The sequence below is a fragment of the Pragia fontium genome (genome assembly GCF_900638655.1).
Taxonomy (GTDB): Bacteria; Pseudomonadota; Gammaproteobacteria; order Enterobacterales; family Enterobacteriaceae; genus Pragia; species Pragia fontium.
Genome location: NZ_LR134531.1, coordinates 3,979,331 through 4,037,001 on the forward strand (window position 1 = coordinate 3,979,331; position 57,671 = coordinate 4,037,001).

The window sequence follows — 57,671 nt, forward strand, 5'->3', positions numbered from 1 at the left end:
GTGCCTGACGGGTCATCTGTTTAAGCAGGCGTAGCGTTTGCTGCTGGTGATAGAGATCCAGCGCTGATGTGGGTTCATCCAGAAACAGCAGGCGTTCTGTCGGTGAAGGTTGCCATAGTTGACACAGTAAACGGGCGAGTTGAACCCGCTGTTTTTCTCCGCCGGATAGTTGATTGTAGCTGCACTGTAATAACGCGCCGCATTCAGTGATATCTACGGCATGGCTAATTGCCTGCTGATTGAGCTGTTTATGACCGTGATAAGGGGCTCTGCCCATTGCGATCACCTCCTGCACGCTGAACGGAAAAGATAATCCGCTATGCTGGTTCATCACGCCACGAACTTTAGCCAGTTCCTGATGTTTCCACTGGCTCAGGCTGCGGTTTTGCAGCAGGCAATCACCGCTGTCAGGCCGTAGATAGCCGGTCAGAATGCGTAATAATGTGGACTTACCCGCGCCGTTGGGGCCGATTATTGTCATCAGTTCACCGGGTTTTAGCGTCAGGGAAACATGATTGATAATTGGTTTATTTCCCTGACCGTAGCTCAAATCCATCGCGTTAAGCATTATTGATTTCTCTCCGCCGCAAGATTAACCATAAAAAATAGGGGCCGCCTAATAGACTGGTGATCAGCCCTACCGGAATTTCTGCCGGTGAAGCCAGGGTTCTGGCCAGCGTATCGGCAATTAGCAACAGACAGGCACCGCCTAGTACCGAACCGGGCAGTAGCCAGCGATGATCGACGCCAAGTTGAAGGCGAATCAGATGAGGGATAACCAGACCAATAAAACCGATAGCGCCGCTCATGGCAACGCAGGTAGCAATCAACAGGGCGCTAAGCAGTAATAAGCGTTGTTTTACCGATTCGACGTTTACGCCCAGATAATGGGCTTCTTCATCCCCCAACTGCAATAAGTTCAACAGGCGAGACAGACGAAGGCTAATGACTATCGCTGGAATAATCAGCGAACTGGCAATTGCCAGCGTTGACCATTGAGCGCGACCCAGACTTCCCATACTCCACAGAGAAAACTGCCTGAGCTGCTGATCGTCGCTGATATAGCTCAGTACACCAATCGCAGCACCTGCCAGCGCGTTTAAGGCAATACCGGCCAGTAATAAACGGTTTAGATTACCGTGGCCGGTTCGGCTTAACGCATACAGCAACACACAAACTGCAATGCTGCCAACAAAAGCGGCGACGGTATGTCCATAAAGCACCAGAATACCCGGTAACGGGAGTGGGAATAGAATAGCCACCGCGACGCACAGCGCTGCTCCGGTGCTGATGCCCAGTAATCCGGGGTCAGCTAATGGATTACGAAACAGCCCTTGCATAATGGCGCCGGAAACAGCCAGTGCCGCACCAATCAGCACTGCCAGCAAGACTCTGGGAAGTCTGATATTCAGCCAAATATTCCAGTGCCCTGCTTCAAGGGATTGGCTTATCAGCCTATAAAATGACAGTTTCACCGGCCCGATATTGGCTGCGCACAGGGTCAGTATGATTAACAGTACCAACATTGCCGTCAGCCAATAACGTGGTGAAATACGCGGGTTCATCAGGGATGTTCCATAGCTTTATGCAGCTCGGCAATGGCTGATGGTGTTTTCAGGCTGAAACCCAACAGTGCCAGGTCATCTATCACCAGCAAGCGCTTGTTTTTCCCTGCCGGTGTTTGATTGAGGCCGGGTAGCTGCCAGATGCCCTCTTCCCCACCCAATGAGGCATAGCCCGCGGTGGTTATCAGCAATAAATCCGGTGCAGCGGCGATAATGCCTTCCTGAGACAGCGGCCGATATTTTTTGAACCCCTGCATAGCATTGGAGCCACCGGCGATAGTAATAATGGCATCGGCAGCGGTATGTTGTCCGGCGGCCATCGGGGTTGCTCCACTGTAGTTCATGACAAACAACACCTTGGTGGTGAGCTTGCTTTTATCCAGTGATGCCAACTGCTGCTGGTAGTCAGCAATCAGTTTCTCTCCCTGTTGCTGTTGACCCAAAGCTTCGGCGACCGCGCTGATTTTATGGGTGACATTATCAAGGGTTGGCGCCCCCGGAATACTGATAACCTTTACCCCACTGTTTTTCACCTGCTCCAATGCTAGTGCGGGCAGTGACTGATCGCTGGCCAGCACCAACGTGGGTTTTAGTGACAGAATCCCCTCCGCATTAAGCTGGCGCATATAACCAATATCCGGTAACGATTGGGCTTGCGGTGGATAAGTACTGGTGGCATCGCGGCCCACCAGCTGTGATTCGGCACCCAGCGCATACACGATTTCGGTCACATCACCGCCGATGCTTACAATACGTTGATTGTTAGCCTGAGCAGAGAGAGAAAGCAGCGCAAAGAGGGCGATTAGCCCTCGATAGAAGTGTGATTTCATGCGAATACCATTTGCTGTTGAAGAATGGTTTCAATTTGATCGCGCCATTTTTGCTGTTCCGGTTGGCCTTCCTGACGTTGACCATACAGTTGAGCAATTTGGGTGCCATCTGCGGCAAACAGCTCGAGGCTAGTAACAAAACCCTCTTTGGTTGGCTTACGGGTCACCCAGCTTTCAACAATATCCCGCTCAATTAAATGCATAACAAACTGTTTATTAAAGATGTTAATCCATTCTTCATGAGGCGTGACCCGCTCGATTTTACCGGTAAATATTTGCACGCAGCCGCGATTCCCGATAAATACCATAATGTCGTTGGCATCGTTTTTCGCCATTTGTAGAATTTGCCGCAGCGCTTGATTATCAACACGCTGGGCCAGATCGCCATCAACAGCCTGAAAAGCCTGTTGACGAGTAATGCCGTGTTTCTGCAACAGATGAAAGAACTGATGAACGTCGGTCATGGCGCGCCATTCGCTATCAATCGTCTGGCTATCCACTTTCAGCTCTTTATCGGCGGCGGGTTCAGGTGGGGTTATCGCCAGTTCGGGGTTATCCTGCTGAATAAAGGCCTCAATGACTTTTTGCCAAGCACCCATATCGGTATTTTCGGTGGTATAGACCTTATGCAACGCATCACCATAGCCATCGAAAAATTGAATGCTGTGGCGGGTACCGCGCTTACCCTCTTCCGTGAGACAGAAGGCAGACTGCCACTGATTCAGGAACAGACGTAGATCCAAAGCATAAGGGTTGAGAACCAGTCCGGCATGGCCGCTTAAGTGTTGGTTGGTGTAGCGACCAACCTGCTCATGTACCGCGTATTCATTGCGGGTGATGGATTTGGTTTCACCGACGTTTTCCAGCGCCGCTAGCAGGCCGCGGATATCGTTGGTTAGTCGCGTGGCATCATGGCCTACGCGCGCATGAATGAGTTCAGCTTCACTGATTGTCAGTAGCTTGGCTAAATCTCTGGCGTACTTTTCCGGATGCTGTTGTTTAGCCTGTAAATAAGCCTGATATAAAGAAGTTGTCATGATTGAATTCCCATGTAAATAAACCCGCTGTTATTCAAACAGCGGGAGATTGATTAAAACTGGTAACTGGCAAACAGTTTCACATTGCGGCCATCCTGTAATACGCCGTTTGGTGCGTAGTACTCTTTATCAAAAGCATTGGCGATCACCACACTGGTGGTTAGCTTGTCTTTGAGAATCTCCGGTTTATAGCTGATATAGAAATCATGGGTGGCGTAGCCGCTTTGTGGGGTGGGCGTGTCATTGATGCTGTTGGCGAATATGCCCATCCAGCCAACGGAGGCTTTAGTATTGGCTAGCGGTACATTCAGACGAGTTGATACCGTATCCGGGTTAACGGTAGATAACCACTCGCCAGTATCTTGGTTTTTACCGCTGGTGCGGTTGTAGGCTACGTTGAGATCGAAATAGGTATTTTGATAGTCCATCATCACATCCCAACCCCAAATTTTGGCGTGTGGAATATTCACAGAGGTGGTTTCACAAGGGGAGCAAATTACGCCAACACCGGGGCGATAACCTACTTTCATATTTACCGCAGTTGAAATGTAGTCATCGGCTTTGGTACCGAAATAGCTGGCTTTAAACTTCAGGTCATCATCCGCCAGCAGCACATTATCGAAGCGCAGACCAAAGCCCACCTCCTGAGTAGCATTGGTTTCCGGTTTTAAATTCGGGTTGGGTTTCCAGTAGTTATTCATTTTCGGCCCCATGCTGAAATGCAGGGAGTCGTTGTACATTTCGCCCATCGTTGGAGCGCGGAAGGCTTCCGCATAGGAAGCAAACAGGCTTAGCCATTCGGTCGGAAAGACGGATAGCGCCACTTTTGGTGACCATTGGTTGGCATTGATATTATCGTAGCCGCTGCTTTCCGCTTTATAGTTGTCATAGCGAATCGCGCCGATCAGTGAAATTGGCAGATCGCGCAGGGTCATTTCATCCTGTAGCCAGCCGGAAGCAAAACGAATCTCTGCATCAGGGAAGCTGGTGGTCGCGCCGTTTGGAACCTGTTTTTGTTTATAGGTTTCTGCGCCATAGGTTAGTTGGCTGGGAATGATGCTGTTTTGCAACAGACGTGAACGGTTATCAACTTTGATACCTTCGGTTTTCTGTTTCCTTTTTTCGCGCTGGTAGCCCTGTGGCGTTGAATCAATATTGGTTTCAGAGTAATAAACTTGCGTAGTGGCATTTAACCAGTCCATCCCCTCTGGATTCAGGTTATACACTAACTGGGCGTCTTTACTTTCTGTGCTGCGATTGGTCATCACATCGGTTTTGGTATTGCTTGGCTTAAGGCTTTGCGGATTCTTGGGTTCTCTGGCGTCGTTGTTGTAATAGCGTAGATTAGCCATTAGCGACTGAGCATCACTGATAGACCATTTTCCTTTGGCTAAAAAAGAGCCGATTTGTTCATCATTTGGTGCCGTTTCACCATTACTTAAGCGTAGATTGCCCTTATCGCGGAAGTTTGCCGAGAACAAGCCATCTAAATTATCGGTACGGCCAAAGGTGGTGAGACCCATGGCTTGACTATGATCGAGGGTAGCACCGGAAGTAAACAGCCTGACGCCGCCCGTTTCACCATGACGCAGCAGGTCTTTGGCATCGACGGTTTCAAATGAAACCACCCCACCTAACGCACCACTGCCATAAAGCTGCGCCGAGGGGCCTCGTACCACTTCAACTCGCTTAATTAAGGCAGGATCGAGGAAAATTCCGTTTAGGTGACCGGTATCCGTTCCCTGTCTGACACCGTCTACCAACATTAATACGCCGCGTTTATCATAGCCGCGCATATTGATATCTTGCCCATTACTGCGGGAGGTACCGGTAATGGTAATACCTGGAATCGAGCGGATAAGATCAGCGGCACTATTAGCCGCCAGATTTTCTGGCGCATTGGCATCGACCACGGTCACCATCATGGGGGCTTCAAAGGCGTTACGATCGTTACCGGTGGCGGTTACGGTCATCACTTCGTTGGTGATGGGTGGTGTTTCGGCTTCTGCATTTGCCAGTAAAGGCAAAGCGTAGGCCAGAGCGATAGTTAAAGATGAAAGGCGAAGCATACTGCAACTCTCCATAAATGTTATGGGTGAAAGTTGCTGGCTGCCTTGACTGCTAGAAGGAGTCTGGGTGGCTGGCTAAATGGTTAAAAAATTACTTGGTTAAAATTAATTTACCGGTTTTGGTAATGCGTAATTGATATTGCTGCCCCTGATGCTGAATCAGTAGGATGCCTGATTTCCCTAATAGTTGCTGACTGTTAATCAGTGGTAGGGAAGAAACAGTATCAGCCTGTTTGTAGGGTTCTGGTTGCTTGTCGGGTATTGGTGTATTCATGATATCCACTTAGCAAATGATAACTAATCTTGTTTGATAATAATTATCATTTAAAAAGTTGAGTTCAACAAGCGTTAATTTATGAGGTGAGTAATGTTAGTTAAATGTTGTATTTTTTGTGTGGATAAATGTGGGCTAGCTGATAGCGGATAAATCATGATGCAGTGTGATGAATCAACGGAATATGATCGCATATTTGAAGCCTATATAACTAAATGGAATATAACAGCGGTTTATATTATTTCACTTTGTTTTTTAACTGGTCTTAACTAGCTGCTATTAAACACTAATTTAATAACAATAATTCAGGATGGCGGCGATGAAACTCACATTAAAACAGAGCGTACTTTCATTTACTTTACTGGCTGGTATCGCGGGTATGGCTTCTGTTGCCCACGCCGATCAGCTGGATGATATTAAAAAAGCGGGTGTCGTGAATATCGCTGTGTTCGACAGTAATCCGCCATTTGGTTATGTCGATCCGCAAACCAAGAAAATCGTCGGTTATGATGTTGATATTGCTAATGCTATAGGTAAAGCGTTAGGAGTGAAGGTTGAACTGCGTGCGACTAATCCTGCTAACCGTATTCCTCTACTTTCCTCTAAGAAAGTTGATTTGATTGCCGCTAACTTCACCATTACCCCACAGCGCGCCAAAGAAGTCGACTTCAGCGTGCCCTACTTTGCTACCGGTCAAAAGTTTATTGCCCGTAAAGGCGTACTGAAACAGCCAGATGATATTGCTAAGCTGCGTATTGGTGCCGATAAAGGCACGGTTCAGGAAATTACTCTGCGGGACAATTATCCAACGGCAAAAGTGATTTCCTATGATGATACCCCGGTCGCCTTCACCGCTCTACGTAACGGTAATGTGCAGGCGATTACTCAAGATGATGCCAAATTGGTCGGTCTGTTGGCTAACCTGCCTGATGCGGTGAAAGCCGATTTTGAAATATCGCCGTTTAGTATTACTAAAGAGTATCAGGGCGTGGGTATCACCAAAGGTGAAACCCGCTTGGTTGACGCGGTGAATAAGGTTCTGCTGGATTTGGAAAAAGATGGTCAGGCAGTGAAGATTTACGATCGCTGGTTTGGACCAGCGACTAAATCGGCAATGCCGCGGGGTGAGTTTAAGTTTGGGGCCGTGGAGCCAGACCCAGCCAAAGGTTAAATTGGTATTGGATTAATAAAGTATTTTGTAATAAAAACCGGGGTACATTTTTGGATGTACTCCGGTTTAGTTTCAGGGGAAAGTTTCGGCCATGAAAAGTGTCGTGTTTGTCTCAGCATTAGTGCACGGCCGAGCAGGGGCATTAGGGCGAATGCCCCTGCACCCGGCGCCTTCCGCACGGGAATTCAGGTCGCTTAGGCGACTTCCCGCCACTTCCAATAAGGCTTAACGCACCAGCATAGAGCCGTTCCCGACGTCGCTATGCTTCTCGCCGCATCCATGCGGCTCGTGCTGCCTTATTGGAAGCGTCGGCTGAATTCAAGTGCTCCTTTGGAAGGTCAAGGGCTGGAGATCTTCGCTATTTGTTGGTTGTTATGGTCATTAACGGTTTTATAAAAATTAAAATTTAAGCTGGCTAGAATGCTCAAACAAAAATTAACAGAATTATTATTAGAACCCCGATATCTCGGCTGGTTATGGGATGGTTTTTTGCTCACTCTGGGGCTGTCTGCGGTTTCAATTGTGGCTGCGACGCTGCTGGGCATGGTGGTTGCCGGAGCCAGAGACAGTAAGTTGGCGGTATTGCGTTTACCGGTGATTGCCTATTGTTCTCTGTTTCGTAATACGCCGCTGCTGGTGCAGCTGTTCTTTTGGTATTTCGGCGTTGGTAAGCTATTGCCTGAAGGGGTAATTCCTTGGTTAAACACCTCGCATGAAGTTACGCTGTTTGACGTCACTTTGGCGTGGCCATCTTTCGAATTTATCTCGGCTGTTTTTGGACTTACCGTGTATTTTTCGGCATTTATTGCTGAAGAGATTCGCGCCGGTATTCAAGGGGTAAAAACCGGGCAGAAGTATGCCGCTTTGGCGCTTGGGTTGAGCGGCTGGCAGTCGATGCGTTATGTGGTGTTGCCTCAGGCTTTGAAGATCGCTTTTCCTCCGCTGTTGGGTCAATACATGAATATTGTAAAAAGTACCTCACTGGCGATGGCGATCGGCGTGGCTGAGCTTTCGTATGCTTCCCGGCAGGTTGAAACAGAAACCCTGCGGGCGTTTCAGGCATTTGGGGTAGCGACGGTGATGTATATTGTCACTATTGCCCTGATGGAAGCGTGGGGGATGTGGTATGAGCATCGTTTATTAGCGAAGGAGCGGCATTAATATGGACTTCACGGTAATTTACGACAATTTGGATTATATGCTGTGGGGCGCTTATCCGGACGGCCCGATTGGTGGTGCCGCGTTAACGCTGATTATCAGCCTGATTGCCGGTGTTATTTCTGCCATTCTGGGCGTGATTTTGGGCGTGGCCTTGGCAATGTTCCGCGGCTGGTTTGGTGGCTTGATTGCCGCTATTCTCGGCTTTTTCCGCGCAATTCCGGTCATTATGTTGATTTTCTGGGCTTACTTTATGTTGCCTATGCTGTTTGGCATTGATATTCCGGCGATTACCTCGGTGATTTGTGCCCTGGCATTGATCTCGGCGGCTTATTTGGCGCATGGGGTAAAGGCGGGAATTATTGCTATCGGCGCTGGTCAGTGGCAGGCGGGCATGTCATTAGGGTTTAACCGCTGGCAGGTATTGGGATATATCGTATTGCCGCAGGCATTACGGATGATGGTGCCTTCGTTTATTAACCAGTGGATTTCACTGATTAAAGATACTTCACTGGCCTATGTGGTTGGCGTTGGTGAACTGACTTTTCTGGCTACTCAGGTGAATAATCGCAGTATGGTTTATCCGACCGAAGTCTTCCTGTTTATTGCGCTGGTCTATTTTATCTTCTGCTTATTGCTGGATGTGGTTGCCAATCTGGTGAGTAAGCGCTACTCATCCATTGAACCTAAGGCCAAAAGACGGTTATTTAGCTGGTTGTTTAAATCGCCTGCTGGAATCAGTCGGGTTTAATTATAGCCTAGCCTTCGATGCGATTTTATATCGCCGAAGGCTAAGGGCACTGTCCTATTTACTTGTTATGCCAGTAGGCTACGGCGCGTAGCAATTGGCTATCGATAGCATCATTCTCAAACAGCTGACTCAGAGCGCTAACGGTTTTTCCTTCGCCGGTAATCCAGATAAAGTAATCCTGTGGCGGTACATTTAGCGTTTTAAGGTAGTCAGTCATCTTTTTCCGATCGTCACCAATAACCCATTGAAGATTAAAGCCGCTAAGGTGGGAAAGATAATCTTTATACGCTTCATCTTTGATGTTGATAAGCGCCGTCACCTGAACCGGGCTGGCAAGGTTTTTCAACTCTTCCAAACGACGGCGTAGCGCCGGCATGCCGGATTCATCACACACATAAAGCTGCCAGGCGTAGTCTGGTGGCACGACAAGTGAACCGCGAGGTCCGCCAATGGTGAGTTTATCGCCGGGGCGAGCTTGGGCCGCCCAATCGCTGGCAACCCCATTTTCATGAAGATAGAAGTCAATAATCAGTTGATGATGTTGCTGGTCAAAAATCGGTGTGTAATCACGAGAAGGCGGTTGGATATTGTCTTGCCAAACGATGCCTTCTTCGGTGATCTCGGGTGGCGTAAATGCAGAACCGACCTTGGGGAAGAACAGCTTTATATGGTCATCAAAACCTTGGGATTGAAAGCCTTCAAGGTCTGAGCCACCAAAGATAATACGCTGGAAGCCGGTTGAAATTTGTTCGGTACTTAATACGCTAAGCGTGCGAAAACGTAATTCATTACGGACGCGTTGTGGGTATTTAGGCTGAGATTTATTTTCGGTCATTTTTATCATCTGTTTATCATTTATGGATTGTCATCGGGCAAGCGGCCTGAGAAATTTATTATATGGGGGCGATAACCAACGGTTTAATGATGTCGCTATTCCCGTTTGGGGTTTGGGTATAGTGGCAGTGGATAACGGGAATATCTTAAATGAGAATGGTTACTATTTCTATAAAAATAGAACGGTATTGATACTCTCCGCACATTTAGTCACTATTTATTCCGGTTTTTGGCTAAAAACCAGTAGGAATAGATAGCGTTAAACAGCACAACAAGTGCGGTCGCGATAAAAACTGCACGAAAGCCAATACTGGCTGCCACGCTGGAGCCCAGCATAGGGCCGCTGACGTTGCCTATATCGCGGAAAGATTGGTTATAGCTAAATATTCGTCCGGCAACCTGATTGCTACAGTTATAAATTAACAGAGTTTGTACCGCAGGTAACAGCGCGCCGTCGGCGATGCCCAACAGGAAACGTAGTCCGGCTAACTGCCATGGGTTTTGTACAAACGCCATTGGAATAAGCACCAGAATAGAAAATATCAGCATGGCAATTAGAATGCGTTCCGGTCCAATGCGATCCCCTAATTTTCCCAACCTTGGCGCACTGAGCAACGCAGCAAAGCCAGGAACAGAAGCGATAAAACCGCTGATGAATGCCAAATTTTCGATATTGTTGGATATCTCACGTACGTATAGGGTCAGAATCGGGGCAATAGAGCCGGTAGCAACCTGAATAATCATGGTGGTCACAAACAAGCCAAGTACCAGTCTGGGCTTGGTCAATGAGGCAAACACTTGTCGGCCGCTCAACATATCTTTTTTGTGAACGCGGGTAAATTGCTCTTTTACGGCATACAGCGTGAGGAGAAAGCAGATAAACAGCATGCTGGCGGTAATAAAAAATACCGGGCGCAGTCCATAGCGATCGGCGAGAAAGCCGCCGATTAATGGCCCTAACAGCGCTCCGCTGACGCTACCGGTTGATAATGTGCCGAGAGCCCATCCGCTACGGTTACGCGGTACCTGAGTCGCTATCAGCGCATTCGCATTAGGAACAAAGCCACCAAGTAGACCCAACAGCGCTCGTAATCCGAGAAACTGCCAGATATTTTGGGCTAATCCCATCAGCACCATCACAATAGCCATACCTAACGCAGAACGTAGCAGCATTAACTTACGGCCACGGCGATCTGCCAGACCTCCCCAAAAAGGAGATGCCAGCGCCGAAAACAGAAACGTAATGCTAAATACTAATCCCGACCACAGATTGAGCTCGCGATGCCCGGTTACGCCCAGTTGCTCTACATACAAAGGTAAAAAAGGCATGACCAGACTAAAAGCGGCTCCGGTCAGAAAGCATCCGACCCACACGATAAACAGGTTTCGTTGCCAATTTATGGCGGGACTTTGAGTGGTGGCTTCTGCTGGCATGGTGAACCTGTATATGGGCACATTATAGATATTTTTAGCGTGCCACGATTATTGTCTGTTTGAAAGCCGTGTTTTGTTGAAAAAATGATAAATCAAGTTAAAGCGGATAAATACTTCAGAATCAAAATGTAAATATTGTGATGGAAGTTGTTGTATAAATTTTAATGCATTGTTGGTTGATGGGGTGGGTAATAGCCTTTAACTTATTTATTAATTATATTGTTTTTTATTGCTAATCAGTTGGGTTTCATTGTGTTGTTTTTTGTGTAGGGGTTGTTTTTTATATTTATATTGATGGTTTTTTGTCATTAAATATATTTATTTTTTTATAAAAGATATTTTTTGTGTTATTTTTATTGTCTTATTGAGTTTTTTAAATGGAATTTTTTGTTTTGTTATTAATAAATAATATATATGGATGTTATAAAAGAGTTTTATCTTGTCTAAACGTTAGCATTGGTTTATCTGCAACAATACTGTGTGGCCATGCTTTTGCCACCCCGTTGTTTGATGATGGTACGGTAGAGGGTGATGTTTATGGCGGAATATCCGACATAACGCAGATTAGCGATGACAAAATGGAAGGAACGTCTGGCTTTAATACCTCAGTGCTTAATCAGGTTAATATTCATAGTGAAACTGTTGGCGTTAATCAAAGCAGTATTATTGTAGACAGTAGCAATAATTCAATAGCTGGTAATGTTTATGGTGGTTATGCGGTAATTTTGGGAAGAAGTGGTAATGCGACCGCTGCTGATACCGATGGCAGCGGCAGTCCCAGAGATCGCTCTGCGTACGCTTATACCCACAGCACTGTTCAGGGTGACAATTCAACGGTAGAAGCCAATAACAATGTTGTCAGTATTGCTCAAACGGTTGCTGTGGGGGGAAGTGTTTATGGCGGACGTGGTAACTATATTGCCCAGTCAGGTAATGCAGTGGCAGGCAGCATTACCGGTAATATCAATTATGATATTGATTACGGTAGTTCCGGTGGTTATACCGCTATTCAGGCTTGGGGAGATAAGGTAAGGGTTAACGGTAATGCTGTTAACATTGCACAGCTGGTTTCTGTTAGTGGTGATGTGTATGGTGGCCAGGCTAGTTATGTTGCCCAATCTGGTAAAGCAACGAGTGGTCATGTTGGTGCCCTTGCCCCTGATACTAACTCTTGGTCTGCTATCTTTAGCAGTTCCAATTTATTAGAGGCCAGCAATAATACGATTAATATCGGGCCGTATTCCGTTGTTAACGGTGATATCTATGGTGGGCAGGCGAGTCAGTTTGTTCAGTCAGGTGACGCGATGGGCGGGAATGCTTCGACTACCGATAGTTATTTTCCCCTTGTAAGTGCTTCCGCTATAACCAGTCTGAGAACTGGAGAGACAGAAATAAAGGCCAGTAATAACGTTGTCGAGATGTCGTCAACGGGTGGTAAAGTTTATGGCGGTAAGGCCAGTCTTGTTGCACGGGCAGGTAATGCTGGGGGTGGGAACGTTAATGTTGTTTCTACTATGTCTAGCATTTCGGCAGAGGCAAGTGCTGGTGTTAATGCCGATTTTGTCACTATAGAGGCTAACAGTAATGTTGTTGAATTGTCACAACAAGCTTCTGCGCAAGGCGGCGTTTATGGTGGTTATGCTGGGTTGGTTGTTGCTGCGGGAAAAGCCGAAGGTGGAAATGCGACGACTCCTGTGGATACTACGAGTACGCCTTCTCTGTATGGAGAGGCGAATATTGAAGCCTCCAATAGCACCATTTTGGCCAATAATAATTCTGTGATATTAAATGGTTTGCTGAAAGATGGGAGTGTTTATGGTGGCTACGCTGAGCTGACCGCAGTTGGGGGAACAGCAATCAGTGGCTCAACGACTGCTGTTCCAAATGCGGAGAAATTGCCTGAGTCAAGCGCGGAGATTGATGTATCCAATAGTAAAGTTGTGGCTAATAACAATACCGTGACGTTAAATGGGACTGTGGCAAATGGGTCGATTTATGGCGGTTATGTCAGATTTGACCTGACTCAGGGAACTGCAATAAATGCTGATAATACCGCCGGGCACAACGGCGTTAATCCTACTAATACACAGGTACAGGCCATAAACAATACGGTTAATATTGGTGATGTGGCACAAATCAGCGGTACTATTACGTCGCTTTATGGGGGATATTTGCAGAGCACCGGTTATTTTCCGCAAAATTATGATGTGTTTACCGGCAATACTCTGAACTTCTCGGCCCAGCCAGTTAAGGTTAATAACCTTGGCAACTTTGAACATTACAACTTTACCTTATTACCTTCCCTTGCTAACCAACCGGAAGCCCTGATTACGGCTAATAATATTAGTTTAGGAGCTAACCTTGCTAATATCAGTGATGGAACGACAACGCCGTCGAAGGCAACAGTGGTTGGCATCCATTCAGGTAAGGTTTTAAAGGCCGGTGATGAGTTTGTTCTGATGAAAGCAATGAACGACTTTACGGGTAAGGGGCAAGGTATTGATTCTACTGGTGTTGCTCAACAGGGTATTTCCCTGCTGTATGATGTCCACACGTGGGTGGATGATTCAAATAAAGAGGTGAAAGCCACTATTTTGGGTGATCCAGATAATGGCTCAGATGAAAATTCGGGTGCTCTACCTTCAAAGCCGGAGGATGACTCGGCAGCGACGGTAAACCCACAGCTTAAAGCGTTGCCGATGGCCTATCTTTATAGCTCTACTCTGGTTAATCGCGGTGGAGATATCGTAGCTTATGATACCTATCGTACAATCCGTGAGCAGAATAAAGGTGCTTGGGGAAAGGTTCCTTTTGTGATCGCTTCTGGCAATCATCTTCGTTATAACGTTGGTTCGAATATCAAAGCGAATGAATATCTTTTAAGCAGTGGATTAAGCTATACCACCGATGATGGTGTGACTACCGCAGCATTTATTGAGGGAGGCTGGGGTCGTTATGACAGTTATACCCGTTTTGATAATGCCGATAATGTGCACGCTGATGGTTCCAGTAAGTATTATGGCATTGGCCTTTTAGCTCGATATGACTTACCTAAAGGTGCTTATTTAGAGGGAAGCGCTCGGATAGGGAGAACTCAGACTGAGTTTAGTACCAAAGATATTGTCAATCGTGCGACAGGTCAGTTTGCGCACTACAATATTAAATCGAACTATTTAGCGGGACATATAGCTGAAGGCTATATGATGTCGATAAGTAAACGTAATAGCTTGGATCTGTCTATAAAATATCTGTTCTCAAGAATTAGTAGTCGGGATGTCACGGTTGCTGGAGATCCGTTCCACTTTAGCGCCATTAACTCACATAGAGTCAGGTTGAATGCCGAATTTAAACATCAGTATAGTAGCGCTCTGATGTTGATGTCGGGTTTAGGCTATGAGAATGAGTTTATCGGGCGGGCGAAATCGACAACATACGGCGTTTACAATATTGATGCCCCAGATATGGAAGGCGGGACGGGAATTGGCTTTTTCGGGATAACGGCCAGACCCATATCCGATCAAAACCTTTCCCTGGATGTTAAAGTTAACGGTTATACCGGTAAACGAGAAGGTATTGGTGGGCTTTTCAGGATTAATTACGCTTTTTAAACGCTTAGCCAAGAACGAATAACATTCATGATAAGTGATGACCCCGGGCAGATGATATCTTTCCGGGGTTATATATTTCGTGGATTAATTGTTTTTATTATCTTGTGCCTTTATTTTAAGACTGATAAATCTCCCAGCCCCTCGCTTTCCACAACGCGGGAAGCTGTTCCATGCTATGGAACGTCGTGACCAGTGGATGATCGATGGGTTGGTTGTGTCGGTCGGCGCAGTAATAAAACACCGGAATACCGGCTGCAATGCCGGCATGAGCACCGGCGACGGAGTCTTCAACCAGAATACATCTTTCCAGAGGAACCGACAGTTTATCGCTGGCGAACTGCAACAGGGCAGGATCTGGCTTCCAACGCTGAATATCAAAGGCGCTATACAGGCGATCGCCGAAGAAATCGATTAGCTTGGTTAATCCTAGCGAATGCTGCATTTTACTCACGGGGCCGTTGGATACTACCGCCATTGGCACGGTAATACCTTCCAGCAGCGGTCTGATACCTTCAATTGGTTTCAGGCTGAGCTCAAACAGACGCGCCATATCCTGACGGTACTCTTTTTCCAGCTTATCATCAGGCTGATCGAGACCGTAGGTTGCTCTGACCTCGGCAAAAACCTTGTACAGATTGGTTCCCTTAAACCGTTTAATACACTCTTCAGTAGAGAGTGGAATCCCATAACTCATAAAAACGTTAGAGAAAGATTCACAACATAAAATCTCGCTGTCGACCAGAGTGCCGTCGCTGTCAAACAGCACACATTCAACCGGTTGCATAATTCATTCCTTTACGGTGATCGGCATGGTTCATACCACATGGTAATAACCATACTAAAATAGTGTTTCAAAAAACAGCAGATGTTGGTTTTGTTGACGATCATTGTTTAGCTTTAATCAAGGTAATGAACGATAGTTCACTGATGTTATTATTTGTGTCCTGTATTTTTGCCTATCTCTGGTCACAATATTTTCAGTGGAGATTGTTGGAAGGTATTATGCGGCGGCGTTGTTCTGCGAGATGAAAGGCTAAGTCTGATTCGTTAACTTGATGGCTATTCTGGCGAAAATTCAAACTTCACAATAAAAACTGAAATAAACCATGTAATCGTTTGCGTATTTTGGTATATGTAGCGGCTTAGTTTTTATTATTCATCTTTTTTCCGGACATCAAAATGAACAACCCCGTTTCTGGTCCTGCTAATGGGCAGGGTCTACTTGAGCGCGTGTTTCAACTGAACCAACATGGCACGACGGTACGAACCGAGATAGTCGCTGGTTTTACCACCTTTTTAACCATGGTTTATATCGTTTTTGTTAACCCGCAGATTTTAGGGGTAGCAGGAATGGATACCGAAGCTGTGTTTGTGACCACTTGTTTGGTGGCGGCGTTTGGTAGCATTTTTATGGGCGTGCTGGCGAATTTGCCGGTGGCGCTGGCTCCGGCTATGGGGCTGAATGCCTTCTTTGCCTTTGTGGTGGTCGGTGCGATGGGGCATCCGTGGCAGGTGGCGATGGGAGCGATCTTCTGGGGCTCCGTTGGTTTCTTACTGTTAACGCTGTTCCGCGTTCGTTACTGGATGATATCCAGTATTCCGATTAGCCTGCGAGTGGGGATAACCAGCGGTATCGGTCTGTTTATCGGTATGATGGGCCTGAAGAACGCCGGTATTATTGTCCCTAACCCGGATACGCTTGTAGCTATTGGTAACCTGACTTCACTGAATGTAGCGTTAGGCGTTTTAGGCTTCTTTATCATTGCGGTGTTAGCGGCTAAAAATATTCATGCGGCGGTACTGATTTCTATCATTGTCACCACCAGTATTGGTCTTATCGTTGGTGATGTTACCTATCAGGGCGTATTTTCTGCACCACCAAGTATCGCCAGCATTGTTGGTCAGGTAGATGTAAAAGGCGCATTGGATATCGGTTTGGCCGGCATTATTTTCTCCTTTATGTTGATCAACCTGTTTGACTCATCCGGTACCTTAATTGCAGTAACGGATAAAGCCGGCTTGGCGGATGAAAACGGTAAATTCCCTCGGATGAAACAGGCATTGTTGGTCGACAGTATCACCTCGACTGCCGGTGCTTATTTAGGTACGTCTTCAATCTCTACCTATATCGAAAGCTCCTCCGGTGTTTCCGTTGGTGGTAGAACCGGTTTAACGGCAGTAGTTGTCGGCCTGTTATTCCTGCTGGTTATCTTTTTGTCACCATTAGCTAAGATGGTTCAACCTTATGCGGTGGCCGGTGCGCTGATTTATGTTGGTGTGTTGATGACCTCCAGCCTGTCGCGGGTAAAATGGAACGATCTGACGGAAGCTACGCCAGCGTTTATCACTGCGGTAATGATGCCGTTTACCTTCTCTATTACCGAGGGTATCGCTCTTGGCTTTATTTCTTATTGTGTAATGAAAGCTGGAGCAGGTCGTTGGAGAGAAATCAGCCCTTGCGTACTGATTGTTGCACTACTGTTCTTAATTAAAATTGTCTTTATCGATCATTAATCCCCTCTGATGGGATTTAATGAAAGCTTAATATAATAAAAGCCCATGTTAGGAATAACATGGGGCTTTACGTTGTAGCAGGAGATTAGTCAACCGTTGGTGGATTAATCAACGCGTTTTTTATGGCTAACATATAGGGTCGGGTAAATTGAACGACGAATGAATCGTGCGGCTGCCAACTGCCATCTTCTTGTTTAATCACCGGCATATTCATGTCAATTTTGATCCCGCTGGCTTTATAGTTACGAGGATTTCTGCCGTATGACAAGTGAAACGTTACTGGGCATGTATAGTGTGTATCCTTCACTTGTTGGCATTCGTCGTTAATGTTTATACCAGAGATTCTTGGAGTCAGTGGGCTAAATGATGGAGACCTTTCGATAAGTATTTTATCTAATTGCTCTACTCCGGTTATAAAGGCTTTCTTGAGGCCGGTTTCCTGCTGATTTAACGCATAATAGCGAGCGTTTTGCTCTTTTACTTTTTGAGCAATCTCATTTTTACCGTTATTGATGCGGGTGGAAAACTCTCCGTCATCCGTCGGTTGGATTTGATAGGTCACTTCACCAATGATATCCGCAGCAATGTCCCGGTTTCTATCGGCTCTATAGATTACCGTTGCTTTACAGCTGCGGATAAGTGAATCATCATTAAAACTGGTTTGCTCAGCCGACGTTAATGAAGAGAAGCTATAGTTAATCGGTGCCGCAATGAGGCGGTTTTCGTTTTGATTGCGGGCTGCTGTTGGTGTATCAGAGTAAGTGGCGGCAAAGCCCTGAGTGACTTGCTGCTGAATCTCTTCATCATCGCATAGTGGTGTTTCATCTGGAGCGAAAAACCAACAAATAGCGGCTACAATAATACCCATCCAAATAAGTTTCTTTATACACCCACCGCCTGTTGGCGCTGTGGCTGCTGGTTCTTCGTTCTGCCGGATGCTCTGATTATTCTCCGTAGGCTTGTCACGTCGCTTTCTTTTCTTACTCGGTTCAGCCCTAACTGGCTGGGCTTTGATGACATTTTGCTGTTCTAACCATGTCAGTAACTCATCGTTATTTTCAAATCGAATATCTGGATTAGCTTCCAGTACCTTTTCTGCTTTTCTGTGCACTTTGCTACTAATGACGCCAGCAGCGTAGAGCTCTAAGAGCATTTCATAGGCGTCGGATTCTTCATCCGTTAATAAGGCGGCATTATCTGACTGGGTCGATTTAGCCGTGTCTTTAGCCGAGTCTTCTTCTGGCGTAAATTCATCTGGCTCGAATAATCCCCAGGTGACATCTTCCGATGGCCATTCAATAATATCTTTAGCGGTGTTTTTTGGCTCAGCCGGGTTCTCGTCGATGTTTTCCTCATCGTCTTCCTGCTCAAGCCGTTGTTCAATCGCTTCTTCAGCAACAGTCTCAGGTTCAGATGGTTGCTCAATGACTTCTTCAGCAACAGTTTCAGGTGCAGATGGCTGTTCAATGACTTCTTCAACAACAGTCTCAGGTTCAGATGGCTGTTCAATGACTTCTTCAACAACAGTCTCAGGTTCAGATGGCTGTTCAATGACTTCTTCAGCAACAGTCTCAGGTGCAGATAGCTGTTCAATCACTTCTTCAACAACAGTCTCAGGCTCAGAGGGTTGTTCGATAACCTGTTCAGCTACGGCCTCCGGTTCAGAGGGTTGCTTAATAACCTCTTCAACCAACGCTGGGGCTTCAGTAACCGGACGTTCACTGATAATCCGGTTTTCCAGCAGCCAATCGATAGCGTCATCTTGAGTATTAAAAGAGATATTAGAGATAAACTGCAGATAGAGTTTGGCTCGACTCAACTGGTCTTCAGTTATGATTTTTTGTTCACACAGATGGGTGAGTAGTTCAGTTTTTTGTGCGTTATCTGACATCCTGCTGGTGGCTCCCTGTTCTTTTGTTATTTTTTAACGTCCACTGAATTGAGATAATTCCGGTAAATCTGCGGGTATAAGTTGTTCGGTTTTTTGGTCAATTTTCCAATAATGAATCTGGGCGATATTTTGCTCACTGGCAATGGCCCAGGCAATATCGTCATATCGGCTGGTGAAACCGACTAACTCCGGTTGGAAGTCGGCAGAGACTTGCTTTTGTTGGGGATGAATACGGATTTGCTTCATCTGCCAGACGCCTTTAGCGGAGAGTTTCAGCACCGATTCACGCAGAGTCCAGAGTTGCCAGAAGCCATCGGCCTGACAGGATTCAGGCAAACTGAGCAACCATTGATATTCATCTGCGCTAAAGCTATATGCTGCCAGTGCCAGCAATTTTTTTCTTGGGCGGATATGCTCTACGTCCAGGCCAATACGACCGCCCTGTGCCAGTGCCACCATAATGTATTCCCCACTATGGCTGATATTAAAGTCCAACCGTGCAGCGGAGATAAATGATGGGCGGCCATTATCGGAGATCGTGATGTCTGGTAGTTGTGCCCAGCCGAGCTGATTAAATATCAACTCGGCCAGCAGCCAGCGTCCGCTAAGAAACTGTTGACGGCGCTTGGGATTAAACTGTTCACTCTGCTGCTGTATGGTCATCGGAATCCGCGACAGATCTCCTGGCAACCACTCTGTCGAGGGTAGGCGGAGGGTGGCGATAGCAATGTCAGAAAGCAAAGTTGGCTTTACCATATCAGTCCCGTATCAGGCCCAGCGTTTTATAATCAGCGATGTATTGATACCGCCAAAAGCAAAGTTATTAGACTGAATATATTGGGCATCGATATGACGACCTTCTGCCATGATATAGTCCAGTTTTCCACACTCAGGATCCACTTCTGACAGGTTGATTGTTGGTGCAAACCAACCGTCGCGCATCATTTCTATCGACATCCAGGCTTCCAGCGCACCGCAGGCTCCCAAAGTATGACCGAAGTAGCTCTTCAGGGAGGAGATTGGCGTATTGCTACCGAATACTGCTTCCGTTGCCTGACTTTCAGCGATATCACCGCGTTCAGTGGCGGTACCGTGAGCTGAAATATAATCAATGTCGCTTGCCGTCAAGTTGGCTGATTTTAGCGCCTGTTCGATGCATATTTGCATCGTTTCCTTACGGGGTTGCGTAATGTGTGAGGCGTCACAGTTGGTTGCAAAACCAACAATTTCACCGTAAATAGTCGCTCCGCGAGCCTGAGCATGTTCCAGCTCTTCCAGAATCAACGTTCCGGCCCCTTCACCGATTACCAGACCATCTCGCTTAGCATCAAAAGGGCGTGGTGATAGTTCCGGTGAATCGTTCATTTGGCTGGTGGCAAATAGCGTATCAAACACCGCGGCCTCAGAAGGACAAAGTTCTTCAGCCCCACCCGCCACCATGACGGTTTGGTAACCGTGACGGATGGCCTCATAAGCATAGCCTATGGCCTGACTACCAGAGGTACAGGCGCTGGAGGTTGGAATAACTCGGCCACGCAGGCCAAAGAACAGTCCGGTATTGACTGCGGAAGTATGCGGCATCATTTGTACATAGGTGGTGGCGGTGATGCTGTAGACGTTTTTATCATTTAGCATGGTACCGAATTCACCGACCTGTTTGGTGCTGCCGGTTGACGATCCGTAAGCGATGCCGGTACTGCCGTCGGTTAATACATCATTACCCAGCAGTCCTGATTGTTCTAGTGCCAGCTCGGTGGCACGAGTGGAAAGTAGAGACACCCGCCCCATTGAGCGAATTTTTTTGCGCGTGTAGTGTTCCGGCAGGGTGAAGTCACAAACTGGCGCACCGAGCAGGGTATTCAGCCCTTCAAACTCTTGCCAGGCTGGCATAAAACGAATCGCGTTTTTTTGCTGTTTCAGGTTGGCTGAAACCGTTGGCCAATCGTGCCCTAATGCGGTTACTCCGCCCATCCCTGTAATGACGACTCGACGAGTCATACCATACCTCCATTGATTGAAATAACCTGACGCGTGACATAGGCTGCGATATCAGACATTAAGTAGCTGGCTAATCCGGCGACCTCTTCGGTGTTCCCCATACGTTTTAGCGGAATCATGCGCATGGCTTCATCCAACGCGATCTGTTCCATATCGAGAATGCCGGTATCAATCAAGCCCGGAGCAATGCAATTTACCGTGATTTTACGTTTGGCTAACTCTATCGCCAACGCTTTAGTGGCACCAATGATACCGGCTTTGGCGGCGCTATAGTTAACCTGACCGCGGTTGCCGGTAATACCGGAAACAGATGATAGGGTAATAATACGCCCGCCTTTACGCAACCCGATCATCGGCATGATGCAGGGATGAATAACGTTATAGAAGCTATCAAGATTGGTATGGATCACGCCATCCCAGTCGCTATCCGTCAGGGCGGGAAACGCGCCGTCACGGATAATGCCAGCGTTATTAACTACGCCGTAGTATGCGCCGTGCTGCTCAATATCTTGTTCTATTTGTTGGCGGCACTGTTCGCGCTGACTAATATCGAAATTGATTAAACGGCCTGTGCCGCCTGCCGCTTCAATGTGTTGCAGAGTTTGCTCAGCCCCGGCTTTATCACTCAGATAATGAACAACAAGCGTAAATCCATCTTGCGCCAGACGGCAGGCAATGGCTTTGCCGATTCCTTTACTTGCACCGGTAACTAAAACGGAACGGGTCATAAGATAGCATCCTCAACGTTAGGTTGTTGTATTAACCGGGCGATTTCCTGATTATCTGGCTGATAAACGTTCAGCTTCGCCTGAGTAACGGTTTCTCCGTTTATCTCTAGTCGGCAGTCGAAGCTGGCAAGCTTATCATCCTGCAATAGCATAGTGGCATATACCCTGAGTAGGCTGCCATTAGGGTATTCATTCAGCGTTGATTTAAAGGCTCGGCTGCCTAATAACATGCCCAGTCGAGGAGTCTGGTTGTTTTGTATTCCATGCCAACCGCTCCAAACGCCAATCGCCTGAGCCATAATTTCAATAGCGAACCAGGCTGGCAGGGCATTTTGGCCGTTAAGATACGGGGATAAAATGCCGTCAGGGTTGACGCTGACTTCACAAATTGTGCTGTCATCGTCAACGGCACATACGGTCTCCAGAAAAACCATCGGAGACTCGTGGGGTAGATAATATGCGGCGGGGTGAAAGTTGTTCATCCGGCTTCTCCCAAAAGTACGCAGGCGTTATTACCGCCAAAAGCAAATGAGTTTGAAATAATCGTTTTTTTAGTTAGCTTTTCTGGGCTGGTGAGTAAATGAATATCGGCAATAGCCGCATCTTTGGCCGAGGTGGAAAAGTCCTGAACCGGCAAGGTCAGATCCCGGTTTAGGATTAACCAGCACAGAATAGCCTCGGTAATTCCGGCAGCCCCCAGCGTGTGCCCGGTCAGATGTTTGGTGGAGCTACAGGGTACCGTTGAGCCAAATACTCGGTTAACCGCCATTCCTTCGGCCAGATCGTTTAACTGCGTAGCGGTGCCGTGCAGATTGATATAACCAATGTGATGGGGTTCCAGCCCCGCCTGATCCAGCGCCATTCTCATGGCTCTCTCCGCTCCTTCTCCTTGAGGGTGAGGGGCTGACATATGCCAGGCATCGGATGATTCACCCATGCCTAATAGGGCAACTTTGGCCGGTTGGCGAGTTAATAGTACCAGACCCGCGCTTTCACCAATGTTAATGCCATTACGCCCTTCGGCAAACGGCACACAACGTTGGCTGGAAATCGACTCTAAACTGTCGAAGCCGTTAATCGCCATTCTGCACAGGCTATCGGCTCCGCCAACCAGCGCCGCATCGGCCATTCCTGCCATGATTAACCGATAGCCGCTGATTATCGCCCGTACGCTGGAGGAGCAGGCCGTGGATAGGGTATAAGCCGGACCATTGAGCCCCAGTAGCGCGGCCAGAAACATGGCGGGATCGCCGAGTTCCTGCTGCTGATAGTGATAATGTTGGGGAAGTTGATCGCAAACTAATTGATGGTTCACCGCCAGTTCACCTTCATGGATACCTGAAGTACTGGTGCCCATAACCACAGCAATACGCTCTGGTCCAAATTGAACAATCGCTTCATCGATCTGTGGTTGAATTTGGCTCAGAGCCGCCATCAGCAGGCGGTTGTTGCGTGAGTCATGGCGAGCTAACTCGGGTGGAACCTGTGGTAACGGGGTATTGACCTCCCCAACCCAGGTCGATTTTTGGTTTAATAGCCAGCTATCGCTTGGTTTCAGGCCTGAATTGCCCTGACTGAGGTTATCGCTGATTTGTTCCAGCGAGTCTCCCAGTGAATTAACCAGCCCAGCGGCGGAAAAGTAGATCATGACGGCGTATCCACATTTTGTATAGTAATTTGATAACCGAAATGGTGCTGAATGATAGCGACGGGCTCACGCTGTCCTTGGCTATTCTGGTAGTAAATTTCACTTATCGTCTGGTTTTTGGCATCGGTCAGAATCCGCTTATTATCTTGATCGGTTAGCTGCCACCCTTCAGGTAACTGGGCTTGCCAGTCGCTGATTGACCAGTAGCTTAGCATAATATCAGCTAATACCTGTTCGGCAGGGGGCAGTTGCGGTAGCGCAAGAGACTGTTCGGTGTGAATTCCACTGCCGTCATAAGTGACTTTAAACAGGCGAATCCCGACCGGTGACAGGGCGGCTAGGGTGATTTTTTCCCCATCTGCGTCCAGCATGACCAGTAAGGATTGCTGTTTACCATCGACGGTCGCCGTTAGCAGCTGTTGGTGGTGCAGCGGGGTTTTCAAGCTGGGGGCAGGTAGAGTGACTTTCGTCCCCCGTTTTAGCCATGCTTGAGGTTGGCTTTGATCCTGATTAAGCGCACAGCCACCAAGTAGCAGTATCAGAAAGGCGGCAATAATGCCGGTTTTTATTCTCATGATGATTTCCTGATTTCAGTACGTTTGGGCAGAGCCAGTGGCGATAGAACAAATGCGGCAAAAATACCGCCGCTGAGCACCAGACCAAATCCGGCAATTGCCTGTGTTCCGCTGGCGGCCAGCAGCCCAAAGCTTAATTCGGTGGTCAGTGCCGCCATCAAAATTGACAGCATCGAGGTGGACGGCGTACCGGCGGGATTGCTGAAAAACAGCGTGTAGTCGATACCGATACCCAGCACTAATATCAGCGCCAGCAGTGAAAACAGATTTAGCGTTTGCCCGCTTAAGCTCAGCACTGCCAGCCCAATACCCAGAGAGAGAACCGTTGGGATAATGCAGCGCAGCCCCTGTCTCAGGCCAAAGCGCCATAAGAACAGGGCGGCGATTACCAATACTGTTGCGGCTAACAGCGTGGTCAGGTGTTGACGATACACCGAGAACAGCGTCGAGAACTCGGTATGTTTATCTACCCAGTGTACGCCAGTACTGTTTAACGCCAACTGTTGTAATGCTGCTGGATTGGTTACGCCATTCACCGGTACCAACACCGCCGATTGACCATCGTCCAGACTAAGCCATAACAGGCGCCAGCCCTCGCTGGAGACGCTACTTAGCCACTGCTTAATCGTAACGGGTGATTGGTTAATCTGCGGTTCAGTAACGTTCAATCCGGCCTGTTGTAAACGGGCAATGACTAAAGGTGCCTGCTGTTTTAGCAGATCGAGATTACGTTGCTGCCTTTGTTCAGATGGAAACGGAAACCAGCGATATCCGGCAATCCAGCCTGAATTTTGGGCGTTATTCAGACTGCTTTCCAGCGCTTCCAGCCGTTGTAGGGTTTGTTCAGCGGAGTCGCCGTAAACCATAAACCATTTTTGATCGCTGTGTTGCCCGGTGAGCGAAGCGATCTGCTGCTCCTGCTGCTGGAATTCAGGGGGAAGGGCTTGCAGCTTGCGGATATCATCATCCACTTTCAACAGGGAAAAGCCGATGATGGTGATCAGCACTGCCGCCAGTGGAATACCGATACGTACTCGGTTGTCATTTTGCCAGCGGAATAACCAACGGGTGATAAAGCCGATGCGGATATGACTGCGTACCGGCAAATGGCGTGATAACCACGGATACCAGCAAATCACGGTTAAGAAAGCACCGCTCAGGCCAGCAGCGGCAAAAATGGCTAACTGTTGTAAACCGGGGAATGGTGCGATAAACAGCAGCAGATAGGCGATAGAGCTGGAAATAACCGCTAACAACAGTGCGGGAAACAGCTTTTTCATACTGGCTAACGGCGATTCATCATTGCCGTGCATCATACGCTCGGTGAGATAATGCAGAGCGTAATCAATGGAAATACCCACGACGCTGGTGCTCATCACCAGCGTCATCACATGGACTTCACCGAAAATTGCAAATACCGCGACGCTGCCGCTGATGGCGCCGATCGTGAGCGATAGCAGGGTTAGCCACAGCGGTTTCAGGGTGCGGAAAACGTAAAGGATCAGGATGATAATGCCTAAACCGGAGACGCTACCGATGGTGGAGATATCCTGCTGTGCCTGCTGACTGGCATAGTCGCTGTAAAATAGTGTGCCACGTTGCAGGAGCTCGGCTCCCGGCCATTTTTGCTGTAGCTGTTGCTTGAGCTGTTGTAGTTTTTCCACCGTTTGGCGGGCGCTCTGAATATCGTAAGAAGAGGCACTTAGCTCACCATGCAGCAGATACCAGGTTCTTCCCTGTTTATCCTGACTGGTTAGCCAACCGTTATTCAGGCGCAATGGGCCGCTGTTTTGTTGCTGGCTCATCTGGGCTGAACGCATGGTTAGCAGCGGATCGCTGTTAAGTTCTTTGGCGCTGACGCCGGCAAACGGTGAGTAAACCTGGCTGAGCACCCAGTCAGACTGGGCGGATGCATCTCCACTCAGTCGCTGGCGGCTGGCGGTGTCCAACAGCGGGTAGCGGCGATCGAAAAAGAACTTACCCCATTCTTGCTGGCGCTGCTCGGTCATTTGACCAGCCACTTCACGAAAGGCGGTTAGCTGTTCCAACTGTTGCTGCCACCAGATTGCTGGCGCACTGTCTTCTCCCTGTGGAGGGCTAACCAGCCAGACCATTTGCCGGTCAAGGCGTTGATTAAAGCCCTCTTCCAGCGCCGGTGGGATATCCTGACTATGCTCTTTTGGCAGCAACGCCATCACGCTGCTGTTTAGCTTGCTGTGGGGTAAAATCAGCGCCAGCGTCAGCAGTAGCCCGATGACGCAAACCAGCCAACCCAGAGCGATGCGGCGATGTACTTCAGGACGAAAAATGGTGTTCTTCATCTGGCGTCAGCGTCGTAGGTTGAGTTTTTTGATCGAAGAAGCGAATGCGGGTGTTATCCCCCTGCATATCATCGATAGCAATGGTATTGAGGAACTGTTCCCCGTTAAGCGTAATTTGGCGGAACAGTTTGTTCAGCGGCATGGTAGTTGGTTGTAGCGTTAACTGCCAGCCGCCGTTGCCCAAATCGCTAAAATTGAGCCTGAAGTTTTGCTCTAAAGCCTGTCGATCGGCATGAAATAGCGCGGTCAAGATGGCGTTAAACTGAAACATCTGAGGATTGCTGTCGGCAGTGACCACCTGCGGCGGTTGACCGACCATGCTTTGTTCCATCCGGCTTTCATTCATCATCAGTTTCAGAGCAAACGGTTTGGTTTGATTCCATACCAAACCGTGCTGCTGTGCGATAAGCACATTACCGCTGGATTTCAGCGGTTGCGACATGCCGTTAATGGTGCGCAATTGTTCAAACTGGGCGCGTAATACGGGGTGATGACTAAAGCGCTGTTGCAAGTCGTCGAGGGAAACTGCCTGAGCAGCCTGACAAATGAACAGAATCAGAGCACCAACCAGCAGGCGGGAGAAATGTATAACCTGACTCATGGCTGTATTCCCAGCTTATCAAACAGGATCTGTGGACTGACGAAACACATTTCGCCATTTTGTTCATTCACCGCTACCTGAATGGTATAGCCTTTAGTGGTTTTCTTACCGCTGGCGCTATCAAACAGGGTGTAGTCAATACGTAGGCGGTTTTCATATTCGGTTAAACGGGCGTTAACGCGAACCTGCTGCTCAAAATGCAGTGGAGAGATGTATTTCACCCGGGTATCAATAATCGGCCACGCATAGCCGGAGTCGCGCATTTGTCGATAGCCATAGTCAAACTGCTTGAGTAAGGCCTCGCGGGCGACTTCAAAGTAGCGAAAATAGTTGCCGTGCCAAACCACACCCATAGCGTCCGCATCATGAAACGGAATGGTTAGATCAATATCAACGGATAAACGGGGATCGGAATCAAGATTCATGCGTATCACTCGGTTGCTCTTCCGGCTTGCTGAGCTGCCAGAAATCATAAAAATTAAACCAGTCTAATGGGGACGTAAGGCTATAGTGTTCCAGTCTGCTGGCGTAACGCTCAACGGTTTGCTGAATGGCCTGCTGACGATTTTCCCTCGGCAGAATCAACGGGTCGGCAAATTTTTCGAAATGAATGCGAAATTTGCCATCCGGTTTCAGGCCGAACATCAAATAGACCGGGCAGCGCAGCACCGACGCCAAGACAAACGGCCCCAGCGGAAATGGTGCGGGCTTACCGAGAAAATCAGCCCAAATAATACGCTGTTCATTTTGCCGATGATGGTTACTGATCGATGTTCGATCGCCGACGATGGCTACCCATTCTCCGTCATCCAGTTTTTGCTTAAGTAGAATAGCGACTTCCGGGCCCCAGCTACTGACCTGAATCATATTAATATTGGAATCAGGATTAATTTCCTGCATAACCTGATTAAAACGTGCGGCATGTTGAGTAAACACCAACGCATTAATTTTTACATCAAAAGAGAGCTCACCCAGCGCGCGACACACTTCCAGATCGCCTAAATGGGAACCGAGAATTAACGTGCCCTGTTGGCGCTCTAGTTGTTGTAGGCATTGGCCTTTGTCCGGGAAATCAACCTGATCGAGCTTAATATCTCCCAGCCAGCAGGCCAGCTTATCCAACATGGCTTCGCCAAAGCGCATAAAGTGGCGATAGCTGGTTAGGTGGGCTGGCAGCGTTAGCTTTTGGTCGGCGGCGTAGTTTTTCAATCGCTGGAGATAGTGTTCCGAAGCCTGACGCTGTCGGTTTCCCGTTAGCCAGTAAAAACCGATAACCGGATACAGCAGCAGATTAAACGCGCGGCGTCCGAACAGGCGATAGGTTTTGACCATTAACCGAATGCCCCACAGCCCTTTGCGCTCATGCGTTTGTGACCAATGCGTTTCATCTTTAAAGTGGCGCATAATTAGCGATGGCATACGGGGAAGCATGGCGAGAAACAGGCGAGTATGCATCCACGAGATACGCAGATTATCGCGCCAGACATCAAAGTGCGACAGGCCATCTTCCGGGTAGATCACCTTCGTTGGAATAAAGCGTGACTGTGTACCCTGCCAGTAAAGGCGCACCATGATCTCGGTATCGAAATCCATATGTTGACCGAGGGGAACGCGATCGGCTAACTGTAGCGTAACGTCGATAGGATAAACGCGAAACCCGCACATGCTGTCGCGAATGGATAAAGACAGGGTTTCAATCCATACCCAGATATGGGTGATATAGCGCGAGTAGAGGCGAGATTTAGGCACGCTTTCATCATAAACCGGCTGGCCGGAAATAATATCATCAGGATACTGTTGTGCCTCCGCGAGTAAGCGGGGAATATCATCCAGAAAGTGCTGACCGTCGGCATCCACCTGAACGCCATGGCTGTAACCCTGACGCTGAGCCTCGCGTAGAGCGCTCAGTACCGCCCCGCCCTTTCCCTGATTCTGCCGGTGGCGAACCAGCGTTATCCAAGAGTAAACCGTAGTTAGCCGATCCAATTCATCAGCAGTTTCTTTACGGCTGCCGTCATCCACAACGATACAGTTGAGCTGAAAAGCGGCCAACTGTTGCAGTACGCTATCCATGGTTGAACCATGGTTATAACAAGGAATAACCAGACAGGGATTAAAGGCCTTATCCGTTGAGTGATTTAATGGCATAGGCTAATCCTGCCGCTGCTGGCGAGGATATCACCGCAACGGTACTGGAAGCTCAGTTTGGACTTTGCTTCATCCCAGTTAAGGGTGAGGGTGATTTCTTCCGATGGAAATAATGGGCGCTGGAATTTCACTACGTCAAGCGCGCTAAATATTGGCGGTAGATTAAAGAGTTCAGCGCCATAATGCATAACCCAGTGAATTTGGGTTACGCCAGGCAACAGAGCCTGCTCAGGAAAATGGCCTTTAAACCAGAATAGTTCCGGCTGTAATTTAAAATAAAGGGTGGTACTGACGCCGTCGGTTATTTGGCGGGCGCTTTCCTGTGGCAACATCATAAAAACAGTTCCTGTAATTCACTGTAGGCTCGCTTACCTTGCGTATTGAGCGGAATTGCCGACACAATTCGCCAGCGTTTAGGTAAAGCAACCGGTTCAAGCCATTCTCTTAACTGTTGGCGTAAATGTTGGGTTAACGGGTGATCGCCCTGCTGGTGACGCTGTTGGCCGATATTGGTCAGAACAATAGCCGCCGCTAAGAGAGTTCTGCCATTTTGCGTAATGGGGATCACCGCCGCATCGCTGATTTCATCCAGCGAGATTAAACGCTGTTCTACATCCGCCAGAGATATGCGTTTCTCTTCGATTTTAATAATTTTGTCTTTACGTCCGAGCAGATGGAAACCATCGGGCTCAAGGCTAATCAGATCGCCGATGGTACTGCCAGCATCGTTGTTAAACAGCGGAGAAACGACGTTAATTTCACCGTCCGGCTGTCGTGTGATTTGGATACCGTTAAACGGCTGCCAGGGCTGTTGCAGATGCTCTTGACGGCGGTGAGCAATCACTCCGGTTTCACTGGTGCCGTAAATTTCTAGCGGTAGCACGGTCAGACACTGCTTTACCCGCCGGGCCTCGTCGAGGTTTAATGGCCCGCCGGCTGAAACGACCATCGCGCAATTCAACACCCGTAAGCTGCTATCCAAACGTTTTAAATAGGCCGGGCTGGCGATTAAGGCTAGTGGAGTGGTGGCCAGCGGCTGTAACTGCTCGTGGTATTCAGTGAGTTGAGCATTAAACGGCAGTCCCAGCACCAGCGGAAGCAAAATGCGGAAGGTTAAACCATAAAGATGTTGATGGGATACGGTGGCCGCGATCCGGGTGCCGGGTACCAAACTACGCCAATTGTTGGCCAGTAGTTCACTTTCGGCTTCCAGCAGTCGGATAAGTTTATGTACCGCTTTCGGTTGACCGGTAGAGCCGGAGGTAAACAGGATGAGTTCAGCGTTCTCCGGCCATTCAGGTAAATCGATGGCTAATTCTTCTCTATCGTGCGGTGTCGCGGATGACCAAATGGTTGGGCAGCCTATCTGTAATGGTAGATCGCTCAGCAATGCGTCAAAAGCACCCTGCTGATACTGTTCTTTAAGCTGAGCCTGCCGCAGATGCCCAGGGATTACCGGGGTTTTACCACAATAAATTAAGGCCAGTAAGGCCGCGGAGAACAGATAACTGTCATTAAAGCAGATCGCCCATTGTTGTTCGGGACAGGACTGTAGCTGACGAATCAGTTTTTTTACCCGGAAACGGAATTTAGACAGGGTAAGGTGTTGCTCTCCCCGCCAGGCAATCAGTGTATTATGAGGGCGGTTGACGCTGAGAACATCTTTCAGGCGCAGCGTTATCCGTGGCGCAGCCGTTTTCTGATTATCCATTCCGTACCCATTAATATTCCCATTAAAAAATAACTGATAGCGCCGTTATACAACGTCCATAGCTCGATGTCGTCATACAGGCAGGTAAAAAGCGCAATGCTGCCGTTGATGATAAAGAACAGGCACCAAACCTGAGTGACTCTGCGGGTATAGCGTACGCCTGCTGGTGGTAAATCAGGCTCGGTTAAACGCGCTAACCTTTCGACAATGGACGGTGGCCTAAACAGCGACTGACCAAATAGACCCAACAGTAGCAAACTGACCACAACCGGATAGTAGAGCAACCAGTGATTCTGTTTCAGCAACCAACTCGCCAGAGCCAGCAAAATGCCCAATAGCGCAAAGGCTTTCATGAGCCAAGAAAGCTGTTTGATTTTTCCTCGGGCTAATACCAAGCGGCTGGCAAAAAGCACTACCAGCAGCGGAGCCAGTACCGATGTGCCCCAATAGCTCAGGCCAAAATAGACAGCAAACGGATAGCCGATAACGGCCAGCGCCGTTAACCCCTGAATGATAAAGGCGAGGTGAAACCGAGGCCGCCCACTGCGGTTAATCATCGGCAGCCCCAGAAATTACTTATTCTGTAGCAGTTGATCGACGGCATTGACCACATCTTCTACCGTACGTACCGATTTAAACATTTCTGGATTGATTTTCTTACCGGTCATTTTTTGTAAGTAAACCACCAGATCAACGGCATCAATGCTATCCAGCTCCAGATCTTCGTACAGTTTGGCATCCAAAGTGATATCGTCGGCATTCGTCTCGAAAAGCTTCACCATGATCGCTTTGACTTCTTGATAAATTTGCTGTTTATCCATTATTCAATACCTCGGTTATTTGTCGCGTTGTGAAGCGATCAGTTCGGAAAGTGAGGCGACGGAATAGAAATGTTTGCGGGTATCTTCACTTTCGGCGGAAAGAATCACGCCATAGCGATTTTTAATGGCTAAACCTAGCTCTAATGCGTCAATCGAATCTAAACCCAAACCGTCACCAAACAGCGGTGCGGCGGTGTCGATATCGTCCGGCGTCATGCCCTCTAAATTAAGGGCGTCAATGATAAGGGCTTTAATTTCGTTATTTAAAACATCCATTATTTTTTCTCATTAGTTTGAACGGGCTCTGGTATGAGCTTTTGGTTTAAAGTTTGCGTCAAACGGCGAGCGGCGATAGCAGGCGATGCATCACCATCAGCGGTATAATCCTTTGCGCTAATCTTTTCTTTTACCATAATTTGAAACCGTGGTTTCACGGGGGGGATATTATACCACTTTCCCTGTTTCGTCAGCATTGGCTGGTCACAATGAATGGTGACTAACCGAATATCCGCATGGCAACGCAAAGCAATATTGGCCGCGCCTCGCTGTAGATGCATGGTTTGTCCCGGCGTTGTTCGTGTTCCTTCCGGGAAAATCAGGATCATGCCGTTAGAGTCCAGTATCTGTTGGCACTGCGGCAGCAAAATATCAGATTCTGAATTGGCAATATATCCGGCGGATTTAATCACGCCGCGCATAAAAATATTATCGAGCAATGACTGCTTAACGATGCAGTCACAGCGTGGCATACAGGAAGCCAGAAAGACGTAGTCCAGCAGACTTGGATGATTGGCGACCACAATGCAGCCGGCATCCTGATCGAGTTTGTCTATTCCATCGAAGCGATAGTCTAAAACGCGGAAAAAACGGGTAAGCCAGAGGAACAGCTTGAAGCTGTAGCGAATGCTGTTTTGCGTCAGGATGGTGCAGCGTTGGCGATCTTTGACCACAATACGCAGAGTAGAAAACCAGAAGGTCGACATCATCAGGCCGCCAATACCGAATAGCGTAAAGCAGAATCCGGTGGCAGCAATGCGCCAGAGTCGATTGAAAACGGAAGATTTCCCTTGGGGTTTAATTATTGACGCCATTGCCAGTCAGACCTTGTCCCTTTTAGGGTGAACTGTGGTGCTTTTGCCAGCCAGTGCCGCATAAAATCTATGCTTTGCGGCAACTCAGACGATTCGGTATCCGATAATGGTAGACAAGGCGTTTTACTTAATTGATGGCATTGCAGCTGATTACCGGGCGCTATCAGCAATCCTACTGCATAAGCTGGGATTTGATGGCAAATTTGCGCATGGTAGGCCTGTGGGATAGCACCGTCAAAATCCACCAGCAGCACCTTCTGTGCTCCGTTAGCTAACATCCCCTGAACTTCCAACATCCCCTGCTGAAAACCATCTGCGCCAGCAGCAATGGAGGAAATGGGTAATGGCGCTTTTCCACTGATGGTCAGCAGCCCTGAGGCAGTATTATGTACTGACATGGCAAAGTCGGTCGGGGAGATATCTTGATGCTGACAGAGGTCAGCAATAATTTTATAGGTGCGTTCCAGCTCGCCATGGCGACTAATAAACACCGCGGCATCTGGCTGTTCCTCTAATAGGGTTAATCCAACTTCAACGCTGAGTTGGCTGGGTATACTCATACGACGTGCGGTCATCATCGGAATACGCTGAGCTTTGGGTAGCGGTTCACTCCAGTCCGTATTCGGGCCGGTTGACCAAGCTAACCATTGTTCCGGGGTCGTTAATCCGGGCGCTAATGCACACCAGCTCAGAATATTAAATGAATACGTCATTAATGAAGAATACCTCTTAAAATTCGCCGGTATAATAATACAGATAAGAAACTTTTTACATTAACGGTCGGTAAATTAACGGAAATAATATATAAACGAATTAATATATTTTTGTCAGATATTTATTTATATATTGATATCTTCCAGGTAATTATTGAGGAGAACCCTCTAATATTTATGGCTAATACATAACAAATTCACTGATATATCATTTTTTGTTAGACTAGCGTGCTTTTTTGTTGGCGGTGGCTAAATCCCTCACTATTAGGGTATTATCTAGCCGGTTATAATCGGGACAGCGGAATAATTTGCGTCAGAATCATAGCGTGGTTAGTCCAGTAAAATTCAATGGAGAATAAATGAGATGAATATGAAAAGTTTAAAAATATTATTTGTTAGTATTATTGCCCTTATTTTTATTGCTGGCTGTAGCGGTAACCGTGTGGCGCGTAACCTCACTTCGGATATCAACGGTAGCTTCACGACACAGCAAATTGAAAAAGCGATCATGGACTCAGGTAAAGGCCGCGGCTGGGAAATGAAGAAAATGCGCACCGGTTTGATCACCGGTAAAATTGTGACTCGCGGTAATTCTGCGGAAATTCGCATTCCTTATACTTCATCTCAGTATTCTATTGAGTACGTTGGTAGCCAGAACTTGACGCCAGATACCGACAAAGTGCCGGGTAACTATAACCGTTGGGCAGCGAAGTTAGATCAAGATATTCAGAATAAGCTGTTAGAACAGCAGGCTTTATATAACTAATTTTTAACCATAATAATTTTAATATGTGATGCGGAGATGATTTTATCTCCGCATCTATTTTTTTTATAAGGGAATGTTTTTGGATACCAAAACAGAAGTTGGCTATGGCTATGATAAGGACCCGTTTTCTGCATTAGAAGCGATTACCGAAGCTCAAAAAATTGCTTTTGCCCCCATGTTGTTTCAGGCAGCGCTTAATCTTAGAGATAGCGGCATCCTGACTTTTCTCGACCAAGTGGGTACGCAAGGGGCAACCGCCGATGAAATTACCGATTCCGTACATATCAATCACTATGCTGTTCAACTGCTGCTGGACGTTGGCTTAAGTAGCCGTATCGTTTACCAGAATGAGCAACGCTTCTTTTTGGGCAAAGTAGGACATTTCTTGCTGCATGACAAGATGACACGGGTCAATATGGATTTCAGTCACGACGTTTGCTACCAAGGGATGTTCCATCTGAAAGAGGCGCTGGAGAATAGCCAGCCTTCCGGTCTGAAAGTATTTGGCGATTGGCCGACGATTTACCCTGCACTCAGCGAGTTACCTGAAGCGGCGCGAGAAAGCTGGTTTGCTTTTGACCATTTCTATTCTGATGCGGCATTTAATGCGGCGTTTAAACATATTTTTCCACTGCAGCCTGAGCATATTTATGATGTCGGCGGCAATACTGGAAAATGGGCGCTGTGCTGCGCCAAAAATGATGACAATGTTAAAGTCACGTTGCTCGATCTGCCGCAGCAGATTGCGTTGGCTGAGAAAAATATCGCTGAATCTGGCTATAGTGAGCGGATTAAAGGCTATGGCGTCGACCTGCTAACCGCAGAAAAACTGCCGAATGAAGCAGATGTTTGGTGGATGAGCCAGTTCCTTGACTGCTTTAGCGAAGAGCAGGTGGTGCACATTCTGACCCTGATTCACGATAATATGAAACCGGATGCACAGGTTTGTATTATGGAAGTGTTCTGGGATCGCCAGCCGTTTGAAGCTGGGGCATTGAGCCTGAATGCATCTTCACTTTACTTTACCTGCATGGCAAACGGTAACAGCCGTTTTTATCATTCCCGGGTACTGTATGACTGCTTACGTAAGGCTGGTTTCTACGTAGAGCAGGATATTGATAATTTAGGTTTAGGCCATACTCTGCTGATTTGTAAGAGAATGCCGGACTGATTATCTCTTCAGCTTTGCCGGATAGTTTGTTGTTAATGCGGCTATCCGGCAAATAAAGCCGATTAATACCTATCGTGATAACCGTTTGGCAGAACAGATTTGTTATAGTAGATGATTCTGTTTGAGCAGCGGTTGGCCTAATCGGTTATGGAGCAAGGAATATGGTTCTGATTGTTATTGCAGTCGCGGTTTTTATTGTTGTTGGTATTGGCATATGGGCTGTGAGTGTCTACAACCAGTTGGTGCTGCTGCGCAACAATGTTGATAAATCGTTTGCCAATATTGATGTGATTCTTAAGCAGCGTGCCGACCAGATACCTTCCCTGATTGAGATTACGTCTAAGGCGATGTCTCATGAGCGCGAAATTTTTACCGCTTTAAGTGATGCCCGGAGCGCCTATCTCAATGCTGGCTCTATGCAGAACAAAATTGATGCTTCTAATCAAATCGAAAAAGCATTGAAATCGGTAATTGCCATTGCAGAAAATTATCCGACGTTGATCTCCGGTGAAAGTTTTATTGAACTACAAAAATCGGTGAGTGACATTGAGGATAAAATTGCCCATCGTCGGGAGTCTTTTAATGATTCAGTTAACCTTTACAACATTGGGATTACCGTGTTTCCAGACGTATTGTGTGCCAGATTCTTGAACTATCAGCGGATGCCGCTATTAGCCATTAGCGCTCAAGAAGTCGCTTATGACGGGGTTAAATTTAATCATTCGTCAGGTATTTAATGTCGACCAGTCTGAGACCGGTCGACATCGCCGTCGAGATTATCCGTTGATATAACTCACGATGGCATCCATCAATACCTGAGGTTCCCCTCTGTTCCACGCCTCAATCAGTTCATTGATTTTTTCTTGCTGTGCCGACGTTAATTGGCCGGCGTTGTCGCTTTGCTCAAGCTCATGCGCTGCCATTTGATAGTGCGATAGCAGCAGCTGTTTGAGTTCACTGTCTTCGGTCTGTTCAGACTGTTGAAGTAAAAACTCGTTGCTTAATGTGAGAAGAGCGCAATGAAGTAGGCTGAGTTCAGCTTTACAGGCTGGGTCATCGGTGATGTCAGGATCGAACATATGTGCCATCGTTGAGGCGGCTTCCTGACTGCTTAACTGAAGCGCATTAAAGTATTGGCTCAGCATTTGCGGTATATCTTCTTGCGCTTGATAAAGCTGGGCCAGAGACAGGTAACAGAACGCTAACTGTTCACTGTGCTGCTCAATATTGTCATCCTGTGTATAACGTTCAATCAGCTGTTCAAACAGCTGCGCTGCTTTATCCAGATCTTGGTCGAAGTATTTGCCGTACATATACATCTGCGCTTGGGTGATATAGGCAGGCAGGTAATCGAGAGCCAGCATCTTATCCAGCCACAGCTTGGCATCTTGTGGTCGATCCAGCTCCAGTAAATAGAGGTCGGCCAGCGCCAGCATATAGGTTGGATCGTCAGTTTGTTCAACCATACTGAGAAACAGCTGCTCGCGCATTTCAGCGGGCATATCGTTGGGATCGTTAAATTCAATCGAGCCCAGTTCCGGTAGATTATCGACGTCCAGCGCTTCGATTTCTTCATCGCTTAGCAGGTGCATAGCGGGTGGTGAGGATTTTGTCATTTTGTTGATCTGATCAATTAAAGTTTTTCAGGAATAGCTGGCACCTTACCTGCTTCATATAAACTAAACAATATTCTTGGCTGTTTATCCCGGAATAGAATGCGAATGCCTTGCTAAAATAAAATGGAAAGTCAGCAAGATCGGTCAGGAAGTCTTTTTTGTTCTTATGCATAGTGATCGCCTTGGAGGATGCAGCGATGCACGATGATAAAACTGGCGCTTATGCTAAACGATTCAATCAGGTTTTCGATTATATCGAGCACCATTTGGATAGGACGATCTTGTTGGAACAGTTATGTGAAGTGGCGAAATTTTCGCCTTATCACTTCCACCGCCAGTTTTCCAGCTACTGCGGTATGCCCGTTGGGCGTTATATCCAACTGATGCGATTGAAGCATGCCTCATATCGGTTGGTCTTTAATCCATTGGAAAAAATCATCGATATTGCGTTGGATGTCGGTTTTCAAAATCCAGAATCGTTTAGTCGTGCCTTTAAGCAAGTATTTGGACTAACGCCCAGTCAGTTTCGTCAAAAACCGGCTTGGGTCGCTTGGTCCCAGTGCATTCCAGAACCGAAACGCATAAGGACACAAACGATGAAAGTCAGTATTGTTAATTTTCCCGCAATAGCCGTAGCGATGTTAGCTCATCGTGGGCAATCTGAGCGATTAAACGAAACCGCAGCCCGTTTTATTGAGTGGCGAAAAACCACCGGGCTTTCGCCGGTGAGAACTAGCCAAACCTACGGTATTGCTCCTCACGACCCGCTAACGACCAAGCCAGACGACTTCCGCTTCGATATTTGTGGTTCGGTTGATGCGCTGATTCCAGAGGATAATCCATTTGGCGTGATAAACGGCATAATACCTGCCGGACGTTGTGCGGTAGTGCGTCATCATGGATCACACTGTTCTTTAACCGAGAGTGCACGATATTTGTACCGTGATTGGCTACCGACAAGCGAGGAGGAGCTACGTGACTTCCCGATGTATTTTCATTATTTTAATTTTGTACATGAAGTCGCCATCCATGAACTGCTAACGGATATTTATCTGCCTTTGAAATAGCGCCTGTTTTATGTAAACGCATTTCCTCTTGGTGGGTAGGTTATTCTGCGGGCAGTTAATATATTAGGAAAAAGGTTATTTTTGTTTAGGGAATGATTAAGCAACGCCAGCATAGTTATCAGGAGTGACCTAATATAAATAAATCCCGTGGGATAAATACCGCGGCAGAGGAGACGATGAATGCAACGCTCTTTAGACAATGTCATTGATGATGCTATCAATCCGGGTGATGGTTTAACGCCAACTATCGTTGGTACCGTGGTGCTGGTTTCGCAGTGTGGAAAACGAGTATATCAGCGGGCGGCAGGCTATGCCGATTGGGAAAGTCAGATACCGGTGACGTTGGACACGCTATTTCGTCTGTCATCGGTGACTAAACTATTTACTACGCTGGCGGCTGGTGTATTGCTGGATCAAGGCAAATTAAAGTTGGAAGATAAGGTGACTCAATGGTTACCTTGGTTCACGCCGAAGCTGGCGGACGGTACAGCACCGGATATCACCATCGGTCATCTGTTGTGCCATTCTGCCGGTTTGAATTACGGTTTTTCCGAATCACCGGATGGCCCCTATCATCAGGCTGAAATTTCTGACGGACTGGATAATTCAGGTTTGACGTTGGAAGAAAATCTTAAGCGAATTGCGTCGGTACCGCTGTTGTATCCACCGGGCACGGCTATTCAATATTCAGTTGCTACCGATGTACTGGGCGGCGTGATTGCTGAAGTACATGGTACGGATCTGTCGCAAGCTATCCGTTCTCTGGTGACAGAGCCATTAGGTATTTCCCAGACTGACTTTACCGTTACCGATTCTGACAGGTTAGCAGAGCCTTATGTGAATGACTTCCCACGCCCAAGGCGAATGGGGGAAGATGAGCTGATGGTCGATGAACAAAGCGGTATGCCTGGCGGTATTCATTACTCTCCGGGTCGGGCTTTTGACTCGACAGCATTTCAGTCCGGTGGCGCGGGTATGGTCGGCATGGCTGAGGATGTTGAACGTCTTTTGCAGGTGTTACGCACCGATGGTTATCCGTTGTTCAGTCAAGCTACGCTTAACCAGCTATTGACCGATCGGGCAGGCACTCAGGAAATGAATCCGGGATGGGGATTTGCTTCCAGCTGGCAGGTGTTGAGAAACCCGATGATTGCCGATTCCCCACAGTCACCGGGTACGATTAGTTGGGGCGGGGTATACGGCCATAACTGGTTTATTGATTTTGAACAGAGCTTGAGCGTGGTTATTTTAACCAATACTGCGCCGGAGGGCTTGTTTGGCGAGTTTGTGCAGGATATCCGCGATAGGGTATATACCGCGCTATTGGCAAAAGCGTCGTAAGTTTGGTGAATATTAACGGCCAAAGGACTCCGCGTTCTGCGGCCGTTTTTAATGCGACATTGTTGTTCTAAACCTGACTGGGATAAGATGTCTGTAATATTTCACGTCTCCAGTACAACAGGGATGAATCAGTCAACATGGCAGAATCTAAAAACCGCAACCAAAGGATAGACGCGCTTTTAGCTTCAATAAAAGAAAGGTTGGATGTCGCACAGCATCAAGAGGATTTAGTTCAGGCTATTAAACTGGTTAAATCGTTTGATGGGCCGCTGAAGTTTAGCCATACCAAACCCTATATATGTGCCGTGCTGGCGGTTATCGCTGGGGTGATAATCGGTGGTTATCAGTATCTCTCCTATAACCACCTTAGTAGTCAGGTGGTTATTTTATTAGTGCTGTTGGGCATTGGGGCGATTGCTGCGCTGGTTTATGTTTGGCGTAAAAATAGTTCAATTAGCAAGTTGGCAGATCGGCTGTTTCAAATGGATTTACTGTTTGATAATGGGCTCAGTCAAATAGAGGTCGATCCGGTAGAGCAGGCTGGTGAACTGGCAAGCCGTTTTAATGAGTTTGACCGAGGTAACTACTCTCAGGAAATCCACGGACTATATCAGGGGCATTATCAGGGTAAAGAACATGCCTTTGATTATTACTTCTATCATTTTCACTATGTGGATAAGCGAGTTACGGTGACAACGGATAGTAAAGGACGAGTGAGAACCCGCACTACATATGACCACTACGATCGTTATGGTATCTATCTGCCTTTTACCTTTATCCGTCATGTGGCTTTAATTGGCAAATCGGTTAGCGGTTTATCGGGGAGTACTTATAAACCCGCCTCGAATAAGTTTAACCGGTTGTACCGGGTGGTGGCCGATAGCGAAATGAACGCTGCTCGCTTTCTTAAACCAAGCGTGGTGATTGCTTGTGAAGAGATTGCTGCGGTGTTTAGTGAGCTAAACTTTGAATTTAACCCGCAGGCTGAGTTGTGTATGTCGTTTCGCGACGATGATGTGATCACCCTGCCAAGAAACAATGACTTTAACTCTCCCGATGGATTTATTCGCGAGGTTAGGCAGCACAATGCCTTGCCTAAGCTGCAAAAAGCGTTAGAGCATATTCATACTCTGATGATTTATTCAGACAGTAACTTCAGGAAAAATAGCTAATGTTAGAATTATGGATTCCCGTAGGTCTTGTAGCGCTGGTGATTATCATCGGCATTATGATTTATAACGGCATTGTTAGCCGAATGAACGCCGTTGCTCGTGCATGGGCTGATGTGGTGGTACAGGAACGTCAAAAGAACAATATCATCCCCGATCTGGAGAAAATTGCTGAGCAATATGGGCAATATGAGCGTTCTATCATGACTCAGGTTACCGAATTGAGATCGTCACTACAGCAGCTGAATGCAGACAATATGGATTTACAAACATTGTCGGATACTCGCACGAAAACCACTAATTTACTAAATGGCTTGTATGCGGTAGCGGAAAATTACCCCGATTTAAAAGCCTCTCAGCTATATAACAACCTAATGTCCGAAATTGCTGAACAACAGGAAAATATCGGTGCGGCGATTCGGATCTTTAACCAAAATGTGGAAGACTTTAATAACGGTATTGAGGTGTTCCCTAACTCATTGGTTAATGGCTGGTTTAATAAAAAACGTAAGTTAAGTACGTTTAGTGATTCGCAGGCGGAAAGTGCGTTTGAGTATAAGCCGGATATTCACTAGGTTAGGGGGTTGGTTAGGTCTTTCTGTAAATTTCGCTGCCAATAGTTCAATGGTTAAATCAGCAATTGCGCAAGCAGCGAGCAAGGGGCGTTGGGGCGAACGCCCCGGAATTTAGGTCGCCTTTGGCGACTTCCCTTCTACACTCGGCTTAAGAACGAGATCCCAGCTTTCGCTGGGATGACAATATAAATAATCGTCAGAAATTCATGCTTATTTTTCTGGGTAGCCTTCAATGTAGGAGGCGTTCGCCTTAACGCCTCCCACTCGCTGCTTGCGCTGTTGTTGATTTAACCACTACGCTATTAGCAGCGAGATTTACCGAGATATTTAATATCCCGCTGCTAAATCATCCTTCGATCTCGGGTCTGCTGCCCCAAATAGCCCTTCCGGCGTCACCACAATACTCTGGGTACTTCCCATCGTTGGTTTAACGCTGACTTTATGGCCTTTTTTCTCCAGCAGGTTAATGGTGTCGGTGCTGATGCCTTTTTCAATGCGGATCTCTTCCGGTAACCATTGGTGGTGAATACGCGGTGCGTTGGTGGCTTCAGCGATGTTCATATTAAACTCAATGGTATTCAGCACAATCTGTAATACCGTAGTGATAATACGGCTGCCGCCAGGACTACCGGTAACCAGAACCACTTTACCGTCTTTAGTGACAATTGTAGGTGACATAGACGAGAGAGGACGTTTGCCTGCTTGAACAGCGTTAGCTTCGCCACCAATCAAACCATAAACGTTAGGCACCCCAGGTTTAGCGGAGAAATCGTCCATTTGATTATTTAGCAAAATACCGCTTTTTCCAGCCACGATACCGCTGCCGAAGTTAGTATTTAAGGTATAGGTTACCGCCACCGCATTACCCTGTGAGTCCACGACAGAAAAGTGTGTGGTTTGGTCGCTTTCATATGGAGCCAGTTTGCCCGGTTTAATGTTGGCAGAAGGGTTCGCTTTATCCATAACGATCTGGCTGGCCAACTGCTTAGCATAGGCTTTACTGGTTAGTGCCTTAACCGGTACTTTGATAAAGTCCGGGTCGCCCAGATATTCTGAACGATCGGCATAGGCGTATTTCATGGCTTCAGACATCACATGAATAGCATCCGCGCTGTTTTGCCCCATGGATTTCAAATCAAAATTTTCCAGAATATTCATGATTTGCACAATATGAATACCGCCAGAAGATGGTGGAGGCATGGAGAAGATTTCATAGCCTTTGTAGGTGCCGGATACTGGCGTGCGTTCTACGGCTTTGTAGTTTGCCATATCTTCTTTGCTAATCAGGCCACCGTGTTGTGACATTTCGGCGACGATTTCATCGGCAATTTTCCCTTTATAGAACGCATCTGGCCCTTCTTTGGCAATCAAACTTAAGCTATGCGCCAGATTAGTCTGAACCAGCGTTTCTCCTTTTTTCCACGGTGTTCCATCGGGTTTAAAGAAGATAGCCCGGCTGGTGGGGTTATTTAGTAATACTTCACGGCCATACACATCCAGATCGTCCGCCAATGCCTCATTAACCGGGAAGCCATCTCTAGCCAGTCTGATAGCCGGTTTAATTAGTTCAGCCATGGGCATTGAGCCATATTCTTTATTGGCCAGAGCAAAACCCGCTACGGTACCCGGTACGCCGGAAGCTAAGTGGCTGGTCAGGGATTTTTTGGCGTCAGCATCGCCTTTTTCATCCAGAAACATATCTCTGGTGGCTTTTGACGGTGCCATTTCACGGAAATCGATGGCGGTAGTTTTACCTTCTTTGGTGCGCAGTAACATAAAGCCACCGCCGCCAATATTGCCCGCCTGTGGATGGGCTACTGCCAGTACATAACCGATAGCAACGGCAGCATCCACCGCGTTACCGCCCTTTTTTAGCACTTCTACACCGGCACGGGTAGCGGTACTGTTAACGGATGAGACCATCCCATTTTTGGCGTAAACCGGGTGGAAGATATCCTCTTCAACGCCGTAGGAAACCACTTTTGCCGCTAGCGAACCCTGCCAAAATAGCAGTAAAGCAATCATGAGATAACGCATGCTGCCTTTTCTTAACCTACTTAGCATAACCATTCCTCTGTCAGTGATGTAATGAGTCTGAAATGTAACAATTAATTTACATTAGTAGATAGTTCAGGCTTTGACCAGCATAGAAAGGGGGTTTATTGGCGGAAAACAGGGGGAATGTCACGTTTCTGAGGAAAATGTTGGTTTTTCCATGATAGCGATATTAAAAAGTAGCCCGACAGCGATCGGGCTAATATCAATTGCTTTAATGAACTGCCTTATGGATTAGGGGAGGCTGCTATTATGGGCGTTCTTCATACTTTGGATTACTGTCGCACAACTCAATCCATTCGGCTTTGGAACCGGTAAAAATATGTATTTTCTCCGTTGGAGAGATAGTGCTGTCCAAGGTTCCGATGCGCAGACGATAGGTTTCCGGTTGGCCATCTCTGGCGCTGTACAGTGGAGAACCACATTCACTACAGAAGAAACGGTGTACGCCCGGCGAAGAACTAAAGCTTTTTAGCTTATCTTTACCGGTGAGCAGGGTAAATTTATCGGAATGGATCGCGGTGGCTGAATTAAATGCCGTTCCGGTTGCTTTGCGACATTTGGAGCAATGGCAGAAGACGATTTGTTTAATCTCTTGATCCAACTGATAAGTTACCGCGCCGCATAAGCAGCTGCCTTTTAACATCATGACCTCCTGATTGCGCATCATTGCGAAACGTCAGAATACACGCTTAATTATTCCGAGAGCAATATGCCGTTGTGCTGTATATGACTCGCGGACGGCTGTCAGTTATGCCTTGTGCCAGTGGGTGGTTATCCATTTTTCCCGCTGCTCATCGGAGAGAAACGTCCAGGCTACAATACGGCTGGCTTTCTGGCCTTGAGCCATATTGATGGTTTTAATCTCGGTGGCGCCGGCATAGCGTAAAGCGTGATAAAGACCGGGTAGCGTGGTCTTTTTGGACACCAGCGTAGTGAACCAGAAACATTGTTGACCAAATTCGGCACTTTCTTGCGCCATTTTGCCGACAAACTGCTCTTCACCACCTTCACACCACAGTTCATGGTGTTGACCACCAAAGTTCAGTACAGGCTTGGCTTCATCTTCCAGTCGGCCTAAATTACGCAGCTTCTTGCGGCTGACGGCATCGGCTTCCTGTGCTGAGGCATGGAATGGTGGGTTGCACAGAGTGATATCGAAACGATCGTTAGCTTTAATCACGCCGTTGAAAATATTCTCACTGTTTTTTTGCAGACGAGCATCGATGCTTTTTGCCAGTTGGTGGTTGGCTTGAGCAATCAACTTAGCGCTGCTGACGGCGGTGGGATCGATATCGCTGCCGACAAATTTCCAGCCGTAGCTAACGTGACCAATAATCGGGTAGATGCAGTTGGCACCAACGCCAATATCCAGCGCATGAACCTGATAACCACGAGGGATTTCCCCGTGATTGCTTGCTGCCAGCAGATCAGCCAAGTAATGAATATAGTCGGCTCGACCTGGAATGGGCGGGCAAAGATAGCCGGCGGGTATATCCCACTGTTCTATATGATAGAAATGCTTCAGCAGAGCCTTATTTAGCACTTTTACCGCCGCCGGATCGGCAAAGTTAACCGACAAATCGCCGTACTTATTGTCAGAAACAAACGGTGCAAGCTCTGCACAGCTGGCAATTAACGCCGGGAAGTCATAACGCTGACGATGCTGATTACGCGCGTGTAGCTCCGACTTTTCATTGGCAAAGGACTTTTTAGGGGGAGTATTGGATTGCGTCATAGTCAGGCCAGCTATTAAAAAAGAAAAAGGGTTGGAATAAGGCGCATTGTACGTGAATCTGAGGGCGACGGGCAGAAGAAATCTCAGCGTGACTTTTTCAGCCGGTTAACCCGAGAAATAGTGTGAAAACGGTTGAATAATGGTTTATTTCCTTCTTCTTTTTGGGCTCTGTTTAGATTTTGGCGCTTTTTCTGGTGTGGTTGCGGTAAAGTCGGTCATCCAATTGGCTAATCTGCGGTAATTGAAGGCGACAAATGAAATGCTGGTCAGTATAACAATCAGCCATGAAAGCAAAATATGGATACCGGAAATGCCGGAGAACACGAGAATCATTGACAGACCAAAGCCGGGAAATAGCCCTAATGCTAGACCTCCGCTGATGGTGGCAAAGATCGGTTTAACCAGTGGAAGACGCATAAATAGCCCGACCATGAATGCTGCCAGTAATACACCGAAGGAGGCAACAAAGGCCATCATTGCCGGTTCATTTTCAATATATTGGCTGAAGCCAAATAGCTCAAAGGGTAATGCCAGCATATTCTTTTTCTCCCACTGAAATGTTTAACAGTGACTTGGTGTGATAACCCAGCAGTTTGGCAAAAATAATATTGGGGAATGCCTGAATGCCAACGTTATACAACGTGATGCTCTCATTGAAAAACTCACGCCGATCGGCAATCTTATTTTCCAGTTGAGTGAGACGTTTTTGTAGTTCAGTCAGATTATGTAAGGCTGTTAATTCAGGATAGCCTTCGGCAATCATTAATATCTGTTTGAGTAAATGATCGGTTTGATTAGCCAGACGAACTTTTTGTTCTGACTGGCGGCTGTTTAGGTAACGGCTGCGCATTTGCGCCAGCTGTAAAAACAGTTCGCTTTGGTGTGCCATTGCCGTTTCGGCGATGTTAATTAGTTCGGGAATTTCATTTGCCCGTTGTTTCAGTAAAACGTCAATATTAGCAAAGGCTTTTTCAACATAGTTGTTGAGAATAACAATCTTGTTATAGATGCTAATCAGATAGCGGATTATCAGCAGCACCAGAACCGCAATAATAACAATCGATATTAGTAAATTCATAGCATCCTTTCCCTATCTAATTAGCCAACTGAGAAGGGGGGAGTGATTAAACATTAGCGTAAGCGTGTGGCCGTCAAAGGTATATGGCAGGCTTAATATAATGGCAATAATGAAGGCCGCAACGCCGCAGAAAGTCAGGGCAGATTGCACTAAGGGGCGATTTTTATTCCATTGTGAGACTTTAGTGAATGGTGAGATAGCCAGAATATTTTTAGTGGTGTCTTTCTCAATCACCACTTGATGGCCTTTTTCTGCGGCGGCACCAATCAGCATCATTTCCTCACCGCCAAATAAGGCGTATTCGGTGTAACTACGGTCACCCGATTCACGCTCTGCCGATGGAGAAAAGGAAACCAAAGTCAGCCCATCGGGGATGACCGTAACGCTGCCAGTTTCATCACGGATTTCAAATGGCTGGTAATTTTCTTCGGCAGAAATCAGACGGTACTGTTTTTTTCCTTCTGAATCGCGGCTGATCCGATGTTCGGTGTAGTAGTAGCCAATGCAGTTCTTTTTGCTTAGTGGTGCTTTGATTTGTTGCTTGGCGACAACGTTGCCTTTGATTTCCACCAGACCCATTGCCAGCGAGCGGATTTTTGAGGTAGGCAGAATTTGTTGCAGCTTAAAGAAAGTGCCTTGGGTGGATGGAGCAAGCCAAGAGGCCAGCATGATGAGGAAAAACAGGCCGAAAATGGCAATGGGGCCAAAAGAAAATATCGCAAAGGCGGTAACTAACAGCAGTGAAGAGAGGACAAGCCAGAGGAAAATTTTAAAATTTGAGACGTTTTTTCTCTTTGCTTCGGCAATTTTTTCTTTTATATCACTCAATATGCGGTAAAAAAATCCCCCTAAAAAGAGCAAAACCAGTAGCCCAAACAGACCGAGGATGGCAAAAAAACCATAGGTTTCATCAATAACTGCCGCACTAGCCGTAAATAAAGCGGTTAAGGCTGGAATAATCCATGCTCTCTTAAACGACTTGCTATAGATCAGATTAAGTATCAGTGAGAGAAATCCCCCCACGGCAGCACCGAAAAAAGCGATAAAAAATACCATAGGGAGTCCATTCTATTGTAATGGCTTGATTGTAACGTGTGCGGATATTGAAACAAGGGGCATTATTCGCCGGGTTGACCTGAATACTATTATTCGTTGCAGTTTATGGATAAATATTCTGCATACGGAATGGTAACAATATATAGATAACGACTTTATGTAATTCTGTCTAATTTGAAAAAACTACTTAACTCGACTGATCAAACAAAAAATTATTTACATAAAATGTTGCGATAGCCTGATTCTGATTAATTATTGTTTTTTAACATTTAGCATAGATTGCTACTCAGTGCGTTATTCCTTCCTTTGATGAATGATATAAATCTGATATTGTCGAAAAAAGACCGGATTAACTGTGTTGTTTATATTTAGGGTATAACCCCGTCAGCGTGTTTTGAAACCACCTATTTTCTATCTTGTCTGAACACAAAAATTCTTTCGGATGATTAACCGTATTTAATCAGCTTATTGTTTGAGATAGCAATGAGACTAACTCATTTCCACTGCTTGTTTTTAGGATGAATTTAAATAGTGGATGTAAATAAAGGACACCATCATGATTGAACAAACCGTCAGGGAATATGAGTCCCTACTATGTGATATTCGCCACCAAATCCATGAACACCCTGAATTGGGATTGGAAGAGATTAAAACCAGTGAATTGGTTGCCCAGAAGTTGACTGAATGGGGTTACCAAGTCCACCGTGGGATGGCGAAAACCGGTGTTATTGGCACGCTAAAAGTAGGCGATGGCAAAAAGACGCTGGGTATTCGGGCTGATATGGATGCTTTACCGATTCATGAGGCCAGTGGTAAACCTTGGTCGAGTAAAATTCCTAATCGTATGCACGCCTGCGGACATGATGGTCACACCACGATGTTGCTGGGGGCGGCTAAATATTTAGCAGAAACCCGTAATTTTAACGGTACCCTGCATCTGATCTTCCAGCCAGCGGAAGAGATGATTAACGGCGGTGAAATGATGGTGCAAGAGGGGCTGTTTGAGCAGTTTCCCTGCGATGCGATTTTCGCTATGCACAATATGCCGGGTTTCCCAACCGGACAATTCCTGTTTCAACCGGGGGCGTTTATGGCCTCGATGGATCAATATCAGGTCGTAGTTCATGGCTGCGGTGGCCATGGTGCCATGCCGAGCAAAGCCATCGACCCGGTGATGGTGGCTTCCTATATCACTACCGCACTGCAAAGTATCGTTTCCCGTAATGTTGATCCATTAGAGGCGGCGGTGATTACCGTTGGTAGTATTATCGCCGGCGATGCCGCTAATGTGATTCCTGATAATGCGGTGATGAAACTCAGCGTTCGTTCGTTGAGCCGTGAAACTCGTGAACTGTTATTGAAACGAATTCCTGCTCTGATTAAGGCGCAGGCGGAGAGTTTTGGTGCGACAGCAGACGTTAATCATATTAACGGTACGCCAGTGTTAATTAACGATGAAGCGATGACCCAATTTGCCTGGCAGGTTGCTAAGCAGCAGTTTGGCGAAGAACGTGCTGTATATGGTGCTAAGCCATTGATGGGCAGTGAAGATTTTGCATTTATGCTGGATGCTAATCCAAACGGCTGTTACCTGATCGTGGGTAACGGTGAGAAAGGGGAAGGTTCCTGTATGGTGCATAACCCGGGTTATGATTTTAACGATAAATGTCTGGTTCCAGGCAGTGCCTACTGGGGGGCGCTGACTGAAGCTTATTTAAAATAATAAAAACAAATAAATAATATTAAATACCAGCCAAACTCTGGCTGGTTTTTTTAGGAAAAGGAAAATCTATGGCAGATGCAATCTCGTCTACAGAGTCAGAAGTGCTAAAGGCTGATGCGCCGGTCAAGAAGGTTAGCGGGCGTCGCGTTATCTTTGCTTCTGCGTTCGGTAATGCGCTAGAGTTTTTTGATTTTGGCGTTTATAACTTTTTTGTGGTGTATATCGGCGTGCTGTTTTTCCCACCGAGCAGCGATCCTAATATCGGTTTACTGTTGGCATTTGCCACCTTTGGTGTCAGCTTCTTTATGCGGCCGCTGGGCGGTATTTTAATCGGTGCTTATGCTGACCGCTTTGGCCGAAAACCGGCCATGGTGCTGACGATTTCCTTAATGAGTTTAGGCACATTAATGATCGGTATTGCACCAACCTATGCCAGCGCAGGCTATTGGGGAACCATTACTTTAGTATTGGCGCGCCTCATTCAGGGGATTGCCGCCGGTGGTGAAGTGGGTGCTTCCATGTCAATGTTGGTAGAGTCTGCGCCAGCTAATCGCCGTGGTTTTTACAGCAGTTGGTCGCTGGCAACGCAAGGACTGGCAACCACCTTTGGTGGCTTAGTGGCCTTAAGTTTAAGCGCTTATTTACCAGTGATTACCGGCTCCCCTGATGTCATGTCGGAATGGGGATGGCGGGTGCCGTTCTTTATTGGTGTGGCCTTAGCACCTATTGGCTGCTGGTTGCGTTTGGGGCTGGAAAACGATGTATTGCCTAAACACACCGGAGCAAAAGGTCAGGTTGAAGTGGTGCGTGAGAGCGCGACGAAATTGCTGGCACAACATAGCCGGGCCATTATTGTCGGTGTATTAATCACCATTGGTAGCACGGTAGCGACCTATATTTCCCTTTACTACTACGGTACTTATGCCGCTAAGTATCTGCATATGGACCAAAACTATGCTTATGCTGCCATGCTATTGGCCGGTGTATTGACGTTTGTCGGCGGTCTGTTGGTCGGTATATTGTGTGATAAGGTCGGGCGTAAAAAGCTGGTGGTAATTTCCCGCGTGGTTATTTTATTGCTGGCTTATCCCTCTTTCTGGTTGTTGGTGAATTACCCTAATCCGGTGCTCTTGCTGTCAGTGGTATTTGTGATGGTGTGCTTTACCACGCTGGGCTCGGTACCGGGGATGCTGGTCATCTCTGAACTGTTACCGAAGCGTATTCGTGCGCTGGGCTTTGCGCTGGTTTACAGCCTCGGCGTCGCCATCTTTGGTGGTTTTGCTCAGTTCTTTGCTACGCAGTCTATTGTCTGGTTGGATAGTCTGACCGCTCCGGCCTGGTATCTGGGAGGCGCAACGTTGCTCTCGATGCTGGCGCTACCATTCTTTAAAGATCCTAAGAATTTGGAAGATTGATGTTCTCCGACCGGGTATTTAGCGGTATCCGGTCGAGTTTTCTATAACTGCTTTCCTGTCCTGCTGTTTTCTCTATCTGAAAAGAGATATCGCCCGAGTTATAACCCGCTTGCTAAGGCTGTGATATCCCATCAAGAAAATAATAATATTATTTATTTTCATTTGGTTATGTTGATTTTGAATCGCGGTTTTCATTTGAAATACAGTCTCTGGAAACAAATGTTAGCTAGCCATATATTCTATTATTGAGATGGCTGTATTAATTATATCTCATAACATTTGTGCAAATATCCAGTAACTTATGCTTCATTAATGAAAATAAGTAGCAGTTCTTTGCGATTATTTCGTTATAATCCCCCCCAATAAAATATGTATGCTGCATTTTATGCTACATATTTATACAGCGTGCCGGTAAGCATCAGGTCGCGTAAAAATAATTTAAGCAAACCTAACAACATGAATGATATGAAAAATACATCACAGCTCCGTGAGCTTACGCTGCGCGGAATTATTATTGGTGCTTTGATTACCGTGGTATTCACCGCATCAAACGTTTATTTAGGGCTGAAAGTTGGATTAACGTTCTCATCAGCCATTCCTGCTGCCGTGATCTCCATGGCCGTGTTACGCCTGTTCTCGAACTCCAACATATTAGAAAATAATATGGTGCAGACTCAGGCTTCTGCCGCGGGTACGCTGTCATCGGTTATTTTTATTCTGCCCGGTTTATTGATGATTGGTTACTGGAATAGCTTCCCTTTCTGGCAAACGCTGCTGATCTGTTCAGCGGGCGGTATGCTGGGGGTGGTGTTCTCGATTCCTCTGCGTCATGCCATGGTGGTAAAGAGTAATCTGCCTTATCCGGAAGGGGTTGCCGCCGCTGAGATTCTGAAGGCGGGCTGTAGTGAGCATGTAGAAGATGGCGATCGGTCATCTAACGATGCGGTCCAGAAAGATGATGTAACAGCCGACAAAGATAGTGGTTTCCGTGACATTTTGTTTGGTGGTTTTATTGCTGCCGCGGTGAGTTTTGCCACTAACGGTTTACGGATTCTGGCTGACGGTGCCAGCTACTGGTTTACCCAAGGCCGGGCTATTTTCCAATTACCAATAGGCTTCTCGTTAGCGTTACTCAGTGCCGGTTATCTCATTGGTATTGCGGCAGGTATCGCTATTTTAATCGGTACACTGATCGCTTGGGGTGTGGCTATTCCGATTATCAGCTCCGGTATGGATGTGCCTGAAGGAAGCTCAATTGGCTCTTTCGCCATGGGATTGTGGAAAGACAATGTACGCTTTATTGGTGCCGGTACCTTAGCGATTGCCGCTATTTGGACCCTATTAACGCTGGTTAAGCCGATTATTGAAGGCATGAAGACCTCTCTACGTGCGCTGAATAAAAATAATACCGGTGACGTGATTCCGAGAACGGAGCTGGATTTGTCGCCGAAGATTGTATTGTTAATCAGTGCGGTGATGTTTCTGGTGCTGATTGGTACCTTCTATTCTTTTGTTGCTGACAGTGGCTTACCTCTGACAACGGCTTGGGGACTGGTGTTAGGTTCCGTTATTTTTGCTTTTGCTATCGGTTTTCTAGTGGCGGCAGCCTGTGGTTATATGGCTGGTTTAGTTGGTTCTTCCGCTAGCCCGATTTCCGGCATTGGTATTATTGCGATCACCGTTATTTCCCTGCTGCTGCTGGTGATGGGCGAGATGAATGGCATGCTGGAAACCGAGAAAGGCACTAATTTTGCCACCGCATTAGCTATCTTTACCACCAGTGCGGTCTTGGCCATTGCGACTATTTCTAACGATAACCTACAGGATTTAAAAACCGGTTATTTAGTTAAAGCCACGCCATGGCGTCAGCAGGTGGCGCTATTAATCGGTTGTATTGTGGGTGCTGCGGTTATTTCTCCGGTGCTTGAGCTGCTATATAACGCTTACGGCTTTACGGGTGCAACACCACGTCCAGATATGGATCCAAGTCAGGTTCTGGCGGCTCCTCAGGCAACCTTAATGACCACGATTGCTAAGGGAATCTTCTCCCATAAGCTGGAATGGACGATGATTAACATCGGTCTGGCTGTCGGGGTTGTTGTGATTATCATTGACGCTTTGCTGGCTAAAAAAGGCAGCAAATTACGCATTCCAGCGCTGGCCGTCGGTATGGGTATCTACTTGCCACCTGCGATCACCGCGCCATTGATTATTGGTTCAGTGTTGTCATGGATTATTACTTCTCAGGTCAAGAAGCGTGCTAAAGCGCAGAATGAGGATTTCAAAACGCTGTTTAAACCGGTTGAACGTAAAGGGGCGCTGATTGCTTCAGGTTTGATTGTCGGCGAGAGTCTGGTTGGGGTGTCATTGGCGGTACTGATTGTTATCAGTATTAGTAATGGCGGCAGTGATGCGCCTCTGGCGCTAACCTCATGGCTGGGGCCGATTTTTGGTGGCTCGGGTATTGTTGAGCAGCTACTGGGGCTGACGGTATTTGTGGTTGTTTGTGTTCTGTTCACCAGACGTGTGCTGGGTGTACTTAAGAGCAAATAAGCCCGCTTGATTTGATGAAAGTTAAGCCCACCCATGATTCATGCGGTGGGCTTTTTTATTGCCCAATGAGCAGAGGGGATAGATTCCCTGAGCTTATGACATATTAGCCGTTGCTGTTAGCCAGTAAGGCTTATTGAATCACCAGGTTGAGCTCTATGACTTAATAATGAATATTATGCTATTGAAATATATTGAAGAGCTGAATGCCTAATTTGGAAAAAATAAAAAACCCACTAATTATTTAGCGGGTTTTTTATTATAACAAATCAGTTTTTCAGTATTAAACTAAACGCATACCTTCAAACGGGTTCCAGCTATCGCTGCCTTTTACTTCTTTTAGATAGTAGGCATAGTTAGCGGTCATTGACCACATCATGGCGCAGGCAATATTAATACCCATATCTACACCGCGTGGTAGATAGAAACCGGTGGCGACTTCTATAATGGCAAGTACAATACCGATACCGATGGTGATACCCAATAACACCAAATTCTTTTTCCATAGGCCCAGTACGAAAAAATAAATAAAGCCAAAAAAGAAGGCGATGAAATTCATATTGAATAAAATGCGACGCATTGGTTTTTCAGCTTTAATAGCGGCTTTATGTTCTGGAGTATCTGGCGCGCCATATTGGTCGAAGAAAGCAAAACGAGTTTGCCATTTTTCTGAATATTTACTTTTGTTATCCATGTTTTAATCCTTGCTTCCTGGGGTATGTAGTCGAACTTAATTTTCTAATCTATATCCATCCAATATGGATACAGGATGGATAATCCTATATTTGAATGAAAAGAGATTCAAGTATAAAAATTAATAATCCTCTTATTTTTATACTATTGAGACACCGGTTTGTTATGGATGTGATTTTTTATTTTTAATAGGTTAATTAAGCATTTTATTAGTGTTAAATAATAAAAATCATCGGTAATTTAGTTATATAAAATGAGTCACAATTAAAAATAATTTATCTTATTATCCATCAGTAAGTTGTTATTGTATGGGATGATCAAATAAAAATGAATTAAGTAAGGCTAATGGTTCTCGGAATAGTGCGCGTCTCTTATCACGGTTTCCTTTGCCTAACGCTGCCGGTAGCCCTGACACGTCCTCAATTCCTGAGCGTTTCGCCAGCATCAGTGAGCGCAGCATATGGAAATCGCTGGTCACAATAACCGTTTTGCCCAGTTCAACCAGCGAACGTGAATAGGTAAACTGATGAGCGGTCCGGGTAGAGCGATCCTCTTCATAAATACGCTGGCTATCAATACCGTGAGTGATTAAGTAGTTTTTCATCACGCTGGATTCTGTGGCGGTTTCTCTTCCCCCTTGGCCACCGCAGACCACCACTCTGGTATTGGGGTTTTCTTTGAGGTAAGGAATCGCCGCATCTAAACGCTCTCGCAGTGTTCGGCTGGGTCTGGCCGGTTCACCAATAACCTGTGCACCAAGAATAATCATAGAATCGGCATTTGGCTCCGGTTCTATAGTTTTATAGCTGGAAATCATCATATTACCGACGACAAAAAGTAACGTCAGTATCAGCAAATTATATTTTATTAATTTTTTAAGCATCGGTTCTGTCCATGAAGAAATGCGAGAACCTGAATGTTAAAGCGATTATGTGAAGTGATGATGAAGCCGGGGGAATAGATATCGATTTGTATTCTTTATGGTTTTTAAATTAAAGACCGAAGAGTATTAATGGCACCATAAATATCAAAAAAACCGATATTGCCACGATGTACTGTGGCTATATCGGCTAATTGTTTTATTGAGTACTGAAAATGTTACTTCCCAATACAAAAACTTGAGAAAATTCGCCCCAGTAAATCATCGGAGGTAAACTCACCGGTAATTTCGCTTAATACCTGCTGCGCCTGACGTAACTCTTCAGCCAACAGTTCTCCGGCACGGGCTTCAACCAATTGCTCCAGACCTTGATCGAGGTGCTGAGACGCGGTTTCCAGCGCCTGTAAATGGCGACGGCGGGCCAGAAATCCCCCTTCGGTATTACTGGTAAATCCCATACTCTCTTTTAAATGGTCGCGTAATACTTGAATACCTTCACCGGTACGGGCTGACAGGCGAATAAGTGAGTGACCATTTACTTCACTGATACCCAGCGACTCTCCGGTCAGATCGGCCTTATTGCGCACCACCGTAATGGGTAATTCCGCCGGTAGCCGCGCCATAAATTCTGGCCAGATCTGTTCCGGTTCGGTGGCATCGGTAGTGGTGCCATCCACCATAAATAGTACCCGATCGGCCTGTTCGATTTCATGCCATGCACGCTCAATACCGATGCGTTCTACTTCATCTCCGGCTTCACGCAGGCCAGCGGTATCGATAATATGCAGAGGCATACCATCAATATGAATATGTTCACGCAGCACGTCACGGGTGGTACCGGCGATATCGGTAACAATCGCGGCTTCTCGGCCAGCCAGCGCATTGAGCAGGCTGGATTTACCGGCGTTGGGACGACCGGCAATCACCACTTTCATCCCTTCCCGTAGTAAGCTGCCCTGACGGGCTTCGGCTCTGACGCCGCTCAGTTCTGCGATAACCTGATGTAGCTGCGCCTCAATTTTTCCATCAGACAGAAAGTCGATTTCTTCATCGGGAAAGTCGATGGCAGCTTCCACATAGATGCGTAAGTGAGTGAGTGCTTCCACTAACTGATGAACGCGGTTGGAGAAGACCCCTTGCAAAGAATTGACGGCAGAGCGCGCTGCTTGTTCGGAGCTGGCATCAATCAGGTCGGCAATGGCCTCGGCCTGTGCCAGATCCAGCTTATCATTCAGAAAGGCGCGTTCGGAGAATTCACCGGGACGTGCAATGCGTATATCCGGCAGTGCCAGAATGCGCTTGAGTATCAGGTCAAGAATGACCGGACCACCGTGGCCCTGAAGCTCCAACACGTCTTCCCCGGTAAAGGAGTTGGGGCCGGGAAAATAGAGGGCAATACCTTGGTCGAGCACGGTGCCGTCTGCGTCACGAAAGGGTAAGTAGTCGGCATAGCGAGGTTGAGGAACTTTCCCCAATAGCTGGATAGCCACTTCACAGGCCTGCTTACCTGAAACCCGTAGAATGCCGACGCCGCCGCGTCCCGGTGGCGTTGCTTGGGCTACGATGGTATCGGTTGTATTCATGTCTGGGCTCTCTGTTTACGTCAAATAACGGAATTTAAAATATTATATAAAAAAGGCGGTCATTATGACCGCCTTTTGTAAAGCATAATACTACGTCAGTGCGGATTAAGAGGCTTTCTTCTCTTTCTTATCGCGACTGTGTAGACCTCTCTTCTCCAGGCCACGGTAGATCAGTTTCTGTTGGATAATGGTAACCAAGTTACTCACGATATAGTACAGAACCAGACCTGATGGGAACCACAGGAAGAACACGGTGAAGATAACCGGCATATAGGTCATGATTTTCTGCTGCATTGGATCTGTCACCGGCGTCGGTGACATCTTCTGGATCAGGAACATGGTTCCGCCCATCAATAACGGCAGAATGTAGTACGGATCCTGTGCAGATAAGTCATGAATCCACAGGGCAAACGGCGCCTGACGCAGTTCAACCGATCCCATCAGCATATAGTACAGTGCCAGGAAGATTGGCATCTGAATGATTAATGGAAGGCAGCCACCCAGTGGGTTAACTTTCTCTTCTTTGTACAGCGCCATCATTTCCTGACTCATGCGCTGTTTGTCATCACCAATACGCTCACGCATCGCCTGTAGTTTCGGCTGTAGCAGCTTCATCTTGGCCATTGAGGTGTACTGTGCTTTAGTCAGCGGATACATGATACCGCGCACAATAAAGGTGATAACAATAATGGAGAAGCCCCAGTTACCGACAAAGCTCTGGATAAACTTCAGCAGTTTGAACAGTGGCTGAGAGATAAACCATAACCAACCGTAATCTACGGTTAAATCAAGATGGTTAGCAACTTCGGCCATTTTGTTCTGAATTTCAGGACCCACCCACAACTGTGCACCCAGTTCTTGAGTCGCACCCGGTTGGATAACCACCGGCGTGTTTCTGAAACTGATAGATGACTGACCATCATCACCGTGAGTCGTAAAGAATGTGCTCTGGCTGTCTTTATTCGGGATCCATGCGGTAGCAAAGTATTGTTGCAACATGGCAACCCAGCCGCCTTTGGTGTCGAGCTTCAGATTTTCATCATTGATGTCATCAAAACTGTATTTCTTGTATTTGTTGTCATCTGAAGAGTAAGCGGCACCGCGGTAGGTGTGCAGCGCAAAGTTGCTGCTACCGTTGTCACGGGATTTTGGCAGTTTAGCGGTTTGCTTTAACTGACCAAACAGCACGACATCCAGCGGTTGCTGACTGGCGTTGTTAACTTGGTAGTCAACGGCAATCACGTACTCACCGCGCTTAAAGACAAACGTTTTGGTGTATTTAACGCCGTTGCTATCGGTGAACGTCATTGGAACGCTCAGTTCCTTTTGACCATCAGCCAGCTCGAATACGTCTTGTGCCGTGGTATATAAAGGACGCGGGCCGTTAGCCGGGTTATCCGGACCATTTTTACCCACCAGGCCACTTAATGCCTGATAAGAAAAGTCTGAGGCTTTTTCCAGCAGTTTAAATGGCTGTGTTGAGCCTAACGTTTCTGGGTAAGCTAACAGATCAGCCGTCTGAATATCGCCACCGCGGGTGTTGATAGTCAGGGATAGCACATCTGTTTTAACGGTAATCAGACTACCTTCACCAGCAGCCAATTCTGACTGGGTTGAGGCAGAACCAGCAGGCGCAGCACTTTGTTGTGCAGTAGGTGCAGGCTGTGGTGCATTATCCGTTTCCCAAGCCTGCCATATTAAAAA

General features: G+C 47.0%; 53 protein-coding genes (2 of these 53 running past the window's edge). 15 read left to right on the plus strand and 38 right to left on the minus strand.

All coding sequences use genetic code 11. The annotated features are described in order from the left end of the window. The 6 genes from EL341_RS17240 to hemP all read right to left on the minus strand — a co-directional run. On the minus strand, positions 1–550 hold the 5' portion of the coding sequence (locus EL341_RS17240; RefSeq protein WP_408634906.1) for a heme ABC transporter ATP-binding protein. It extends 212 nt beyond the left edge of the window; the window shows 550 of its 762 coding nt (coding positions 1–550); it begins with the start codon at positions 548–550; its stop codon lies beyond the left edge, outside the window. Between the two features lie 10 nt (positions 551–560). Beyond that, positions 561–1,565 (minus strand): FecCD family ABC transporter permease, encoded by a 1,005-nt coding sequence (locus EL341_RS17245; protein WP_126468203.1) that lies wholly within the window; start codon positions 1,563–1,565, stop codon positions 561–563. Next, on the minus strand, positions 1,565–2,395 hold the full coding sequence (locus tag EL341_RS17250) for a heme/hemin ABC transporter substrate-binding protein (protein WP_126468204.1): 831 nt from the start codon (positions 2,393–2,395) through the stop codon (positions 1,565–1,567). The genes EL341_RS17245 and EL341_RS17250 overlap by 1 nt, the downstream gene beginning before the upstream one ends. After that, positions 2,392–3,432, minus strand: a complete 1,041-nt coding sequence (locus EL341_RS17255) for a hemin-degrading factor (protein WP_126468205.1) — start codon at positions 3,430–3,432, stop codon at positions 2,392–2,394. The genes EL341_RS17250 and EL341_RS17255 overlap by 4 nt, the downstream gene beginning before the upstream one ends. 53 nt (positions 3,433–3,485) lie before the next feature. Then, a complete protein-coding gene (locus EL341_RS17260; RefSeq protein ID WP_408634866.1) occupies positions 3,486–5,501 on the minus strand; it encodes a TonB-dependent hemoglobin/transferrin/lactoferrin family receptor in 2,016 nt (671 codons plus the stop codon). Between the two features lie 91 nt (positions 5,502–5,592). Beyond that, positions 5,593–5,775 (minus strand): hemin uptake protein HemP, encoded by a 183-nt coding sequence (hemP, locus tag EL341_RS17265; protein ID WP_047779432.1) that lies wholly within the window; start codon positions 5,773–5,775, stop codon positions 5,593–5,595. A gap of 319 nt (positions 5,776–6,094) precedes the next feature. Here hemP and EL341_RS17270 point away from each other — a divergent pair, with 319 nt between their 5' ends. The 3 genes from EL341_RS17270 to EL341_RS17280 all read left to right on the plus strand — a co-directional run bounded on the left by EL341_RS17270 (position 6,095) and on the right by EL341_RS17280 (position 8,855). Next, a complete protein-coding gene (locus EL341_RS17270) occupies positions 6,095–6,946 on the plus strand; it encodes an ABC transporter substrate-binding protein (RefSeq protein ID WP_074824525.1) in 852 nt (283 codons plus the stop codon). A gap of 420 nt (positions 6,947–7,366) precedes the next feature. After that, positions 7,367–8,107 carry an amino acid ABC transporter permease gene (locus tag EL341_RS17275; RefSeq protein WP_074824522.1) on the plus strand — a complete coding sequence of 247 codons (741 nt, stop codon included), beginning with the start codon at positions 7,367–7,369 and terminating at the stop codon, positions 8,105–8,107. A gap of 1 nt (position 8,108) precedes the next feature. After that, complete coding sequence (locus EL341_RS17280; RefSeq protein ID WP_074824519.1) at positions 8,109–8,855, plus strand: amino acid ABC transporter permease; 747 nt, start codon at positions 8,109–8,111, stop codon at positions 8,853–8,855. Positions 8,856–8,913: 58 nt separating this feature from the next. On the opposite strand, the gene EL341_RS17285 is transcribed toward EL341_RS17280, so the two are convergent. Beyond that, complete coding sequence (locus EL341_RS17285; protein ID WP_074824537.1) at positions 8,914–9,690, minus strand: siderophore-interacting protein; 777 nt, start codon at positions 9,688–9,690, stop codon at positions 8,914–8,916. Positions 9,691–9,902: 212 nt separating this feature from the next. After that, positions 9,903–11,123, minus strand: a complete 1,221-nt coding sequence (gene mdtG, locus EL341_RS17290) for a multidrug efflux MFS transporter MdtG (RefSeq protein WP_074824516.1) — start codon at positions 11,121–11,123, stop codon at positions 9,903–9,905. Positions 11,124–11,515: 392 nt separating this feature from the next. Between mdtG and EL341_RS17295 the strand changes: the two genes are divergently transcribed. Continuing rightward, positions 11,516–14,731, plus strand: coding sequence for an autotransporter outer membrane beta-barrel domain-containing protein (locus EL341_RS17295; RefSeq protein ID WP_126468207.1), 3,216 nt, complete (start codon positions 11,516–11,518; stop codon positions 14,729–14,731). 115 nt (positions 14,732–14,846) lie between these two features. Here the strand turns inward: EL341_RS17295 and yieH are convergent, their stop codons facing one another. Next, a complete protein-coding gene (gene yieH / locus EL341_RS17300; protein WP_074824510.1) occupies positions 14,847–15,515 on the minus strand; it encodes a 6-phosphogluconate phosphatase in 669 nt (222 codons plus the stop codon). Positions 15,516–15,910: 395 nt separating this feature from the next. Here yieH and EL341_RS17305 point away from each other — a divergent pair, with 395 nt between their 5' ends. Then, positions 15,911–17,245, plus strand: a complete 1,335-nt coding sequence (locus EL341_RS17305; RefSeq protein ID WP_047779439.1) for an NCS2 family permease — start codon at positions 15,911–15,913, stop codon at positions 17,243–17,245. A gap of 85 nt (positions 17,246–17,330) precedes the next feature. Here EL341_RS17305 and EL341_RS17310 read toward each other — a convergent pair whose 3' ends face one another. Genes EL341_RS17310 through EL341_RS17395 form a run of 18 tightly spaced genes read right to left on the minus strand, consistent with a single transcriptional unit; the run spans position 17,331 to position 33,491 of the window. Next, positions 17,331–19,136, minus strand: coding sequence for a hypothetical protein (locus tag EL341_RS17310; RefSeq protein WP_074824507.1), 1,806 nt, complete (start codon positions 19,134–19,136; stop codon positions 17,331–17,333). A 33-nt stretch (positions 19,137–19,169) separates the two neighbouring features. Next, on the minus strand, positions 19,170–19,892 hold the full coding sequence (locus EL341_RS17315) for a 4'-phosphopantetheinyl transferase family protein (protein ID WP_083399706.1): 723 nt from the start codon (positions 19,890–19,892) through the stop codon (positions 19,170–19,172). 12 nt (positions 19,893–19,904) lie between these two features. After that, positions 19,905–21,134, minus strand: a complete 1,230-nt coding sequence (locus EL341_RS17320; RefSeq protein WP_047779442.1) for a beta-ketoacyl-ACP synthase — start codon at positions 21,132–21,134, stop codon at positions 19,905–19,907. Then, on the minus strand, positions 21,131–21,862 hold the full coding sequence (locus EL341_RS17325) for a 3-ketoacyl-ACP reductase FabG2 (RefSeq protein WP_047779443.1): 732 nt from the start codon (positions 21,860–21,862) through the stop codon (positions 21,131–21,133). The genes EL341_RS17320 and EL341_RS17325 overlap by 4 nt, the downstream gene beginning before the upstream one ends. After that, positions 21,859–22,344 carry an ApeP family dehydratase gene (locus EL341_RS17330; protein ID WP_074824502.1) on the minus strand — a complete coding sequence of 162 codons (486 nt, stop codon included), beginning with the start codon at positions 22,342–22,344 and terminating at the stop codon, positions 21,859–21,861. Before EL341_RS17330 ends, EL341_RS17325 begins: the two co-directional genes overlap by 4 nt. Next, positions 22,341–23,510 (minus strand): beta-ketoacyl-[acyl-carrier-protein] synthase family protein, encoded by a 1,170-nt coding sequence (locus tag EL341_RS17335; protein ID WP_126468208.1) that lies wholly within the window; start codon positions 23,508–23,510, stop codon positions 22,341–22,343. The genes EL341_RS17330 and EL341_RS17335 overlap by 4 nt, the downstream gene beginning before the upstream one ends. After that, the gene (locus tag EL341_RS17340) at positions 23,507–24,085 is read right to left on the minus strand and encodes a DUF3261 domain-containing protein (protein ID WP_126468209.1); all 579 of its coding nucleotides are present in this window, start codon (positions 24,083–24,085) and stop codon (positions 23,507–23,509) included. The genes EL341_RS17335 and EL341_RS17340 overlap by 4 nt, the downstream gene beginning before the upstream one ends. Continuing rightward, on the minus strand, positions 24,082–26,406 hold the full coding sequence (locus EL341_RS17345; protein ID WP_126468210.1) for an MMPL family transporter: 2,325 nt from the start codon (positions 26,404–26,406) through the stop codon (positions 24,082–24,084). The genes EL341_RS17340 and EL341_RS17345 overlap by 4 nt, the downstream gene beginning before the upstream one ends. After that, positions 26,381–27,007 carry a LolA family protein gene (locus tag EL341_RS17350; RefSeq protein ID WP_126468211.1) on the minus strand — a complete coding sequence of 209 codons (627 nt, stop codon included), beginning with the start codon at positions 27,005–27,007 and terminating at the stop codon, positions 26,381–26,383. The genes EL341_RS17345 and EL341_RS17350 overlap by 26 nt, the downstream gene beginning before the upstream one ends. After that, positions 27,004–27,432, minus strand: coding sequence for an acyl-CoA thioesterase (locus EL341_RS17355; protein WP_126468212.1), 429 nt, complete (start codon positions 27,430–27,432; stop codon positions 27,004–27,006). The genes EL341_RS17350 and EL341_RS17355 overlap by 4 nt, the downstream gene beginning before the upstream one ends. Beyond that, positions 27,422–29,155 carry a glycosyltransferase family 2 protein gene (locus EL341_RS17360; RefSeq protein WP_126468213.1) on the minus strand — a complete coding sequence of 578 codons (1,734 nt, stop codon included), beginning with the start codon at positions 29,153–29,155 and terminating at the stop codon, positions 27,422–27,424. The genes EL341_RS17355 and EL341_RS17360 overlap by 11 nt, the downstream gene beginning before the upstream one ends. Next, positions 29,146–29,490 (minus strand): ApeI family dehydratase, encoded by a 345-nt coding sequence (locus tag EL341_RS17365; RefSeq protein ID WP_047779451.1) that lies wholly within the window; start codon positions 29,488–29,490, stop codon positions 29,146–29,148. Before EL341_RS17365 ends, EL341_RS17360 begins: the two co-directional genes overlap by 10 nt. After that, complete coding sequence (locus EL341_RS17370) at positions 29,487–30,866, minus strand: AMP-binding protein (protein WP_126468214.1); 1,380 nt, start codon at positions 30,864–30,866, stop codon at positions 29,487–29,489. Before EL341_RS17370 ends, EL341_RS17365 begins: the two co-directional genes overlap by 4 nt. Continuing rightward, positions 30,833–31,423 (minus strand): COG4648 family protein, encoded by a 591-nt coding sequence (locus EL341_RS17375; protein ID WP_126468215.1) that lies wholly within the window; start codon positions 31,421–31,423, stop codon positions 30,833–30,835. Before EL341_RS17375 ends, EL341_RS17370 begins: the two co-directional genes overlap by 34 nt. 15 nt (positions 31,424–31,438) lie before the next feature. Then, a complete protein-coding gene (locus EL341_RS17380) occupies positions 31,439–31,687 on the minus strand; it encodes an acyl carrier protein (RefSeq protein ID WP_047779454.1) in 249 nt (82 codons plus the stop codon). Between the two features lie 15 nt (positions 31,688–31,702). Further along, positions 31,703–31,963 carry a phosphopantetheine-binding protein gene (locus EL341_RS17385; protein WP_047779455.1) on the minus strand — a complete coding sequence of 87 codons (261 nt, stop codon included), beginning with the start codon at positions 31,961–31,963 and terminating at the stop codon, positions 31,703–31,705. After that, the gene (locus tag EL341_RS17390) at positions 31,963–32,778 is read right to left on the minus strand and encodes a lysophospholipid acyltransferase family protein (RefSeq protein ID WP_126468216.1); all 816 of its coding nucleotides are present in this window, start codon (positions 32,776–32,778) and stop codon (positions 31,963–31,965) included. The genes EL341_RS17385 and EL341_RS17390 overlap by 1 nt, the downstream gene beginning before the upstream one ends. Next, positions 32,766–33,491, minus strand: a complete 726-nt coding sequence (locus tag EL341_RS17395) for a beta-ketoacyl synthase chain length factor (protein ID WP_074824476.1) — start codon at positions 33,489–33,491, stop codon at positions 32,766–32,768. The genes EL341_RS17390 and EL341_RS17395 overlap by 13 nt, the downstream gene beginning before the upstream one ends. Before the next feature lie 364 nt (positions 33,492–33,855). On the opposite strand from EL341_RS17395, the gene EL341_RS17400 reads away from it, so the two are divergent. The 3 genes from EL341_RS17400 to EL341_RS17410 all read left to right on the plus strand — a co-directional run bounded on the left by EL341_RS17400 (position 33,856) and on the right by EL341_RS17410 (position 36,165). Next, the gene (locus EL341_RS17400) at positions 33,856–34,257 is read left to right on the plus strand and encodes a hypothetical protein (protein WP_053007461.1); all 402 of its coding nucleotides are present in this window, start codon (positions 33,856–33,858) and stop codon (positions 34,255–34,257) included. Positions 34,258–34,336: 79 nt separating this feature from the next. Further along, positions 34,337–35,428: a methyltransferase gene (locus EL341_RS17405; protein WP_373876084.1), complete on the plus strand. Its 1,092-nt coding sequence runs from the start codon at positions 34,337–34,339 to the stop codon at positions 35,426–35,428. A gap of 161 nt (positions 35,429–35,589) precedes the next feature. Beyond that, on the plus strand, positions 35,590–36,165 hold the full coding sequence (locus EL341_RS17410; RefSeq protein ID WP_074824473.1) for a LemA family protein: 576 nt from the start codon (positions 35,590–35,592) through the stop codon (positions 36,163–36,165). 39 nt (positions 36,166–36,204) lie between these two features. On the opposite strand, the gene EL341_RS17415 is transcribed toward EL341_RS17410, so the two are convergent. Further along, positions 36,205–37,044: a tetratricopeptide repeat protein gene (locus EL341_RS17415; RefSeq protein WP_126468217.1), complete on the minus strand. Its 840-nt coding sequence runs from the start codon at positions 37,042–37,044 to the stop codon at positions 36,205–36,207. 197 nt (positions 37,045–37,241) lie between these two features. On the opposite strand from EL341_RS17415, the gene EL341_RS17420 reads away from it, so the two are divergent. The 4 genes from EL341_RS17420 (at position 37,242) to EL341_RS17435 (ending at position 41,196) form a co-directional block, all read left to right on the plus strand. After that, positions 37,242–38,111: an AraC family transcriptional regulator gene (locus tag EL341_RS17420; protein WP_074824470.1), complete on the plus strand. Its 870-nt coding sequence runs from the start codon at positions 37,242–37,244 to the stop codon at positions 38,109–38,111. Between the two features lie 180 nt (positions 38,112–38,291). Continuing rightward, a complete protein-coding gene (locus tag EL341_RS17425) occupies positions 38,292–39,452 on the plus strand; it encodes a serine hydrolase domain-containing protein (RefSeq protein WP_074824468.1) in 1,161 nt (386 codons plus the stop codon). Between the two features lie 137 nt (positions 39,453–39,589). Further along, complete coding sequence (locus EL341_RS17430; protein ID WP_126468218.1) at positions 39,590–40,624, plus strand: hypothetical protein; 1,035 nt, start codon at positions 39,590–39,592, stop codon at positions 40,622–40,624. After that, entirely contained in the window at positions 40,624–41,196 is a 573-nt protein-coding gene (locus EL341_RS17435) for a LemA family protein (RefSeq protein WP_074824463.1), read from the plus strand. Before EL341_RS17430 ends, EL341_RS17435 begins: the two co-directional genes overlap by 1 nt. Positions 41,197–41,523: 327 nt before the next feature. On the opposite strand, the gene ggt is transcribed toward EL341_RS17435, so the two are convergent. The 6 genes from ggt to EL341_RS17465 form a co-directional block, all read right to left on the minus strand. Then, positions 41,524–43,233 (minus strand): gamma-glutamyltransferase, encoded by a 1,710-nt coding sequence (gene ggt, locus EL341_RS17440; protein ID WP_232036624.1) that lies wholly within the window; start codon positions 43,231–43,233, stop codon positions 41,524–41,526. A gap of 268 nt (positions 43,234–43,501) precedes the next feature. Further along, positions 43,502–43,900: a GFA family protein gene (locus EL341_RS17445; RefSeq protein WP_074824459.1), complete on the minus strand. Its 399-nt coding sequence runs from the start codon at positions 43,898–43,900 to the stop codon at positions 43,502–43,504. A gap of 102 nt (positions 43,901–44,002) precedes the next feature. Then, the gene (gene rlmF / locus EL341_RS17450) at positions 44,003–44,989 is read right to left on the minus strand and encodes a 23S rRNA (adenine(1618)-N(6))-methyltransferase RlmF (protein WP_126468219.1); all 987 of its coding nucleotides are present in this window, start codon (positions 44,987–44,989) and stop codon (positions 44,003–44,005) included. 144 nt (positions 44,990–45,133) lie between these two features. Further along, positions 45,134–45,526: a hypothetical protein gene (locus EL341_RS17455; RefSeq protein WP_114987417.1), complete on the minus strand. Its 393-nt coding sequence runs from the start codon at positions 45,524–45,526 to the stop codon at positions 45,134–45,136. Next, positions 45,507–46,067 carry a LemA family protein gene (locus tag EL341_RS17460; protein WP_126468220.1) on the minus strand — a complete coding sequence of 187 codons (561 nt, stop codon included), beginning with the start codon at positions 46,065–46,067 and terminating at the stop codon, positions 45,507–45,509. Before EL341_RS17460 ends, EL341_RS17455 begins: the two co-directional genes overlap by 20 nt. Before the next feature lie 12 nt (positions 46,068–46,079). Next, a complete protein-coding gene (locus EL341_RS17465) occupies positions 46,080–47,123 on the minus strand; it encodes a hypothetical protein (RefSeq protein WP_126468221.1) in 1,044 nt (347 codons plus the stop codon). 556 nt (positions 47,124–47,679) lie between these two features. Between EL341_RS17465 and EL341_RS17470 the strand changes: the two genes are divergently transcribed. From EL341_RS17470 to EL341_RS17480, 3 genes are all read left to right on the plus strand, one after another. Beyond that, positions 47,680–48,846, plus strand: a complete 1,167-nt coding sequence (locus EL341_RS17470) for a M20 aminoacylase family protein (protein ID WP_126468222.1) — start codon at positions 47,680–47,682, stop codon at positions 48,844–48,846. Between the two features lie 68 nt (positions 48,847–48,914). Next, positions 48,915–50,261, plus strand: coding sequence for an MFS transporter (locus tag EL341_RS17475; protein WP_126468223.1), 1,347 nt, complete (start codon positions 48,915–48,917; stop codon positions 50,259–50,261). A 465-nt stretch (positions 50,262–50,726) separates the two neighbouring features. After that, positions 50,727–52,814, plus strand: a complete 2,088-nt coding sequence (locus EL341_RS17480) for an OPT family oligopeptide transporter (protein WP_047782424.1) — start codon at positions 50,727–50,729, stop codon at positions 52,812–52,814. 280 nt (positions 52,815–53,094) lie between these two features. Here the strand turns inward: EL341_RS17480 and EL341_RS17485 are convergent, their stop codons facing one another. From EL341_RS17485 to yidC, 4 genes are all read right to left on the minus strand, one after another. Then, positions 53,095–53,505 carry a DUF2628 domain-containing protein gene (locus tag EL341_RS17485; protein WP_047779469.1) on the minus strand — a complete coding sequence of 137 codons (411 nt, stop codon included), beginning with the start codon at positions 53,503–53,505 and terminating at the stop codon, positions 53,095–53,097. 300 nt (positions 53,506–53,805) lie between these two features. Continuing rightward, positions 53,806–54,387 carry a YdcF family protein gene (locus tag EL341_RS17490; RefSeq protein ID WP_047779470.1) on the minus strand — a complete coding sequence of 194 codons (582 nt, stop codon included), beginning with the start codon at positions 54,385–54,387 and terminating at the stop codon, positions 53,806–53,808. Positions 54,388–54,602: 215 nt separating this feature from the next. Next, positions 54,603–55,967, minus strand: coding sequence for a tRNA uridine-5-carboxymethylaminomethyl(34) synthesis GTPase MnmE (gene mnmE / locus EL341_RS17495; RefSeq protein ID WP_047779471.1), 1,365 nt, complete (start codon positions 55,965–55,967; stop codon positions 54,603–54,605). A gap of 105 nt (positions 55,968–56,072) precedes the next feature. Further along, positions 56,073–57,671, minus strand: partial view of a membrane protein insertase YidC gene (gene yidC / locus EL341_RS17500; protein ID WP_074824445.1) — the 3' portion only. Its footprint extends 48 nt past the window's final position; 1,599 of the gene's 1,647 nt are visible here — the last part of the coding sequence; its start codon lies off the right edge, out of view — the gene reads right to left on this strand; it ends in the stop codon at positions 56,073–56,075.

What these genes read in the sequence shown, in the direction of transcription:
- EL341_RS17315 (WP_083399706.1), bottom strand. Translation starts at nt 19,892, where the DNA reads ATGGTAAAGCCAACTTTGCTTTCTGACATTGCTATCGCCACCCTCCGC.
- EL341_RS17275 (WP_074824522.1), top strand. Translation starts at nt 7,367, where the DNA reads ATGCTCAAACAAAAATTAACAGAATTATTATTAGAACCCCGATATCTC.
- EL341_RS17325 (WP_047779443.1), bottom strand. Translation starts at nt 21,862, where the DNA reads ATGACCCGTTCCGTTTTAGTTACCGGTGCAAGTAAAGGAATCGGCAAA.
- EL341_RS17385 (WP_047779455.1), bottom strand. Translation starts at nt 31,963, where the DNA reads ATGGATGTTTTAAATAACGAAATTAAAGCCCTTATCATTGACGCCCTT.
- EL341_RS17410 (WP_074824473.1), top strand. Translation starts at nt 35,590, where the DNA reads ATGGTTCTGATTGTTATTGCAGTCGCGGTTTTTATTGTTGTTGGTATT.
- EL341_RS17375 (WP_126468215.1), bottom strand. Translation starts at nt 31,423, where the DNA reads ATGATTAACCGCAGTGGGCGGCCTCGGTTTCACCTCGCCTTTATCATT.
- EL341_RS17420 (WP_074824470.1), top strand. Translation starts at nt 37,242, where the DNA reads ATGCACGATGATAAAACTGGCGCTTATGCTAAACGATTCAATCAGGTT.
- EL341_RS17380 (WP_047779454.1), bottom strand. Translation starts at nt 31,687, where the DNA reads ATGGATAAACAGCAAATTTATCAAGAAGTCAAAGCGATCATGGTGAAG.
- EL341_RS17465 (WP_126468221.1), bottom strand. Translation starts at nt 47,123, where the DNA reads ATGGTATTTTTTATCGCTTTTTTCGGTGCTGCCGTGGGGGGATTTCTC.
- EL341_RS17455 (WP_114987417.1), bottom strand. Translation starts at nt 45,526, where the DNA reads ATGCTGGCATTACCCTTTGAGCTATTTGGCTTCAGCCAATATATTGAA.
- EL341_RS17340 (WP_126468209.1), bottom strand. Translation starts at nt 24,085, where the DNA reads ATGAGAATAAAAACCGGCATTATTGCCGCCTTTCTGATACTGCTACTT.
- EL341_RS17370 (WP_126468214.1), bottom strand. Translation starts at nt 30,866, where the DNA reads ATGGATAATCAGAAAACGGCTGCGCCACGGATAACGCTGCGCCTGAAA.
- EL341_RS17415 (WP_126468217.1), bottom strand. Translation starts at nt 37,044, where the DNA reads ATGACAAAATCCTCACCACCCGCTATGCACCTGCTAAGCGATGAAGAA.
- hemP (WP_047779432.1), bottom strand. Translation starts at nt 5,775, where the DNA reads ATGAATACACCAATACCCGACAAGCAACCAGAACCCTACAAACAGGCT.
- EL341_RS17245 (WP_126468203.1), bottom strand. Translation starts at nt 1,565, where the DNA reads ATGAACCCGCGTATTTCACCACGTTATTGGCTGACGGCAATGTTGGTA.
- EL341_RS17400 (WP_053007461.1), top strand. Translation starts at nt 33,856, where the DNA reads ATGAATATGAAAAGTTTAAAAATATTATTTGTTAGTATTATTGCCCTT.
- EL341_RS17365 (WP_047779451.1), bottom strand. Translation starts at nt 29,490, where the DNA reads ATGATGTTGCCACAGGAAAGCGCCCGCCAAATAACCGACGGCGTCAGT.
- EL341_RS17480 (WP_047782424.1), top strand. Translation starts at nt 50,727, where the DNA reads ATGAAAAATACATCACAGCTCCGTGAGCTTACGCTGCGCGGAATTATT.
- EL341_RS17475 (WP_126468223.1), top strand. Translation starts at nt 48,915, where the DNA reads ATGGCAGATGCAATCTCGTCTACAGAGTCAGAAGTGCTAAAGGCTGAT.
- EL341_RS17305 (WP_047779439.1), top strand. Translation starts at nt 15,911, where the DNA reads ATGAACAACCCCGTTTCTGGTCCTGCTAATGGGCAGGGTCTACTTGAG.
- EL341_RS17435 (WP_074824463.1), top strand. Translation starts at nt 40,624, where the DNA reads ATGTTAGAATTATGGATTCCCGTAGGTCTTGTAGCGCTGGTGATTATC.
- EL341_RS17445 (WP_074824459.1), bottom strand. Translation starts at nt 43,900, where the DNA reads ATGATGTTAAAAGGCAGCTGCTTATGCGGCGCGGTAACTTATCAGTTG.
- EL341_RS17320 (WP_047779442.1), bottom strand. Translation starts at nt 21,134, where the DNA reads ATGACTCGTCGAGTCGTCATTACAGGGATGGGCGGAGTAACCGCATTA.
- ggt (WP_232036624.1), bottom strand. Translation starts at nt 43,233, where the DNA reads ATGCGTTATCTCATGATTGCTTTACTGCTATTTTGGCAGGGTTCGCTA.
- EL341_RS17485 (WP_047779469.1), bottom strand. Translation starts at nt 53,505, where the DNA reads ATGGATAACAAAAGTAAATATTCAGAAAAATGGCAAACTCGTTTTGCT.
- EL341_RS17250 (WP_126468204.1), bottom strand. Translation starts at nt 2,395, where the DNA reads ATGAAATCACACTTCTATCGAGGGCTAATCGCCCTCTTTGCGCTGCTT.
- EL341_RS17330 (WP_074824502.1), bottom strand. Translation starts at nt 22,344, where the DNA reads ATGAACAACTTTCACCCCGCCGCATATTATCTACCCCACGAGTCTCCG.
- rlmF (WP_126468219.1), bottom strand. Translation starts at nt 44,989, where the DNA reads ATGACGCAATCCAATACTCCCCCTAAAAAGTCCTTTGCCAATGAAAAG.
- EL341_RS17460 (WP_126468220.1), bottom strand. Translation starts at nt 46,067, where the DNA reads ATGAATTTACTAATATCGATTGTTATTATTGCGGTTCTGGTGCTGCTG.
- mdtG (WP_074824516.1), bottom strand. Translation starts at nt 11,123, where the DNA reads ATGCCAGCAGAAGCCACCACTCAAAGTCCCGCCATAAATTGGCAACGA.
- EL341_RS17395 (WP_074824476.1), bottom strand. Translation starts at nt 33,491, where the DNA reads ATGACGTATTCATTTAATATTCTGAGCTGGTGTGCATTAGCGCCCGGA.
- EL341_RS17355 (WP_126468212.1), bottom strand. Translation starts at nt 27,432, where the DNA reads ATGAATCTTGATTCCGATCCCCGTTTATCCGTTGATATTGATCTAACC.
- EL341_RS17425 (WP_074824468.1), top strand. Translation starts at nt 38,292, where the DNA reads ATGCAACGCTCTTTAGACAATGTCATTGATGATGCTATCAATCCGGGT.
- EL341_RS17490 (WP_047779470.1), bottom strand. Translation starts at nt 54,387, where the DNA reads ATGCTTAAAAAATTAATAAAATATAATTTGCTGATACTGACGTTACTT.
- EL341_RS17285 (WP_074824537.1), bottom strand. Translation starts at nt 9,690, where the DNA reads ATGACCGAAAATAAATCTCAGCCTAAATACCCACAACGCGTCCGTAAT.
- EL341_RS17255 (WP_126468205.1), bottom strand. Translation starts at nt 3,432, where the DNA reads ATGACAACTTCTTTATATCAGGCTTATTTACAGGCTAAACAACAGCAT.
- EL341_RS17260 (WP_408634866.1), bottom strand. Translation starts at nt 5,501, where the DNA reads ATGCTTCGCCTTTCATCTTTAACTATCGCTCTGGCCTACGCTTTGCCT.
- EL341_RS17345 (WP_126468210.1), bottom strand. Translation starts at nt 26,406, where the DNA reads ATGAAGAACACCATTTTTCGTCCTGAAGTACATCGCCGCATCGCTCTG.
- EL341_RS17335 (WP_126468208.1), bottom strand. Translation starts at nt 23,510, where the DNA reads ATGATCTACTTTTCCGCCGCTGGGCTGGTTAATTCACTGGGAGACTCG.
- EL341_RS17270 (WP_074824525.1), top strand. Translation starts at nt 6,095, where the DNA reads ATGAAACTCACATTAAAACAGAGCGTACTTTCATTTACTTTACTGGCT.
- EL341_RS17470 (WP_126468222.1), top strand. Translation starts at nt 47,680, where the DNA reads ATGATTGAACAAACCGTCAGGGAATATGAGTCCCTACTATGTGATATT.
- EL341_RS17280 (WP_074824519.1), top strand. Translation starts at nt 8,109, where the DNA reads ATGGACTTCACGGTAATTTACGACAATTTGGATTATATGCTGTGGGGC.
- mnmE (WP_047779471.1), bottom strand. Translation starts at nt 55,967, where the DNA reads ATGAATACAACCGATACCATCGTAGCCCAAGCAACGCCACCGGGACGC.
- EL341_RS17360 (WP_126468213.1), bottom strand. Translation starts at nt 29,155, where the DNA reads ATGCCATTAAATCACTCAACGGATAAGGCCTTTAATCCCTGTCTGGTT.
- EL341_RS17310 (WP_074824507.1), bottom strand. Translation starts at nt 19,136, where the DNA reads ATGTCAGATAACGCACAAAAAACTGAACTACTCACCCATCTGTGTGAA.
- EL341_RS17430 (WP_126468218.1), top strand. Translation starts at nt 39,590, where the DNA reads ATGGCAGAATCTAAAAACCGCAACCAAAGGATAGACGCGCTTTTAGCT.
- EL341_RS17350 (WP_126468211.1), bottom strand. Translation starts at nt 27,007, where the DNA reads ATGAGTCAGGTTATACATTTCTCCCGCCTGCTGGTTGGTGCTCTGATT.
- yieH (WP_074824510.1), bottom strand. Translation starts at nt 15,515, where the DNA reads ATGCAACCGGTTGAATGTGTGCTGTTTGACAGCGACGGCACTCTGGTC.
- EL341_RS17390 (WP_126468216.1), bottom strand. Translation starts at nt 32,778, where the DNA reads ATGGCGTCAATAATTAAACCCCAAGGGAAATCTTCCGTTTTCAATCGA.